Origin of the sequence: Piscirickettsia salmonis LF-89 = ATCC VR-1361 (assembly GCF_000297215.2) — a bacterium.
Classification (GTDB): Bacteria; Pseudomonadota; Gammaproteobacteria; order Piscirickettsiales; family Piscirickettsiaceae; genus Piscirickettsia; species Piscirickettsia salmonis.
On record NZ_AMFF02000014.1, the window covers coordinates 1 to 57,671 of the forward strand.

The window sequence follows — 57,671 nt, forward strand, 5'->3', positions numbered from 1 at the left end:
GAGTGCTGCATTGGCAAGTTAAAACAATTTAGAAGAGTTTTTTCACGTTTTGAAAAAAGGGCTTGCAGATATTTATCCTTTTTGAAAATTGCAAGCACTATCTTATGGTTAAGGTGAAATGTCAACGGAGCCTAGAATACTAAAATTAAATAATATTTATTACAATAAAATATATACATTTAACATATAAGATAGTCACCATTTAAAAAGTTTAGAAAGATCAAGATATGAAATTTAAATGCCCAGTAACTCTTGAATATTTAGATGAAACCAAGATACAAATTTACGCTGTAAAAGATAATAGTAAATATGCAATTCATGCCATCGAAAAAAACTCTTTTTCTAACCTGGATAAATGCCCATTAACAAGAAGCCAATTATACATCTCTTTAACGTTTGAAGAGTATTTAATATTTAATAAAAATCGCCACCATGCCTCAGAGTTTGAAGTAAAAGTGCTGCCTAAAGCTGAGTTTGAAGAAAAACTACCGAACAAAGTTCTATTGCCCTTTAAAACCTCACATTTAGCCTCAGCTATCCACCGCCTAAGATCAGACCTAATAACATCAGAAAATATACAATTTATAGCACAACACGCTAACAACGCCCTTAATTTAACGATCGCTATAAATCGATTAAGAACAAACCTCGCAATAGCAGAAAATATACAGTTACTCGCACAAAACATTGAAGACGCTTATGAATTAGCCTCAGCGATGAGTGAGTTAAGAGAAAATTTAGCAATACCTGAAAACTTACAGCTGCTCACACAACATTCTAGACATGCCCTGCAACTTGTCCTCGCGATCAACAACTTAAAAGAAAATTTAGCAACATCAACAACTTTACAATTATTAGCACAAAATCTCGCAAGTGCAGCTCACTTGACTGCGGCAATCAATGAGTTGAAAGAAAACCTAGCAACAGCAGAAAATATCCAACTACTCGCACAGCATCCGAGCCACGCGCTACAATTAGCCTTAGCAATGAATTACCTAAACGAAGGCTTAGCAACAGCAGAAAATTTACAACTGCTCGCCCAGCATGCTGAGAATGCCTTTGATTTAACTTTAAGCATTAATCAAAAATCAGCTGCAAATTTAAACGTCTCCCTTAGTGCAGAGCAAACAGAGCACACCAGTCTTATATTTCAAAATCACTTACAAGATTCAAATAATGAAGAGCTATCCTTTGCATCCTCTTTGAGCAACTAACGCTGATAAAACGCTTTATAAAAAAATCAGCTCTAACTGTTGACGGATGACGCTCGCCACATCATCCATACTTTGTTCCCCATCAACTAAAATAATATGGGGGTCATTGTGCGCATATTCTAAGTAAACCTTACGCGCGCGCATAAAAAAATCGATTTTTTCCTGCTCAATGCGATCTAGCGCCCCACGCTGTCGTGCACGTTCTAAACCCACGACAGGATCAATATCTAAATAAAAGGTTAAATGCGGCTTAAAGCCTTGCACCACTGCATCATGCACACCATGTAATAGCTTCATCGGTAAATTGCGGCCACCACCTTGATAAGCAAAACTTGATAAGGCAAAACGATCACAAAGTACCCATTGACCTCGCGCCAGAGCAGGCTTAATTTTTAATTCAATATGCTGCGCTCGCGCCGCATACATTAGCAATAATTCGGCTGCAGGAGTAATCGCTTCACTGTCATCATGTTTTAATAATAAATGACGAATCTCTTCAGCAAGCCGGGTTCCCCCTGGCTCACGCGTCGTCATTACTGGCAGATTTTTTTTAATTAAATAATCCTGTATTACAGTTAACGCTGTTGACTTTCCTGCGCCTTCTAAGCCTTCGACAACTAAAAACTGACTCGCCATTAATCCCACTCAACCTTTTATCTTATCTATTTATCTACTTATCTATGTAATAATTTAATAATACAAATGCATCTATGAAAACGTTGATTATTGTGCGCTGAAGTCCATTAAAAAGCAAATTTAAGCACTTTTAGCAAGTAATAAGTCGCGCCAGGTAAAAGGCCGTGTGTGTGCATCAAGAATATAACGCTTAACCGCTTGATTGTGCTCTTTAAGTGTTTTAGAAAATACATGGCTGCCATCTCCTCTGGCAACAAAATATAAATAAGACGTATGTAAAGGATGCAAGGTTGCATGCAATGACGCCTCACTGACCATGGCAATCGGCCCCGGAGGCAACCCTTTATAGCGATAAGTATTATAAGGTGAGTCAATACGTAAATCTCGGCGCGTAATTTTCCCTTGATATTTATCACCCATGGCGAAAATAACCGATGGATCAGTCTGCAAGCGCATATTTTTTTCCAGGCGATTATAAAACACACTGGCAATTAACGGCCGTTCACGATTAAACTTACTTTCACGCTCCACCAATGACGCCAAAATTAACGCCTCTTGTGGGTTCTTAAGTGGTAAGGCTACCGCACGATAACGCCAAGCTTTCGCCAAATTTTTCACAAGTAATTGATGGGCTCGTTTTAAAATATCGATATCGCGGGTTTGCCCTAAAAAGCGATAGGTTTCAGGGAAAAACTGCCCTTGAGCATCCTGCCCAGCTAAGCCTAATTTTTCCATCACTTGCGCAGCTGATAAACCCTGTAGTTCATGCTCTAAATTAGGGTCTTTATGTAAAGCCGTTAATAATTGCTGAAAGGTCCACCCTGGAATAATGGTAAAATCATACTGTAATACTTCTCCGCTCACCATTTTAGTGAGCAAGTCTTCAGCGCTCATACCAGCAATAATCGCGTAATCCCCTGCTTGAATCAGCCTAGATTGACCATGCAACCACGCCCAAAAAACCCATAATTTAGGATAATTTAATATTTTTTTCTGATGCAGCGCATAGGCAATGGCATTCAGTGACTCACCAGGACGAATGCGAATGCGCTCTTTCTTTTGTACCGATAGCGGTTGAAATTGCACAGTGCGTACACTCAAATAAGCACCCGTAAAAAATGAACCGGCGCCAATCAGACTGATTAAGCTAATAAGAATAAATTTTGCTTTCACTTAGGATTAATCAACGTTGTTATTACTTGCTTTAATTTTAGCGTGGTTTGACACGCTGCGCCTAAATAGTGCCAATCATTACAAGAAGCGATCGGCCACAAGCCAATAATACTGTTGGTCAAAAAAGCTGAACGAGCCTGTTCTAAATCACTTAAAGAAAGATCACATTCAATCACCTTAAGCCCAAATATATGCGCTGTTTCTAGAATAAAACGGCGCATCACCCCTTTTACTCCAGCATATGACAACCGAGGAGTTTTAATATTTCCCATATGGTCAATAATAAATAAGTTAGTAAACGTCCCTTCAATAACCCAACTGTCCGTATCTAAGACAATACCTTCAGCAATCTCGCTATCTTGCCACTCTGCGCGTGCAAGTACTTGCTCTAAACGATTTAAATGTTTGATCCCAGCAAGTTGCGGTTGGCGAGCAAGACGGGTCGTACAAATACGTACCTTCACGCCAGGACTATAATAATATTTTGGATAGCTCACGAACGGAAAACTTGCGACTACTCGCGTCGCTTGCAACACACCTACCGGATTATAGCCACGCCCCCCAATACCGCGTGTGAGCATAATTTTGATGATGCAATCATCAGGAGAACAAGCTAATAACTGCTGAATTTCATGCTCAAATACTCTAACCTCAAGCTCAGTCTCACTAAAGCCTAAACGCTGCGCACCTTCACACAGGCGTTCTAAGTGGTAATTCAATAAAATCGCCTGGTTATTTTTAACTAAAATAGTCTCAAATAAACCATCACCATAGCAAAAACCACGCTCAAGAATCGATACCTTGGCGTGGTTATTAATCTGTCCATTGATCAGCGCTGTAAGCACAGCGAATCACCTATAATTTAAATTTAATTTTTTAGACTTTATTAAAAAGTAACGTCCCATTCGTGCCACCAAAGCCAAACGAATTAGAGACCACACCCTCGATTTTCATCTCACGAGCCGTATGAGGAATATAATCCAAATTACAGCCCTCATCGACATTATCTAAATTAATGGTCGGTGGTGCCACTTGGTCACGAATAGCAAGAATCGAAAATATCGCTTCTGCAGAGCCTGCTGCAGCAATCAGATGACCGGTCATTGATTTAGTCGAACTCACTTTAATATCTGCACCAAACAAGCGCTCAATCGCTGCACTTTCAACCTGGTCACCGGCAGGTGTCGATGTACCATGCGCATTGACATATTGAATTTGCTCAGGGTTCATCTGCGCATCAGCCAGCGCATTACGCATCGCCGTCTCACCACCAACCCCGTCAGGCAAGGTCATATGATAGGCATCGGCACTCACACCAAAACCAGCAAGCTCTGCATAAATCGTTGCCCCACGCTTTTTCGCATGTTCATACTCTTCAAGTACAACCACAGCGGCACCATCACCCAAGATAAAGCCATCACGATCTTTATCCCATGGTCGGCTCGCTGCCGCGGGGTCATCATTGCGCTTTGATAAAGCACGCGCAGCGGCAAAGCCACTAATGCCTAAGCTCGTCACCGCCTTCTCAGCACCACCAGCAATCATCACATCAGCATCACCATAGGCAATCGTCCGTGCGGCATAACCCAAATTATGCGTTCCGGTCGTACACGCTGTTACAATGGCAATATTTGGCCCTTTAAAGCCATGCTTAATCGACAGGTTGCCCGAGATCATATTAATGATAGAGCCTGGAATAAAGAAAGGAGACACACGGCGCGCTCCTTTGTGCTGCAAAGTATCATAAGCGGTCTCGATCGTGCCTAAACCACCGATACCAGAACCTACAGCAACGCCAATACGTGACGCATTTTCTTCAGTTACTTCAAGGCCTGCATCCGCAATGGCCTCATCGGAGGCAACCATGCCGTATTGGATGAATAAATCCATCTTTTTCGCATCTTTTGGAGAAATATATGCAGAAGAATCAAAGCCTTCGACTGTTGCAGCAATCTTAGTCGAAAGGTCATCAGTACCAAAGGATGTAATCGCTCTTACACCGCTTTTCCCCGCCAAAATGCCATCCCAGCTTTCTTGCACTGTTAAGCCCAGCGGTGACACCATACCTAAACCTGTAACAACAACACGCCGTTTACTCAATGTTTTCTCCCAATCTCAATCAGCTCAAACAAACGATGTCTAAATAAGATAGATAAGTTAGTTAAATTCGGATATTAAGCTGCGCTCTCGCGTTGTTTCACATAGTTCATTGCATCTTGAACGGTTGCGATTTTCTCAGCATCTTCATCAGGAATTTCAGTTTCAAATTCTTCTTCTAGAGCCATCACCAACTCAACGGTATCCAAAGAGTCAGCCCCTAAATCATCTACGAAAGATGCTTCTGGCTTCACATCTTCTTCTTTAACACCCAGTTGCTCGACAACAATTTTTTTAACGCGTTCTTCAATCGTGCTCATTATTTCACCTCAGTGTTTAATTAAAACCTAAAACAGGTCCGTTACAAATTTTCGCCTATAGTACCACAATCACAGAAAATCAAAACCATTAGGGCATCAACATACCACCATTTATATGCAAAGTCTGTCCAGTCAAATAAGACGCTGCCTCTGAACTTAAAAAAGCTGCCATATGGGCAATATCTTCAGGCTGACCCAAACGCTTTGCTGGAATATGTTCTAATAAGGCCACTCGCTGCTCTTCAGCTAACGCATCGGTCATATCCGTTTGAATAAAACCTGGGGCAATGACATTCACCGTAATATTACGACTAGCAAACTCATGCGCCATCGACTTCGTCACGCCCACAAGGCCAGCCTTTGCAGCACAATAATTTGCTTGCCCAGGATTACCCATGTTACCCACCACAGAACCAATATTAATAATCCGTCCCCAGCGCACTTTCATCATTCCTTTCAAACAGGCTTTAGTCACTCGAAAAACAGCCGATAAATTCGTCTCTATCACCGCATTCCAGTCTTCATCTTTCATGCGCAACATTAAATTATCACGGGTAATTCCCGCATTATTCACTAATACTTGAACCGGGCCAAACTCTTTAGTGATTTTGTCAACTGCTGCTATAATTTGCTCAGGCTCAGTCACATTTAAAGCAAGCCCACAGCCCTTATAGCCTTGCTCATTGATAAAACCAGTAATATTTTCAGCACCGGCCTCTGTCGTTGCAGTCCCAACCACAGTTAAACCTTGACGGCCTAACTCATTTAACACAGCACGACCGATACCACGGCTTGCTCCTGTGATTAATGCTAATTTCTCACTCATCTGTATCGCACTCTAATCGCTAAGTTATTATGAACCCATAGCCTCAATAGCCATGGCAATCCCATTTTCTCCAGACAGTGGCACGCACTGAACTTGTTTTGCAATCCGCTTTCCTAAGCCTGCCAACACTTTTCCTGGCCCACACTCAAAACAATGCCGCACTTGATTTTCTTCAAGCTTTTTCACTGTTTCTACCCAGCGTACTGGATTGTAGAGCTGACGTACCAAAACATCACGAATTTGCTCAGGGGCTGAATAACTTGCAACATCAACATTATGAATTACTGGAATCTTTGGGCTCATGACTGCAATATCTTTCAATTCAACGGCTAATTTTTCTGCTGCTGACTTCATTAAATGACAGTGTGAAGGCACACTCATCGCAAGCTTCAGCGCTTTACGCGCACCGGCTTTTTTCGCTAGCTCTATAGTATAATCAACAGCAGCCACTTCACCTGCAATCACCACTTGGCCCGTAGAATTAAAATTAGCCGCCTCAACAATACCACTTTTTTCTGCGGCTATCTGGCAAATTTCAACGACCTTATCATCATCCAAACCTATTAAGGCTGCCATCGCACCGGCACCGACCGGCACTGCTTCTTGCATAAAGCGCCCACGAGCAGCCACTAACTTGACTGCATCTTTAAAATCTATAGATTCGGCTGCAACCAATGCAGAATATTCTCCTAAACTATGCCCGGCAAGGAAACTAGGCTGTGCCCCAGCAGATTGTTGCCATAGTCGCCATAAAGCGATGCTGGCTGTCAATAAAGCCGGTTGCGTATATTCAGTTTGATTTAAGCGCTCCGCAGGCGTTTCTTGAGTAAGTTCCCACAGATCATAGCCTAAGACACGTGAGGCCTCAGCAAAGGTTTCATGGATAAGTCCCGTCTCATCGTTAATCTCACTGAGCATACCCACATGCTGAGAACCTTGACCTGGAAAAATAAATGCTGATAACTGACTCATAATTATAGCTGCCTCACAGTCTGCTCTGCCTTAATCTAAATTAAAAAGCATCTTTAAAAACGGACTAACACTGAACCCCAGGTAAATCCACCACCAAATGCCTCAAGCAATACTAGTTGCTCACGCTGTACTCGACCATCGCGCACCGCAATATCCAAGGCCAAAGGAATCGATGCCGCAGAGGTATTGGCATGCTGATCTACGGTTACCACCACTTGATCCATCGACATCGCCAGCTTTTTAGCCGTTGCCTGAATAATACGCAAATTAGCTTGATGGGGGATGAGCCAGTCTAAATCTTCTGCTTTCAACTGATTAGCAGTTAACGTCTCAGTAACCAAACGTCCTAAAGCTGCCGTTGCTTCCTTAAATACTTTACGGCCTTCCATAGTAATATAAGAAGGCTGTTCACTAAATTGCTCAGCGGGTGTCCATAATAATTCTTTTTGATGACCATCCGCATGTAAATGTGACGATAAAATACCCGTGTGCTCATCTTTGCCTAAAACAACCGCCCCTGCACCATCGCCGAATAACACACACGTAGCCCGATCATTCCAATCTAAAATACGTGACATCGCTTCACTGCCGATCACCAGTGCCTTTGTTGCCATACCCGAACGAATAAATTGATCTGCAGTTGCCAGCGCATAGATAAAACCAGAACAAACCGCTTGCACATCAAAGGCTGCACAACCTTTTAGACCCAAACGCTGCTGTACATCACATGCGACACTTGGGAAAACACGGTCCGCAGTTGTCGTCGCGACAATAATTAAATCAACCTCATTCACCGCAACATTTGCCATACTTAAAGCGCATTCTGCTGCGGCTGTTGCCATTGATGCCGTTGACTCATCGCCCGAAATAATATGACGCTGATAAATGCCCGTGCGTTCGCGAATCCACTCATCCGAGGTTTCAATACGCTCGGCCAAAGTTTGGTTAGTGACCACCTGCGTGGGTAAATTGCTTCCTGTTCCTAAAATACGTGCATAACTCATGACGTTCTACCCTTCCTGTTTTTCAAGTAAGGTTTGCACCTGCTGCTGAATGCGATCAGGCACATTTTCAATGGCTTCTAAACGTGCCTCTTCTATCGCCGTGGCAAACGCTGAAATCGACGCGCTGCCATGACTTTTCACGACAGTTCCTTTTAAACCAAGAAAACTGGCACCGTTATAGCGACTCATATCCAGCTGATGTTTTAAATCATTTAAGGCCGGCATCGCCGTCACTGCACATAGTTTACGAAACATCGATGAAGAAAAGCTGTCTTTAATTAAAATACTAATTAATTTAGCAACGCCTTCAGTCACTTTCAATGCGACATTGCCGACAAAACCATCACAGACAATGACATCCGCTTGGGCTTTATAAATACCATCACCTTCAACATAACCAATATAATTAAGCATATTATTATTAGACAGAATTTGCGCTGCAGCTTTAACTTGCTCATTGCCTTTAATCTCTTCTGAACCATTGTTTAGCAAGGCAATTCGAGGCTGCTTAATCCCGCGCACAGCAGACACTAAGACAGATCCCATAACCGCAAACTCATGTAAATGATCTGCCGTACAATCAACATTCGCACCTAAATCAAGCATATAAACACGCTCATTTAAAATGCTTTGCGGATCGGAGAAATTCATCGTTGGTAACGCATAGACTATGGCTGGGCGATCGAGCCCTGGAATCATCTTGAGGACAAAGCGAGCGGTTGCCATCAGCGCCCCCGTATTGCCTGCACTCACACAAGCATGGGCGCGGCCTGCTTTAACCAAATTAATTGACACGCGCATCGATGAGTCTTTTTTGCCGCGCAAAGCAAGCGCAGGCGACTCATCCATTCCAACAACTTCTGAGGCATGGTGAACGGATAAACGGTTAGAAGCAGAAGGCGAGCCTGCGCGAGCAAGCTCGACTTCTATAGCTTGGCGCTCTCCAACCAGAATGATCTGAATATCATCACAGCGTGAAAGCGCTTCAAAAGCTGCAGGAACGACAACCTCACAGCCAAAGTCACCGCCCATCGCATCTAAAGCAATAGTAATCAAGAAATTACTCTTTTGTTATTGTTATAGATAGCTAACTATAAATAATACAGTCTATAAATTATTCAACATCAATGACTTTGCGGCCACGATAAAAGCCATTTGGGCTCACATGGTGACGACGATGCGTCTCACCTGTTGTTGCATCAATCGTTAGTGTCGGTGCAGTTAGTGCATCATGAGAACGACGCATATCACGCTTAGAACGTGTTTTACGGTTTTGTTGTACAGCCATTTTTTAACTCCTAATCACTATTTCACTTTAAGTGACTCAAGCTGTGCAAACGGGTTTGGTTTTTCAACCGCGTCCTCAACCTGATCATCACCAAATGCCCTAGTATACCCATTTGCCTGGCAGTCCTCAATCGTATGCTTAGGCACAAAAGGTATATTAATCATCAATTCATCTTCAATGAGTTCATATAAAGAAATCACACCGCTCTGTTCAATCACGACAGGTTCATAACACCCAGGTAAGCGCTTGGCTTCTTGCTCGCCATAAACAGGACTAAAGCAAAACACATCTTTGACCTGCTCATCATACAAGTCTAAACAACGCTGACAGCTAAGCTCCAATTCAGCCTGAATGCTACCCTGAAAATACAGCAAACCCTGCTCATCAACAGAACATCTAATTTCAGCTTGAATATCATCTTTTTCACCTGCCAGTAACTCGCTCAAACGCGGTAATTTCTCCAATGGGACCTTACCTGAAAGCCGAACGTGACTCTGACAACTTTTGACAATATCAACCTGTTGCGGTAGTAAATCTTGACTCAACATAAGCACGCAATCATAACGATAATCTTAAATCTTGTCAAAGTAATCCTGTATTTTCTGCAGCTTAATTTACTTTAAATCTGCCTTGATAAAAAAACCGCCATACAGCAAAATTAACGCTTAAGTTATTCTAAGTTTTAAGTTCAGAACAAAGCCATTATAATCTATAGCCACTAACTAATACCTCAGACCTAACTATCAAAAATAAATGAAATTTAAACACAACATCAGAGAATATTTAAATATGTTGCAAAAAAAAAGCACTAAACTTACTCTACTAGCCAGCAGCCTGATCCTCAGCAGCATGGCTTTACAAGGCTGTATCCCTGCAGTGATTGCTGTATCAGCTGCAGCCTCTGGCGCTTATGTTGCTCATAACCGCAACTCGCCATCGGGCATCTGGAATGATGTCAATCTTGCCTATGATGCCAGGCAGCAAATGATTAAAAAAATGCCTCAACTCGAGCAAGGCCGCGCTTATAACTACATTAATTTTACCGCCTATAATGGCGCATTACTTATCACCGGACAAATCGCCAATCAAACCTATAAAGACCAAATCACCCGCATCGCCCTTGCTGTCAAACCGCGCGTGGTTTATAACCAACTCACCCTCGGTGCCCCACAAAACACGAGCCAGGCAATTCAAGATAGCTGGATTACAACAAAAGTTAAAACGCGCATGGTCGGTAAAGTCGACCCAACCCGAGTTAAAGTCGTCACTCAAAATGGCATTGTCTATTTACTTGGCATCATCACCCCCTTTGAGGCCGCAGCCGCCACGCAAGTTGCACGAACCACAGATGGTGTACGTAAAGTCGTTAAAGTATTTGACTATATTAAGCAGCAGAAGCTCTCTCCCGAAGAAGCTAAACAGCAATTATAACCAGACCAAATCAGATCAGACTTAAACTTACTATTTAAAAATATAAAAAAGCCTCATATTGAGGCTTTTTTTATCCTTTAAATTTATACTTTATTTAACCTAAAATAACTTAAAAAATATAAGCAACTTAATTTAAACTAAATTTAAGTTAACTTAAGTGAAATTAAGCTACATCAGTAACATAAGATTCAAACATATCATCGACTTGAACCTTCACATAGCGTCCAGGGGCAGGCTCAATCGCTGTTAAACCTCCTGAACTTGGGTCACGCGCAGGCACTTTCTTACCTGAATATTTCGCGACCCAATTGACCCAATGCGGCCACCAGGACCCTTCATTTTGCGCTGCTGTTTCTAACCAGGCCTCTGATGAATCTGGCAATTCATCATTGCTCCAATAACCATATTTATTTTTCAGCGGTGGGTTAACAACACCAGCAATATGCCCGGAGCCTCCCAAGACAAATTTCACTTCACCTCCCAAGAGCTGAGCGCCAGCATAAGTCGACTTCCATGGTGCAATATGGTCTTGCTCTGCTGATAAGAAATAACTTGGGACACTCACAGCAGCTAAGTCTATCGGCACATCATTAAATTCTAAACCACCAGGAACAATCAACGTATTGTTTAAGTACATATTACGCAAATAATAGCTATGTAGTTTTTCAGGTAAGTTCGTCGAATCTGAATTCCAATACAGTAAGTCAAAGGGAAAAGGCTCTTTACCACACAAATAATTATTAACAAAATACGACCAAATCAGGTCATTCTCACGCAGCATATTAAAAGTTAATGCCATATTGCGTCCACTCAGATAGCCCTTTTCATTCATTAATTGCTCAAGTTCAGTGACCTGTTCCTCATCAATGAATACACCGATCTCACCCGGCTCAGTAAAATCTAATAACGTTGTAAAAAATGTCGCACTCGCAATGCGGTCATCATTTTTCTTCGCCATATATGCCAAACTTGCCGCCAATAACGTCCCACCGATGCAATAACCAATGGCGTTAACCTCTTTAATGTCAATCGCTTGTTCTATAGCACACAATGCAGAAAAAATACCTTCTTGCATATAATCAGCAAAACCTTCCGTCTGTTGACTGCCATCAGGATTCACCCAAGAGACTAAAAAGACGGTCAATCCCTGATCCAACAAATATTTCACAAATGAATTTTTTTCCTGTAAATCCAAAATATAGTATTTATTAATCCATGGTGGAATAATGAGCACTGGCTTCTCATAGACGTTTTTCGTTGTTGGTGTGTACTGAATCAACTGCATCGTCTCATTTTCATACACCACCTGCCCTGCAGTCATCGCAATATTTTTACCCACTGCAAAGGCTTCTAAGTCTGTCATGCGGATATTTAAAACACCCTTACCACGCTTAAAGTCATCGATGAGATTTTGCATACCTTTAATTAAATTCTCACCCTTACTTTCTACAATCATGCGCAACACTTCAGGATTAGTTGCCGCAAAATTACTCGGAGACAAAGCAGCCACAAATTGTCGAGTATAAAACGCGGCTTGCTGTGAACGCTTGTCATCTAAATGCTCAAGGTTATTAATCGTTTCAGTAATATGCTCTGCGGTTAACAAATATGCTTGTTTAATAAAGTCAAACAACGGCATATTTTCCCAATCTTCATGTTTAAAACGGCGATCGCCTTTATTCGGTGTAATCATTGGCAATACAGGCTTGCCTTCCATAAAGCCAAATACGGTGCGCTGCCACAAAGTCATATAGTTATTCCATAACTGCACTTGTGACTCAACAAAACCGATTGGATTATTCATCCATGCTAACATCGTATCTTGAACAATTTGCTGAACTTGCTTGACACTGCCCATCCCTACATTACCAGATGGCTGACATTCTATAAGTTGAGCAAATGCCTTTTGACTTTGCATAAGCATCTCTTCTGTCATCGTCGAGAACTGTTGCCACTCCTGAGATTGACCTTTATCGGTGGTTGCGTCCGTCATTATCCTACCTCTATAAAATTGCCAAAATGTATTATATGCCGCTCCATTATACGCAGAGTTTTACTCCGATACACCAGCCAATGATCATTGACCTCTTTTTTACGATGATCAATAATAAAATATAATCGCCATAGCCCAGCAACCAATAAATTAAATATAGATAAATTATGACCTTAGAAGCTGAACTTAGAATCGACGTTATTAATAGCTATGAAGCCCTAACCCACGCACTCTCCACTTTAAAAGTCTCAATTGATAATGACCAACATCTACCATCCTGGGTTGAAGATCACTCAGCTACACCACGTCAAACCAGTTACCAAGCCATCAGTCAGCTTGAATACCTCTCTGATCAACCACCCAAAGAAACCTTGCTTTACACAGGACTCATTGGTGCTTCATCTCACACCCTAGACTGTGCTAAGCATGTAAATCAGACAAAAGAGCAATTCAAACAAGCAATGCTGGCTTTAAAAGCAGCTAAAGTTGCCGTTCATGACCCCATACTCCTCTCTCACTTTGAAAGGCATTTACAAGAACGTTCAGCGAATACACGGGCCAGTTTACAAAAAATGGGGCTTGCTCGTCTGCATTTAAAACAATGTTATCGAAAAATTCCGATTCTCGATGAGCGCCCACAAAAAATTAGCTGGACATGGGCACATACACGAGCAATAAAACGCCTAAGTGTGGCAGATTGCATTATTTTATTACAAAAAAAAGGCAAAGACTCCGGAATCCTCCAACAACTAGAAAGAGCTAAACAACTGCATACAGATACTCCGCTGGCCATTATTCAAGAACTTGCCCCACATTTACGTGCCAATGTTGTTTTCGCCAAAGGCCAAAGTAAAAATCGCATCATGCTAAAAGCCCCGTTACCGGTGTTTTACCCACACCGAGTCGGCGATACCTTTCCACAAATTAAAGCTGCCGGCAGCAAACAACCAAAAAACCCATTACGAGCGCAGCGCACTGATGTTAAAATTGATCCAGAACCCTTTTTGCCAGCAATTCGTGCTCATCGCTATTTACGTTGAGGCCTCTTCAGTTTGATCAAGCTCGGTTAACAACTGACGTGCCTCATCTTGCTGCGTGCTATCCCCTTGTTTTAATACATCGCGCAATACTTTTCTTGCGCTGTCTACATCTTCTGCCAATATATAAGCACGCGCTGCATCTAATTGTGCGCTGATTTCATTATCCCCTGCTAAAATATCAACATCAGCCCCCACGCTTTCTTCTTCACTATTTTCCTCAAGGCGGATATCATCAAGCGCAACTTCGGTCTCACTGTCCCCCATGGTCAAGGTCGCCTCATCGCCTTCCTCCAAAGAAACCGATTGTACATCTTGATGTTCACCACCGCCACGGACTGAGACATTTACGTTTACAGCTCCCTCTTCTTCAACTTCCTCTACTATCTCCGAAGTTTCAGCTTCTGGGGTTTCAGCTTCTGGGGTTTCAGCTTCTGGAGTTTCAGCTTCTGGGGTTTCACCTTCTGGGGTTTCAGCTTCTGGGGTTTCAGGGTTTCAGCTTCTGGGGTTTCACCTTCTGGGCTGTCACCTTCTGAGCTATCACCTTCTGAGCTTTCAGCTTCTGGGCTTTCAGCTTCTTGGCTGTCACCTTCTGGGGCTACTAATTCAGTATCTACTAATTCAGAAGCCCCAGCTGTTCCTCCAGTTTTTAGCTCCTGTGCCGCATCCCCTAGACTAATCGTTGCATTATTAGCAACCGCTGCCTTCACTCCCCAAGTAGAATGACGAATATTATCAATCTGAGTAGTTAAAATGTCTCGATCATGCCCGGCTGGGTTATCAACACATGCTTTTGCTAGGTGTTCAAACTCTGTTTTCTGCTGCATTATCGCATACACTTCTAAAAGCTTAAGCTTCAACTCAAGTTCACTTGGACGCTCAGCGATTGCTTTTTTCAACAACGACTCAGCCTCAGGGTATTGCTGCTTGGACATAGCCACTAAATACCCTACAGAAATAGGATCAGCGAAGCCTTTCCCTTGCAAAGCAGGATGGGTCGCGCTCTTTCTTTTTGTACTGACATCGTCGACCATACTTGACATTGCTACAGCTGCTGTTTCTTTTTTAAGCACAGACTGTACAACAGGCTCTTTACGCTCACTTGAAATTTTAACGTTAGACGCTTTTTTAGCTTTAGAAAGAGGGGCTGTCTTTTCAGTAAGTTTTCTATCTCGAAGATAGCGCTTTAACATCACTAATGGAATTAAAACGACTAAAGTAAAACCGAGTAACAACCAATCAAAAATCGTACCTTGCAAATAATGCGTAATACGACTCTCACTCGCCGCCGGCGACTGATCAAGGGAAGGCTCTGCAGGCGTTACTACATTGTGCACCCCTAACTCAACAGGAATTTCTGCTATTTCATTTTGCTTTGATTGCATGCTCTCTGCTGCTTCTTGACGTGCTATACGCTCTTGCTCAGCATGCTGTAACTGCTGTTGATACTCTTCTAACTGCAACACACCATTGGAAGTTTGCTGAACATCCCGAGCGACACTCAGCATTTCCTCTTGAACCTCTTCAACAGAATGCGTGAGTGCTGACATTTGCTGAGTGATATAGCCCAGCTGCTTTTTCAGTTCATTATCAATTTGGCGAGGTTTGTCTGTTGGAATATAACTCACTTTTTTCTCTATCAACACCTTTTGAGGTTTGCTAGGAACAATCACAGTAGTTACTTCCGGCTTAGCTTTAACGGGAGATTGCACCTTTGGCTGAGCCTTAACACGCTTAGCCTGAGCAATACTCGGCAATTTCAGGATAGCCCCTTTTTTTAAGGTTGCCGGATCATTATGATTAAATGCTTGAGGATTCAAACGCACAATCGCTTGCATCATTTTTGGAATCGACATACCGATAGGGCGATGTGCTTTAGCAATACTCCACAAGGTTTCTTTTTCTTGCACCGGACCATAGCGTTTAGCAAATACCGTACTACCTAGCAACACTGCAGATAAAAAAATGATTGCGCTAATGACTGTTTTCATCAACTGCCTAGCTCTATTTCAAGCTCACTATATTTCTCGTCACTTTAATTTTAGACGGCTTTACCATAAACACCCACTTGCCAAAAAAATTAAGCGATTAAACTCAAGCTATCACTAAATACATTGCTAAACTAAGCTGGAAACCCCGTTAAAACTACCTGTTACCTTAACAAAATTCAAAAAACTAGCCCTTTACTTTTAATAAAATAATCTCTTACAATGATTTTTAGCATTCATAGCTTGCCACTACTTGCCACTTAAAGGATTAACTTATGGTTATTTATGAAATGAATCTGATTATTCAATCAGCAATCTATGATTGTTATATCAATTGGCTTTACAACCACATCAAAGAATTATTATCTCTGCCAGGCTTCTGCTCCGCCCAGCTGTTGCATGAACTCACCTCTGATACACACTATCACGAGCACCGCTGTACCGTTATCTATAAAATCGACTCTATCACAAGCCTTGACTACTTTTTCACTCACTATCCTCATAAAGCCTCGAGAACTTCCCTGAAGGCATAAGCAGTGCCTATCGTGTTTTTGAAGTATCAACTGAAGTCGTTAACCACTCACTTTCTATAAAAACAAATACTTTTAGTTTACAAAGTTAAAGCTGCCAGTAAATAGGTTCTTTGCCTTGCATTGCCAACAACTGATTTGTTTTTGAAAAGTGCTTACAACCTAAAAAACCGCGGTGAGCGGATAAAGGAGAAGGGTGTGGCGCAGTTAAAACATAATGTTTATTTGCATTAATGAGCTTGGCTTTTGCTCTTGCAGCACTCCCCCAACACAAAAAAATAATACCCTCTCTTAACTGACTTAAACAAGAAATCGCCGCATCCGTTAACTCTTCCCAGCCCTGACCGCGATGCGAATAAGCCTCACTATGGCGAACAGTCAACACACTGTTTAATAGTAATACCCCTTGCTTTGCCCAATTTTCTAAATAGCCATGGCCTGGGTGGCGAAAAGCCACATCACTACTTAATTCTTTGTACATATTGTTCAAAGACGGCGGCACTTTAACATCAGGCAGCACTGAAAATGATAAACCATGGGCTTGACCTGACCCATGGTAAGGATCTTGACCTAAAATCACTACTTTGACTTGCTCAAACGGCGTGAGGTTAAAAGCAGCAAAGATCTCTGAACCTTTCGGATAAACGGTTTTCCCAAGCTGCTTCTCATTTTGCAAAAAATTTTTCAGCTTAAACATATAAGACTGCTCAAATTCATTCGCCAATACTTTTTTCCACGATGCTTCTAATTTTGGTGATAATGCTGTGCTCACAATCGCTCTCCTTCATCAAGCCCCTATTGTAAGCAAAAGATCATCAAAAATTAAGGGTCTTCTAAATAAATATCGATCGTTGCTCGTCGATTCAAGGCGCGACCACTGCGTGTTGAATTATTCGCCACCGCTTGACCCACACCATACGCACGCACGACAAGCTTCTTCGCATCAAACTTCATATCCTCAACAATAAACTTACGCAACGCTTTTGCTCGATCTATAGACAAATATTTATTGTATAAATAATTACCTGCATAATCCGCATAGCCTTTAATAACAATACGACGAATTTTCGGCTTCATCACTTTAAAATATTCTTGAATCCGTTCTAGTTTATAGCGCTGATCTTTTAAAATTCGTCGATCATTAACGCCAAAATAAATCACCGTATGCTCTATATCAACAAAAGTAAAAGGCAGAATCTTCTTACTACACGCTAAGTACTGTGTATAAGGTTGACTAAAATTAGCGGGGGAAATACTCACCTGCACTTGCTGGCGATTGCCTAACCAAGACTGATAGGCAAGTGTCGGCGCATAGCCTTGAGCTAAGCTATTGAGCATACGACGCACAGTCATCGTACCAAAACGAAATGGTGCATAGCCTTGTGACATCTTTGCATGGTCATTCAAGATCAAAGCCTCAGGCAGACGCCAACCGGGCGAGCCCGTTGTTAGTGTAACCGGCTCTTTACGTGAAGGACCCACGTGTGTATCCAGCACAAACGACTGCAAACGCCCCGTGCGCATTTCAAACATGGCTTGACCATAATGAGGAATCTCATGCGTGAGTCGACAAAAACCAAGTTCTTCACTAAACGTCCACTTGACTGTGGCTAACGGCGCCTGATAGTGTATCGGCGTAAGCGCACGCCCTGTAGAAAAAAACAAACAAGGTAAAAATAAACACAATAATAATGTCAATAATCGATATCGCATCACCCCAGCCTCTTCTAGCTCTTAAGTGATCAAGAGCAAGAACAGTGCCAAAGTAATCTTGCTAGGCAGGGCTATCTATATCAATAAACAGATGTTCAATACCATAATGATTTTGTACGTGCTGTCCTAAGGCTTGCACACCATAACGCTCAGTCGCATGGTGACCTGCAGCAAAAAAGTGAACACCTAATTCACGCGCTAAATGGACCACAGGTTCTGAAATCTCACCGGTTACATAAGCATCAGCCTGCAGTGTTGCCGCCGCTTCAATAAAACTTTCAGCCGCCCCAGTGCACCAAGCGACTGTTTTAATCGCATGATCCCCTGCTCTTACAACAATAGGCTCTCGTAATAAATGCTGATGCAATAAACCAGAAAACGCTTCAATCTGCATAGCTTTTTTCAACTGGCCAATATTGCCAATCGCAGGTTTCATGCTCACTGGCAGACTGCCGGTAATTTCTAAACCCAAACGCTCAGCCAACATGACATTATTGCCATATTTCTCATGGCCATCTAACGGCAAATGATAAGCAATTAAACTAATATCATTTTCTAATAATTTTTTTAAGCGCTGATATTTAATCCCCGTCACACAAGGTGACTCTGACTTCCAAAAAAAACCATGATGAACCAAGATCGCATCAGCGTGTTCATCAATCGCCGCATCAATTAAAGCTTGTGTTGCCGTCACACCCGTGATTAAGCGCTTTATCTGTTTTTTCCCTTCCACTTGCAAACCGTTGGGCGCATAGTCTTTAAATAATTTAACCTCTAATAAATCATTTAAATAATCAACCAGCTCAAATAATCCAATCATTTTTAATCACTCCCCACCATACGACTAACACGCGCACCTACATTGAGTAATTTTTCCTCAATACGCTCATAACCACGATCAATGTGAGTCACTTCATCAATGCAGGTCTCACCTTGTGCTGCCAGCGCCGCAAGCACTAGACTTGCAGAAGCGCGTAAATCTGTTGCTCTAACCGGTACACCATAAAGCGCTCCTCCTCCCTGACACACCGCCGTATTGCCATTCACTGTAATCTCTGCACCCATCCGCTGCAGCTCGGGCACATGCATAAAACGGTTTTCAAAAATTGTTTCTGTAATCGTCGATACGCCTTGAGCAACCGCGTTAAGCACCATCATCTGTGCTTGCATATCGGTTGGGAATCCAGGATAAGGCGCCGTCTTAATATTGACTGGTTTTAGCACCGAGTGGCGCATATCCAGGCTTACCCAGTGATCGCCGGATTCAATCACAGCACCTGCCTCTTGCAGTTTTGCTAAAATCGCCCCTAAGCTTTTCACACAGACATTCTCAAGGCGCACGTAACCGCCCGTCACTGCCGCAGCGACCAAATAGGTACCGGCTTCGATACGGTCAGGCAGTACTGAATAATCTCCACCATGTAAAGCAGATACACCCTCAATTTCTATACACTTCGTACCAGCGCCGCAGATTTTAGCACCCATTTTATTTAGAAAGTTTGCTAAATCCTCAACTTCAGGTTCACACGCCGCATTTTCAATCCGTGTAACCCCTTCAGCAAGCACAGCAGCCATCATCAGGTTTTCAGTGCCTGTTACGGTCACGGTCGATAAATTTAAATGTGCACCCTTTAATGGGCCATTGGTTTTTGCAGTAATATAACCTTGATTCAATTCAATATCAGCACCCATGGCTCGTAAGCCTTCGATGTGCAGATCAATCGGCCGCGCCCCGATCGCACAGCCTCCAGGCAAAGCCACTTGTGCTTGATGAAAACGCGATAATAATGGGCCAAGAACCAGCACCGAGGCTCGCATGGCTTTAACTAGCTCATACGGTGCGGTAAAACGCTGAATATCTCCAGAATCAACAATCACCTGCATATTTGCACCGATAGTAATCCCCACACCCATTTGCCCAAGCAATTCAACCATAATGGTCACATCACGCAAATGCGGAATATTGCGCACAGTGACAGGTTCCTTACTTAATAAGCATGCAGCTAAAATAGGAAGTACCGCATTCTTTGCGCCGGATATACGAACGCTACCCACTAAAGGACTTCCCCCTTGAATCACCAGCTGATTCATAATGTCTCTCCCAATAAATAAAGGGGGCATCCCCCCCTTTATTTTTTAAATCACTGTTATATTTATACGCGTATTTAATATTCGTCAGATTCTTCGCCCCATTCCTTTAGAGTGTAAGCTTTAATATTCACAGCATGCAATTGGCCTGAGGTAATTTCATCCATTAGCACACTATAAACATGTTGTTGCCTCTTCACTTGAGAAAGTTCAACAAAACAATCACCAACGACTACAACTTGGAAATGACGACCATCCCCTTCAACAAAGACTCTGACATCATCAAGCCGAGCACTCACCAACTGCTCGATTTGCTCCGCTGTTTTCATTCACTTACCTCAAAACTAATTAATAATTTAATTTTATAGTGCTAAAATCAAACTGACACGATTAACCACAGCCAAAGTCTTTACCGACGTTGGCGCTGCACGATAACAAACAGCCCATTGACGCGCTTGCGCCCACTTTTTCCACGCAACCAGCAAAGCTAAACCTGCTGAATCCAGCAGTGTCACCTGCGCTAAATCAACCTGTAAATCATCACCAGCCTCACCACTCATATCAGCAAACAGCACTAAGCTTTGCTGCCAAAGGCCATTCACAGTTTTAAAGCTAACCTCGCCTTTCAATGCAAAGCCTATAGTAGACTCAGACTTGGCAAGCTCAGCCTGATGCTCGGCCTGATCAAAGCACTGTTGCTGCATAACCATAAGTTAAGAACGACTCACTGGTTTCTTTAACGCTTCGATCAAACTGTCCACGCCATTTTGTTTAACAAATGGTCTAAACTGGCTGCTAAAGCTTTGAACCACACTGACACCACTGGCAATCACATCAAAAACCTTCCAACCATTTGTTGTCTTTACCATCGAGAACGTCACATCCAAGGGCTGTCCACCACCAAAGATCATCGTTTTAATATTCACAGTATCCATGCCATCACGCTTATTCGTATTTGCAGCTAAACCGCCACGCAATGGAAATACTTTAATACGCTGATTATTATAGTTCTTTAAAATCGCCGAGTATGTTGTTACTAAGCGTGCTTTAAATGCAACTAATAGTTCTTGTTGTTTTTGCGGGGTAATGCCTCGCCACTCGGGCCCTAAGATCTGCTTTAACATAAAACCTAAATCAGCTTTAGGTAACAAACTCGAGTTAATTATTTGCTCGAGTGATTCACCGGCCAGCGCTTGGCCTTGTTTCAACTGACCGAGCTGCTGGTTCAATTCCATTACTGTGGCCTGAATCACCGCTCGCGGGTTCGTTGCAGCCTTCGCATCTGCGGCAAAACTCGCCTGCCCAGAAAATATGAACGTCGCCAAAGTACAAAATACAACGGCCCATGCTACTTTGATTGATCGCATAGATCACTCCTTACTTGACTTGTTATTTTTTGACCTTACCGCCAACAAAGTTAGAAATTAAGGAATCTAACCCAACCGGTGGATAAGTCGTGGTAATCTTACCACCATTTGTTAAAAAGGTCTCACTATAGCCTGGGCTAATCATGACATAGTTATCCCCTAAAATACCGGCACTGCGAATGCTTGCCGAACTATCATCAGGAATATTTTTAACGTTACCATTGATCTTAAATGTCACATTGGCCTGATACGTCACCGCATCAAGTTGAACCCGCTCCACTTTGCCAACTAAAACACCAGCAATTCTAACGGACGCACCTTTTTTTAAATCACCAACCGTTGAAAATGTCGCATTCACATCATAATTTTTCTGGCCGAAACTGCTAAATTGAATACCACTCATTTGCAACACTAAAACAAACAAACCCGCAATACCCAAAAGGACAAACAGCCCAACCCATGTTTCTAACCATTTATTATTATTCATGAGCCGCCCCCAAACATAATCGCTGTTAAAATAAAATCCACGCCCAACACCGCAAGTGATGAATAAATCACCGTGCGTGTTGTCGCCCGAGCAACCCCTTCTGCGGTCGGTGGTGCGATATAGCCTTGATACACCGCCACCCACGTGACCACAAGTCCAAAGGCCATACTCTTAATCACGCCATTTAGAATGTCCCCTTGCCAAGAGACAGACGCTTGCATATTGCCCCAAAACGATGAACCATTGACGCCCAACCAATCCACTCCAACCCAATAGCCACCATAAATAGCAACGACATTAAAAATAATGGCCAAGATAGGCAAAGAAACCTGCCCGCCCCAAAAACGTGCAGCAATCACATAGCGCAATGGATCAATACCCGTCATCTCTAAGCTCGATAATTGCTCAGTCGTTTTCATAAGCCCAATTTCAGAGGCAATCGAGCTACCAGCGCGCCCAGCAAAGAGCAAGGCTGACACCACAGGTCCCAACTCACGAACAATACTTAAGGCAATCAACTGACCCAGCGCTTCACTGGCACCAAAACGTGACAAGGTATAATAACCTTGCAAAGACAGCACCATACCAACAAAAGCTGCAGAGACCACAATAATCGATAGTGATAAAAAGCCTGAATTATAAATCTGTTTTATCACAAGGCCTGGGCGTACTGAACCGAAAATAACACGCAACAAAAAGAGTGTTGCAGCGCCCAGACTTTGACAACGGACAATACCCCAACGGCCTAAGCGTTGTATAATCAAAGCCTAACCTCCCATTAAATCTTGTTCATAAGGCACTGCTGGATAATGAAAAGGCATCGGCCCATCCGCAACCCCTTGCAAAAACTGCTGTACTAAAGGTGATTCACTTTGCTGCAATACCTGTGGTGAGCCATAGCCGACCACCTGACCGTTAGCAATAATATAAATCTCATCAGCAATCGCCAGCACATCATCAACATCATGAGAGACAAGAATGCTAGTTAATCCCAATGCATCATTCAGTTCTCGAATCAGCTTCACAATAACACCTTTAGCAACCGGGTCCAAACCAGTAAATGGCTCATCATATAACACCAAGGTTGGATCAAAGGCAATGGCTCGTGCCAGTGCCACACGACGAGCCATGCCACCTGATAGCTCTGTAGGCATTAACTCGCGCGCTCCTCGCAGCCCCACAGCTTCAAGTTTCATCAGCGCAATTTCATATAGTATTTCCTCTGTTAAGTCCGTATGCTCTCTTAATGGAAATAGCACATTTTCATACACAGAAAGGTCTGTAAACAACCCCCCTTGCTGAAACAGCATGCCAATATTTTGACGTAGCATATACAGCTCTTTGCGCTTTAACTCCGAAAGATCACGACCAAACAAGCGAATACGACCTTGATCCGGACGAATTTGTCCACCAATCAAGCGTAATAATGTGGTTTTACCCGTACCACTTGGCCCCATCACCGCAATGACCTTTCCCTTAGAGAATTTAAGCGATGCACCACGAAATATTGCTCGCTGGCCCACGTAGTAATGCATATCATCCACTTCAACCAGGCACTCATCTGCCATCTTGTCGGCCCTTTATTTTTTGTTTTAAAGTCCCCATTTTATGATGTTACAAAATAGATTAGAATACCTACGACGAAAAAATTCACCCTCGCTTTAATTAAAGTGATTAAAACCAGGAAACGTTAACTAGGTCATTATTATGCAACAGTACTCAGATCAAGAGCTTTGTGAATTAGGTCAAGAGGTTATAAACACTGAAATTCAAAGCCTCCAGCCTCTCATTGACCGTATTGGTCGTGACTTTGTTCAAGCAATCAAGACGCTGCTACACTGTCAAGGCAGAATTATCGTCACCGGCATGGGTAAGTCCGGCCATATCGGTAATAAAATCGCAGCGACCATGGCCAGCACCGGTACTCCCGCTTTTTTTGTTCACCCAGGTGAAGCCGGTCATGGTGACCTCGGCATGATTCAAGCAAATGATGTGGTCTTAGCCATCTCTTATTCCGGCAATAGCAGTGAAATTTTAACATTAACACCACATTTTCATCATTTAAATGTGCCATTAATCACGATGACCGGCAATCCCAACTCTGAACTCGCTCATCAATCCATCGCCCACCTAGACATTAGTGTCGCACAAGAAGCCTGTCCATTAGGGCTTGCTCCCACCTCAAGTACCACTGCAACACTGGTGATGGGAGATGCCTTAGCCATCACATTATTAAAAGCCCGTGGCTTTACCGAGCAAGACTTTGCTTTGTCTCATCCGTTAGGTCGCTTAGGTCGCCGTTTGTTGCTAAAGGTTGCAGATCTTATGCATACGGGTGATCAGGTTCCCAGTGTAGGGCCTCAGGTTAGCTTAAGCGCTGCGCTGCTTGAAATATCAAACAAGCGTTTGGGTATGACGACGGTCGCAAACAGTGATTATCAATTACTGGGTATATTCACGGATGGTGATTTAAGGCGTGCCTTGCAGCATAGTATTAACATTAATACCACCTCAATTGATAGCGTCATGGGCACAAACCCAAAAACAATTTCCCCTGATATGCTCGCAATAGACTGTTTACAACTAATGGAAGAAAGCAAAATAACATCCCTGGTTGTTACTGATCATGCTAAGCACATCCGAGGGGTAATTCATATGCATGATCTACTCCAAGCGGGGTTATTATAATTATCATGCTAAGGCAAACCTTTTTCTCCAGCCTATTGCTGCTCGTTTTTGCTGGCGTATCAAGCTGGTTAGTTATAGAAACCAGCCGGCCTAAGCGCACAGCTGCGTACTCAGGTGTTACTCAAGATGCCAAAGCAACAGCGGTTACCATCACCACGTTTACCCCAACAGGCATACTGCGTTACATCATTACCTCACCCACCGCACGCCATTTTGACAATAATACCTCGATCATCACCACACCCCACTTAACTGCGATTGCTCCAACCGGCAGTAATTGGTCGGTACAAGCACAGCGTGCAACGGTAAAAAATAATAAAGTCCATTTAAGTGGTGGCGTTCGCCTGCATCGCCCCAAATCTAAGACCAACCAAGCACTATTACTCACCACCGCAACGCTCGACTTTGATATTGATAAAAACCTTGCGACAACCACCAAAACAGTTACAGTATCAGAGCCTGGCACCGACAATTACATTCAAGGGCTCGGCCTACGTGCCAACCTTAATAAAGGCACTGTCCAGCTTCTACAACAGGTTCAATCCCACTATGAAATTAATTAAACGCTCTTTTCACCTGCTAACCCTACCGCTTTTGTGTTTAATACCACTAATCACACCAGCGCAATCAATCACTCCAACCACAAAAAAGTCAGCACAAACATTAGAAAAAAACCAAGATAACCAGCAATCTATTAAAATCACTAGCGATAAATTCTGGGCCAATAATATTCAAGGTATTGCCATTTACAGCGGTAATGTCCTTGCTGATCAAGGCAGTCGCCACCTGACCGGTGCAAAACTCACATTGTACCGCAACCCCCAAGGCCAAATTAATAAAATCATTGCCGAAGGTGAACCCGCTCAACTGCGTTATCAGCCTAAAGATAAACTGATGACGGCACAAGCAAGAACCATTACTGTTTACCCACAAAAACATATGATTCACCTCGACGGTAAAGCGCAGCTAACTCAAGCAGGTGATCTATTTTCAGCACCACAAATTTTTTATAATACCCAAACACAAGTATTAACAACTCCGGAGTCCAAACAAGGTCGCAGCCACATGGTTATTGAACCCAAACAAGTGACTACACTCGCTCACCACAAGGCAAAACCATGACAGTCGCCACACTCAAAGCCCATCAGATCGCTAAACGCTATAAAGGTCGCTGGGTCGCTGAAGATATTTCTTTGCATGTCAATCAAGGAGAGATCGTTGGCTTATTAGGCCCCAATGGGGCAGGTAAAACAACATCTTTTTATATGATGGTTGGCCTTGTTGCCTGTGATCAAGGTGAAATTTATATCGACCACACTGAAATTACTGATTGGCCGATCCATAAGCGCTCACAACGAGGCATTAGCTATCTCCCTCAAGAAGCCTCTATTTTCAGGCACCTGACCGTCAGTCAAAATATTTTGGCGATTTTAGAGCTTCAGCCCACTCTTTCTAAACAACAACGCCAAGCAAAGCTCGCACACTTGCTTGATGAGCTAAATATTGAGCACATCAAAGACAACATTGGCATCAGTCTCTCTGGTGGCGAACGCCGTCGCGTTGAAATTGCCCGCGCACTCGCAACTAATCCAAAATTTATTTTATTGGATGAGCCCTTTGCTGGCGTCGATCCGATCTCAATTACTGACATTAAAGAAAGCATTTTTCATCTAAAAGAACGTAATATCGGTGTGCTCATCACTGATCATAATGTTCGTGAAACCCTCGATATTTGCGAACGTGCTTACATTGTCAATGCCGGACATATCATTGCCGCAGATACACCTGAGAACATTCTAACTGACCCTAATGTCAGGCGTTACTATCTGGGTGATGAGTTTCGCCTTTAATATTTATTTGAGCACCGATTAAAAAGCAGCTGACTGATCTAAATAACAAATTCAAAATACCCTCACGCTTACTGATCTTGCCAGTAAGCAAGCGACCTTATTTCGGCTTACACTGAAATTAAGGCGAATCAGATCTGCATGGATGTTATGAAGCGATGAAACAGTCCCTTCAACTGCGTTTACACCAGCAGCTCACCATGACTCCACAGCTGCAACAAGCCATTCGCTTATTGCAGCTTTCCAATGTTGAGCTACAACAAGAAATTCAAAAAGTCCTTGATAGTAATCCCATGCTTGAGGTAAAAAGCGACTCAGATAATAGTGGCAATACCACACTAAAAGAGTCAACCCAAGAGCTTATATCAACCAATAACAGTCCAACAACTCCCTGGCAAAGTGTCAACCGTTCTGGTCCAGCGTATGATGATTTTGATTTTTTTCAAAACTACGCCAAGAGCCATTCTTTACATGAGCAACTACTATGGCAGATTAACATTACTTCTCTGTCTGACGATGAGATCATTATTGCGCATGCCCTGCTCGATGGCTTAGACAACAATGGCTTTTTACAAACGTCCCTAAAAGAAGTCCAGCAGCTTGTCAATCAACAGCTAACAGAAGTCAGTATCAAGGAAGTCGAGGCAGTGCTTTATCTGCTTCAACACTTAGAGCCAACAGGTGTTTTTGCTCGCAGCCTCCAAGAATCACTGCAACTGCAAATTATGCAACTGCCAGAACAAACAGATTATAAAGATATCGCCTTAGCATTAATTCAAAAAAATCTAGAGCACTTATCTCAATACAATCTTAAACAGCTAGCTAAGCAACTCAAAGTCAGCCCTGATGAACTATCAGGCGCTATTGAGCTCGTCCAGTCATTGAGTGCCTCCCCAGCGGATCAACTGACGCACAACGATGCTGAGTATATTACGCCAGATATTCTTGTCCGTAAAATCAAAGGGCGCTGGCAGGCTGAACTTAATACCACAACACTACCACAATTGCGCATTAATAATACCTATTCAAATATGGTCCGAGGCCATCAAACAGAGCGAGACCACACCTTCTTTAAAGAAAACTTGCAAGAAGCACGCTGGTTCTTAAAAAGTATTCAATCACGTAATGAGACCTTACTGAAAGTTGCAAACTGCATCATCAATGAGCAATATGACTTTTTTGAGTACGGCGAAGAAAGCATGAAGCCACTGGTCTTGCAACATATTGCACAAGCGATCGACATGCATGAATCCACCGTCTCACGTGTCACCACACAAAAATATATGCTCACACCGCGCGGCGTATTTGAGTTAAAATATTTCTTTTCCTCTCATGTCAACAGCCACGATGGTAACCCCTATTCCTCTACAGCAATTCGTGCTTTAATAAGGAAAATTATTGCAAGTGAAGACCCGAAAAAGCCCTTAAGCGATAATAAGGTTGCACTGCTATTACAAAAACAAGGCGTTGATATTGCAAGGCGCACGGTTGCAAAGTATCGTGAAACCATGAATATCCCGCCCTCTAAAGAACGTAAACGCTTATTATAATTAATAATTTAAGAGGAATATTGTATGGAAATTAATATCACTGCTCGCCATTTAGAGCTTACAGATCCACTCAATAGCTATGTCAATGAAAAGCTAACTCGCTTAGAGCGTCACTTTGATCATATTACCAGCATTCATGTCACTCTCAGTGTTGAAAAGCTAAAACAGCGTGCAGAGGCAAATTTAATCGTCCCTGGTGATCAAATCGTTGTCAAATCCGCTCATGATAAGGATATGTACGCCGCCATTGATGACATGGCCAAAACACTTGATAACAGCCTTATACGCTATAAAGAAAAACTGCAAAAGAAAAAAGCAAACATCAACTACAAATAATCATTCAATCAATTAATCACTAAAGGTCTGGTCTGCTAACGATATATCATACTCCCGATGCAGGCCTTCCCCCTTAGCTTTCTTCAGATTGATCAAAATATATAGTCTAATTAATATAACAACTGGCTGTCTCGCCTTTTCTTTATCTTTCTTTGCACCTTGTCCTGTATAAAATTATCATATCACTCCAAAAATCACCCCAACAAAATAACTGATCGACCCATTAATTATTTTGTACTGGAAAAACGTTAAAAAGCCAGAAAAGCATGGAATCACCCTTGTCGAATCCACTCACTCATCATATAGTATCGTAGTACTGGTCAAACAATCATGTCACAGTCTAGGAGCCAGAAAGCATGAAACTCATTATTGTTAGTGGACGCTCAGGTGCAGGAAAAACAGTCTGCTCGCATATTTTAGAGGATCTTGGCTTTCGTTGTATTGATAATCTGCCGATTACCATGCTAGAACAACTAGCGACAAATATGAAGACCACTCAGAACACACCCACTGCAGTAAGCATTGATGTTCGCAACCAACTCGATCAGCTAAAACATTTCGAGGATATTCTCAATAAAATCCGCCAAAATGCTATAGATGTTGAAGTTATTTATTTAGATGCACACGATGAGTCCTTACTACGTCGCTTCAGCGAGACACGCCGCCGCCATCCACTAAGCACCAACACGGGCCTCAGCTTAGCTGATGCTTTACAACAAGAAACTATTTTACTCGAACCACTCTCACGCTGTGCTGACTTGACCGTCGACACATCAGAGTTTAATCTGCATCAACTGCGTGATTTTATGCGGCAGCGCTTAGGCCAGAGCAGCAATAACAGCACCCTTTCTGTACTCATTCAGTCCTTTGGCTTTAAATATGGCGCACCCAAAGACAGTGACTTTATTTTCGATGTCCGTTGCTTAAGTAACCCCTACTGGATGCCACACCTGCGTGACTATACAGGTAAAGACCCGATCATTATTGACTATCTTGATCAGCAAGACGATGTGCAACATATGCTCGGCGACCTAAAGCGTTTTATTAATACCTGGCTTGAGCCGTTTAGTTTAAACAATCGGAGTTACTTGACCATCAGCATAGGCTGTACGGGTGGTATGCACCGCTCTGTTTACCTCGTTGAAAAACTAGTCAGCCAAATCAACAGTACCTACTGTAATCTTCAACATCGTCACCGAGAGTTGTTATAATTACCAAAATGCTGGACTGATACGCCCGATAATTGCTGTACGAGGCACCAAGTTCACTCCCGCCTTTGTATTAGCAACAAGCAAGACATGCTCAGCAGGAATAAAATATTGATCCGCCCGTTTTTGATCAACGGGTAAGGTCACGCCGTCTACCGCTTCACCATTGACATAAAGCACGTGATGTAATTGGGTAATTTCATCACCCGGCAAAGCAATCACACGACGCACCAACCATTTATTATCGAAGGCGGCAACAAGATCATTAATTTTAGGCTCCTGCCAATGCCACCAAGAACGCCCACTCACAGGCGATACCAAACCATACGCATAGCGCTCAAGCAGTGTGAAATCACCTCGCGACAGCTCAGGCTGCATGTCATTTGTTTGAATATAAATGGGCTGAACCAGAAAAAAGCGTAAAATCAGCATAATGCTTAATAACCAAAACACACCTCGGGCATAGTCTACGAGAAAAGGCGGTCGGCTAGCCCATGCGCCCGCATGCTCAGCCAAACGCAAGCGAATCGGCCGCACCACAATTCGCTCAATCAACACAATCATAATCGCCACGCTAAGCAAGATAAACAAAGTCACCGTATACACAGATACTCTCCTTCTAAAGCCCCTACCTTATAATTAAGCAAGAACCGTGCAACCTGCCACAATATCGAGTTGAAACTAAAGCACACGATGTTCTAAAACAGGAAAAGAAGCGCGTAATTCAGCTTGATAATCCAGATCAATCTGGACAGTGCATACACCAACAGTACAATCATCCGCTTCAGCGATCACCTTTCCCCATGGATCAATTATCATACTATGACCATAGGTTTTAAATTTATGATTATGCTGACCACACTGATTTGCAGCTAAAACATAGCATTGATTTTCGATAGCTCTGGCCTTCAGTAAGGTGTGCCAGTGTGCTTGCCCTGAAACATGCGTAAATGCTGCAGGAACCGTCAAAATTTGCGCTTTTAATTTAGCCAATTGACGAAAAAGTTCAGGGAAGCGCAAATCATAACAAATTGATAATCCCAGTTTGGTAATGCTCGTCTTGGCAGTCACCACCTCCTGCCCTGGCATAAAAATGGCGGACTCTTGATGGGACTCCCCTCCCGGCACCACTACATCGAATAAATGTATTTTATTATAATGAGCAATATAACTCCCATCTACCGCAAACACAGGGCAACAGGATAAAATGCGCTCGCTTGAATGTAAGTCTGAATTTAAATCTAAACCTACATCTGGGCAAAGTGGAATCGTCCCCCCCACCAACACTATTCCGTTCTTTTGAGCTTGCTCCGATAAAAATGCTTGCAACACACCTGAGCCTAAATGCTCAATAAATTTAAAGCGCTCAGTAGATCGCCCCATAAAATAAAAATTTTCAGGCAAGAGTACTAAGTTTGCGCCCTCAGCTTTTGCCTGTGCAATCAACCTACTTGCGGTATTTAAATTATCTTCAAGGTTATCACCTGAACTCATCTGTACAACACTTGCAATTAATCCCATTTTTTCCCTCATGCACTAAAACTTAATTTAACTTAATTTAATCTAATCTCGCTTACTAACTTATCTAATCCTATCTAATCCTACCTAATAGATGATTAACCTTAACAAAATATCCAAGATAACAAATTCATGATAAAATTAAAGCCTAGCAATCATCACAGATCTGTAAAGTTGTATATTATGAAAAAACGTCACTATAGCCGTATTGATCGGCTGATTCAGGCCTTTGATAATAGTCTACGCACACTCACTCTCATACCACAAAGCTCACGGCCTAATCCTGCCAGCAATACAGTAATGGCAACAGAACTTAATGAAACTGAAAAAAAACATATCGCTGGACTCATGCGTATTAATCACACCGGTGAGATCTGTGCACAAGCCCTGTATCAAGCCCAAGCACTAACTGCCAAAAATCCAGCCATTCAGCAAACAATGCGGCATGCCTCCATCGAGGAAAATGACCATCTCAACTGGTGTGCCTCGCGATTGCAAGCACTTGAAAGCCACACCAGCTATTTAACTCCTCTTTGGTACAGTGCTTCTTTTGCAATTGGCACCATGGCAGGACTGGCGGGTGATCATTGGAGTTTAGGTTTTGTTGCCGAAACCGAAGATCAAGTCACTCACCACCTTGAACAACATCTTCATCAAATTTCTGAGAAAGATACAAAAACACGTGCTATTCTCTCTCAAATGGTGATTGATGAAAAACAACATGCAGAACAAGCACGTAATCAAGGTGGTAAAAAACTCCCCTGGCCAATACGACTTGGCATGCAACTCACTGCAAAAGTCATGACCACCACCGCCTATAGAATTTAAGCAGGAACACGAAGATATGCCAGGATTTTTAGATAATATGAGTGGGGTCATGGCACTTGGTGCTCCAGATACCGATATCGTCGGCCCTACGGCAATCGCTAGTATTAATACTGCAAACTTTGCTGAAACCCTTAATCCCGTAATTAATATTTTTTTGAGCGGTTCTCCTGCCATCAATGCGCTAGCAACAACAGCAACCACCCTTGGCAGTGTTGGCCCAGGAATATTAAGTGGCACTGCCTGTGGTCCAGCATCGCGGATTCCAAATCCTGCCAATGCCACCCTCATTATTGGTGGTGCACCTGCCGCAACCTCACCCGGTGATCAAACGATGCAAAATTTAATTAATGTTCCCATCGGTGCAACAGTAACGCCAGGGCAGTTAACCATCATTAAAGGCTAGGATTAACTGGTTAGTCTGGCTAAAAAAGCCATTAATCCATGTCACTATCTATAATTTCTGTTATCCATACCTTAATGACTTTGCCATCGATTTAAACTTTACTATCTAAAATATCTAAACTTTTATATCTTAATAAAATGGTTGATAGTTACTGATCGACTAAGATTATATATAAGGAGTAAGGACAAACTATCACTTAGGCACAGGAAAAGCATTAATATGACTGATCTTATTGAAACCGTTGATATGCGCACAGACATCGCAGGAAAAAATCGGGTTGAATTATTACTCTTTAAAGTTTCTCGAAATCAGTTTTATGGCATTAATGTTTTTAAAGTCAGAGAAATTATGACCTGCCCTAAACTCACTAAAGTTCCAGATAGTCATGAAGCGATTCGTGGCATTGTAAAAATCAGAGGCTTTCATAGCTTAGCGGTTATCAGCTTAAACAAAATACTACATGATGAGTTTTTAGACCATGAATCCTTGAACACATTAATGATTGCAGAATATAACCGGCGTTTGATTGGTCTTTTGGTCAGCGAGGTTGATCAAATCATTCAAACATCGTGGCAAAAAATACACAGCCCTCCCAAAGGCCTTAATAATACTCATTTTTTAACAGCGATTACTCAACATGATAAAAAGATCATTGAAATTCTTGATATAGAAAAAATCTTAGAAACTGTCATGCCGCCAAATCTCACCGTATCTGAAAGTGCAAAATCCAAACATCACCACACTACCACACAACATACCGTCCTCCTTGTTGATGACTCGCGCGTTGCAAAAAGACAAATCGCGAATATTCTCGATCAGCTGAAAGTTCAATATATTACGGCAAGCGATGGTATCGAAGCATTTGAAATGCTAACTAAGATGGTAGAAGGTACAGATAATATCAACTCAAAATTATTAATGATGCTCTCTGATATTGAAATGCCCAATATGGACGGCTATACCTTAACTTCAAAGTGCAGAGAACACCCTAAACTCAAAGATCTTTATATTGTGCTTAATACTTCAATTTCAGGCGAGTTTAACCAACAAATGGCTAAGCGTGTTAAAGCCGATCAGTTTTTAGCAAAAATTAATGGCGATGAAATTGCCAACGTTATTTGTGAAAGAAGAAAAATCGCAGCATTATCTTAATTTCATATCAACTCAACCACTAATAACTATTAAAGCCAGACATCAACGTCTGGCTTGAATTTATGTCAAATCATGTAATATTTAAATCAAGAAACTATCTCGACTTAGCTTGAAGCAATCTTAGTCGTATATTCACCTGATTTTTGCCCACCATCAAACTGATAAGTAGGTGCGGCAACAACAAAGTGGACATAAGAATCACTTTCTTGCTCACTGACAATATTAAGATTCAAAATTAGCGCCTTATCAATCGTGTAAGTCGCACTGACTTCAAGATTACCTTTTACACGGCGATAAGTCACCAATGTAATATCAACGGTTTCTTGGCCGTGCATTGCATTCATAAGACCTGCAATCAAATCATTACTTAACTTCGCAGAAAAATCAAACGAATGCTGCTCAGAACGATTATCCGTTGCTTGAGTTGTTCCAAATGCCGCAAAACTGTGCTGAATAGAAAGCTTATAATCTTTACAAGGCACAAACTCTGCATTGTGAACAGGATCCCCACCATCTGCATTAGTAATGACATTACCTTCAAGCTTGACTTGTATCGCGCAGTTAAAATTCGACTGTTTATTCGTAGAAACTGAATTAGACTGTAAAGATGCTATAGACATGGCTTTTCCTCATTTAAATCGTAAATTTTGAAAATTTAATACTCATCTCGCCTTTAAAATCAGTTTTTTCTTAATTGCTTTACCTCCTGCACTCTCATTAGAAAATAAAACACTATTCCACCCTAAAGCTGTGGTTTTCTTACCTAAAATCGACGGTGTACAGCTAGCTTGACTCTCTAGCATGTAAATTTCAAAATTAATCGGAGAATGAATCACTTGTCTAATAACATTAAATAAAGAACACGTTAATCTTGACCCTGGGTAAAACTCATGACTATTTTGACAAATAATATTAATATGAATTAATGATTGATAGCTTTTTTTCCTAGATCCAATATAGCTATCTTTATGTAACGTCGCATTGTTTCTTCCTAAACAGGCTCTAAACTCAGGTTCAAGTGTTACATAAGATAAAATAAATTCATCAAAGCTCACAGACTCAAAAGAAAAAACAGTTTTAATAAAAAAACACATCGCTGAGCGGCTCTTGCCTGAAGAAATTAAACTTGCCAGAAAAAATGATTCTTTATTAACAGTTAAAGCATCTTGAGGAAAGTTAGAAATTAATGATATATAACTAAAAATATGGCTTTTTCTATTAATAGGCCCTATCAATGAGTAGCTTTCTTTTTCTATAAATTTTAATAAAATTTCAAAAAAGTAAGATGAATAAAAAGAAAAGAGATTATTAATATTTCCTGAATCATCTGCTAAAGCCGACTCTATATAGTGCTCAGGCAACGGTGATGTAATATTTGTCAAACCAAAGAAATTAACATTTGCCGTTAAAAATAGTGAGTCTTTACCAAAAGAAGTAATATTTTCATTATCAATATCTAAAATATCATTAGATAAACTAGGTTTAGAATAAAAAAATGACCTATTTTTTCCACTATTTTTCTTTAATAATCTAGCTATATCACATAAACCATTAAGATCAATTTTTTTAGCTCTAGCAAGTATAGTTTGAACCAACTGACTTACTTGATATTTGTCCATAGCATATCAACCATATTATCTACATCAGTAATTAACAAGCGATACAGGCTACCCAGGTCAACCCGATCAAACATAATTTCTTTTAATATATTAAAAAATAAATACATTTCTCCCTTGTCAGAAAATTTACTGCCATTTACTTCTATTTTAATATCAACACCATTTAAGATAACATCTTTATATGGAAAAGCAGATAACTTGCGATTAACTGATTTTATACTATCAACAAACCTATTAATAATCGCCTGATATTTGCTGCCATGATAAATAAAACTCTTCCAAGACTGAATAGATTTTGATAGTCCATCTTTTGTTTCAATATTAAAATATTGACCACTAAAACAACCAGATAATTTCCAAAGTGAATCTCCAGATAAATCAGGCAGCAACGGTTCAGAAATACGTGTTATATTTTTCACATTGAAACAGGCCGGCGCACCATCACCTAATTTATTAACAGAAGATAATGCCATGCGCTCATAAGCTGTTGTATGAAATACTTCCAAATCTGTGAAAATAATCTCTTCTTCATCTTTGTCACTTAAATCATCAGAGGGGAAGCGTAGCGAAAATTTTAGCTGATTGCACTTATCTGCTAGCGCAGTTACTTTTTCATAAGCACCACCAACTTTATCTCCTATTAGAGAAATAGCCTGATAATCTTTTTTTACCCCATCTGTAACAGTAAAGCTTCTCACTCGTTTTATATCACAAATTGAGTAACTCTCATCATAGCTATCAATATAAAGCGGATACTGTGATGTCCCTGGTTTTCTTTTAATCGGAATGGCTGTTGCCTTTTCTAGATTAATTCCTGCAACACATCCCAAAATAAAAGTATCTATATCTATATCAACGACGTCATTATTTCTATCATCAAATATAATTTCTATATAGAAATTTTTATCTATAGTAATATTTTTACCGCCAGCAATAATTTCAAAAAATAAAAATCGCTCGGGAAATGAGATAAACTCCTGAAATAAATTAATTCTTGAACACTCTCGGTCTAAATACTTTAAATTAAAGCGATTAGAACCATAATCTTTTATTGTTGCAGGAATTTTTTTGCCATTGATAATATAGCAAACCGAAACAGATTTATTAAAAAGTGCATAATAAAGGCTGTATGCTTGACTTAACTGTCTATTAATAAAAAATCGCATATCAGCATCAGCAAGAGAAAAAACTGCGCCTTCTAATACATCGTAATCCAACACAACTTTAACTTTATGATTTTTTCTTTCTGTTGCTACCTCAGCAAGACTTAACGGTGGAACCTTTATTAAGTCTGTCGTTGTAAAAATAACATTTCGATTTGCACCTTCTTGACTACTAAATACCTGAGTTCCCTTATTAATAGTAACTGCCGACAGCATCACTCTTTCTTTTGGAGTAAAGTTCAAGATGGTTGCACTTGGCTGTGGGCGAATAAACTCAGGCGCTAATAAGTCAAATATTTTCAATATTACATCAGGATAAGACTGATCAATTTTCTGCTCAACCTTAGCAGCTAAATAAGCTAAGCTTTTATTTAGCACATCAACTTCAGGGCTAATCACATCACGCCCCATCACATTTTCAAGAGATGGATGTAGACGTAAAAAATCAGCTCTGGCTTTATCAACTTCAGAGAGATGCTTATTTAAATAATCATCAAATACCGTCACTTCATCACCTTAGTCACACCATTTGGATAAATCGCAGTTCTATAATTTACCTTTCTCGATTTATTTTCATAATAAACCTCGCCACTGATAATCAATTCAAATCGACTATTTATCACATGCTCTTCAGCCAAGCCAACAATAACATGGCGAATACGTGGCTCATACTCACAAATAAGTCTTTCTATATCTCGACAAAAATGATTAAGCTCAATTTGATCACCATGAATAATATCTGCAATATTTTTGACGCCGTAGTTTCTAAATAGCTTTGAACTGTTTTCTCGTGTATTTAATAAATTAATTAAAGACATCTGAATATCATCATAAATATTTTTTTGATATGGAGAACAACTCTCCATATCACTGGACTGTATAATCTTATCAAGAAAGCTCATTAATCTTGCTCTAAGCGCCCAACAAGAGACAAAGTAATATCTGACCCCATATACTTAAAATGAGGGCGTATATTCATACTAATTGAGTACCAACCTGCATTACCCGGGACTTCACTGACCTTAACATTCGCTTTACGCAAAGGCTTTCTAGAGCGAATTGATGCACTGACATTATCTTGATCAACAACAAATTGATTAATCCATTTATTCAATTCTTTTTCAAGATCAGCACGTTCACGCCATGAGCCAATATTTTCACGCTGAATCACCTTAAGATAATGAGCAATACGACAAATAATAAACATATAAGGTAGCTGTGTACCTAACCGGTAGTTCATCTCGGCCATACGTGCATCTTCGTCTGTACCAAAAAATTTTGGCTTTTGAATAGAGCTTGCCGAGAAAAATACCGCCTTATCTGTGCCTTTTTTGAAACTTAACGGTATAAAGCCTTCTTCAGAAAGCTCAAACTCACGTCGATCAGAAACTAACACCTCTGTCGGTATTTTAGTTTCAATTTCTCCCATAGAGTCAAACAAATGAATCGGCAAACCACTCACTGCCCCACCACTTGTTGGCCCAGTAATATTTGGGCACCAACGAAACTGGGCAAAACTATCAGTTAAGCGTGTTGCGAATGCAAACGAACTATTTCCCCACAAGTAATCTGTATGCTGTGTTATTTCTTCAGTATATCGAAATGATTTACATGGGTTTTCTTCAGGATCATAAGGAATACGCAACATAAATCTAGGCAAAGTCAAGCCAATATAGCGTGAATCCTCACGCTCTCTAAAAGAGCGCCATTTTGTATACATCGGCCCTTCAAAAATTGCATGTAAATCTTTCAGGTTTGGTAATTTTTCATAACTTTCCAAACCAAACATAGACTCAGCAGCTGATGCAATAAATGGCGCATGGGACATTGCCGCAATTGATGCAACATTTTCTAATAACTGGATATCACGCGTCGATTGATTAAAACTGTAATTTGCCAAAACACTAGCATAAGGCTCACCACCAAATTGACCATATTCAGAAGTATACATTATTTTATATAAACCAGACTTAACAACCTCAGGAGAGTCCTCAAAATCTTCGATTAAATCATCTTTTGAAATATTTACTATTTCAATTTTAGTATTTTCCCGAAAGTCTGTTTGGTCAACAACGTACTTTAAACCTCGCCATGATGACTCTAAGTTTTGAAATTTTTCATTATGTAAAATCTCATCAACTTGTGCAGACAATATCTCATCTATCTTAGCAATCATTAAATCAACCATCATCCGATCAATTTTAATATTTTTTAAGTCTTCTTCTTTGCTCTGCAACTCACCGACCAATGCTGTAATCCCTTGTTTAACGACAACGTACTCATCAGTATCTGGAGCAATATTAGTATGACCAATAATATCTTCAATCAAGATAGTATCTTCTTTTACTTGTTCATCAACAATCGTAGATTCCATATCACTTAGCCCTCTTGCTTTTCTATGCCCAACTCATTACATACTTTATCCAAAGTCGCTTTATTTTCTATTACTTTTTGCAGGTTTTTCCTAAATTCAGGCACATTTGCAAGTGGTGATTTTAATGAAACTAAGGCTTTACGCATCTCATAAAGCTTTTTCAATTCATCCACCTGATCCACAATGCTATCTGGCTTAAAATCTGCAACTTTATCAAATTTAAGCCCAACATTAATCTCACTATCATCATTTGAAATTTTATTTTTTACAGGAATATTAAGAGTTAAATCCATTCCTTGCATCACATCATTAAAATTGTCTTTATTAATATTAACAGGCCTTCTATCTTCAATAGCGCGCTGATCTTCTTTGCCTGTATAATCACCAACCATCAAGAGCTTTAATGGTAACTCAACAGTTTCATTTTGCTCTCCAGTATTAGGTTTATAAACAATATTCACCCGCTCTTTTGGCGCAACAGATGCATCACTCATCACTTATCTCCTTCATTAAAAGCACATTCGGATAATATACACTTAGGTTTTCCAAAACAGTTTTATAGATTTCATATTGATGTTCTTGTAAATTACTATCGGGCTCTTTTCTAGAGTAACAATGATATAACAAAGAAATACACTTAATGTAATACGTATTTTCATTGGATAGATCAATTAAAATAGGGTTATTATTTAAGTCTTTATATATTTTTTCCAGTGCGCTAATTGCCATATCTAAATAATTCATTTTAGCAAGCTGCCAAGAGCGATCAAGGTATAAGCCCAGCTGATCAACTACAGATAATTTCTCTTTTAATTTTTTTTCATAATAACGAATAAGCTGATGGATATCAGAAAATTTTAAATCAGATACACTATCAACTTTCTTATTACTCAATATAACCTCTTCAAACCAGGCAGCTGTTTTTTTAGACGCACAACGTTGAGAGTTAGCTAAGCTATAAAAAATTATTTGAGGATATTTATTAATAAATACCTTTAAATTATAAGTTATGGCCTCAACTAATAAGTAATCATTTATTTTATCTGCACAAATAAATAAGTAATACTGTATATCTAACGACAATGGATACTGACAAAATAGATTCTCTAAGTGAATCACAGCTTCCATATAACGCTCTTGATCAATTAAGTACTTAACTTGATAAATATCATCAATACCAGCTCCAGCAATGCTAACCAATATCGCATAAAAATCTTCTTCTTCATCATTTACACGATGCCAAGTTAATGAGCGATTAATATTAACTATATCTGCAGTGACTTTATTCGTTATTTTTATTTTTTCTATATTTTCCTGTAATAAATTTATAATAAGCTCTTCTTCTGAGAACATTTCCTGACGTGATAAACTATCGCTAGTATTATTACTATCGCTTATATCCCGATCAGTTCCTATTATCTGTGACTCTTCTTGAGTATATTCTTGTTCAAGAAGCTTAGATTTTTTTTTCAATTCTGTGTATAATGATGAGAAAGAAAAATTAATATCATTATCTAATAAAACTTGATCAAGCTTATTAACTTTACTCAAAATAGCATTAATTAATTTTTCATTAAGCTTATAGTCAGGAAAATCAAGGCTCTCACTTTTAATACGCTCATAAAGCCACTCCAATGCTGAATGTTTAAAGCGTATTTTTTTAGGCATTGCCTGTGGATTATTATAATGATTTTTTATTAAACTTGATAAATAACCAAGTAAAACTTCAAATTCATCAGACTTTTTAAGCTTCAAGCATGAAAATATTAGATATCCAGATAAAACAAAATCATTAATTTTTTCTAAAATTGATTGGCAATTTTTATGGACAATAGACCACTCTACGGCATCAGGGTTATTTGAACTTAATTTGTTAATCTCAGCAGTTATTAATAAGTATTCATCGCTGTACTTATACTCATACGGGTCTAATAAAGGCTCAACGACTGGATTCATCACATCAACTCATATTAATAAGGTCACTACTAATGCTAACATATTCAGATGACTGAATATTTGTTTGTTTTGACTTAATTGCAAAACTATTATTTATTTTCATATTAACCTCTTTAGCATGAATAACTTCAGCCTCTGAAATTTTTCTCTCAGAAAATTTAACTTTTTGCAAAAACTGTTTAATTGTTTGATCAAATATAGAAAAAACAGAGCGCATAGAATTAATAGCTACATTCATACTTAAACCAAAAACAGATAACTGATCAAATTTAAACTGATTTTCCTTTGAATCTAACTCCATTTTTTTTGCTGCTAAATCAACAGAATCAATTTTAAGATTAAATCTTTTAGACTCAATAGAAAACTCATCGTTTAAAATTTTAATTTCTCTATCTGAAGTTAGCAAATGTGCAGTGTTGGAGCAACGTTTTAATACTGCTAGAATTGCAGACTGCTCTTTATTCTCATAATAAACTAATACTTCATCATCAATCTCTGGTGCAGTTAAACATGAGAATGCAAGCTGAACATTTATTACACCCAGTTGCTTTGACCAGACACGGTATATCGATTTTGACTTCATCACAATAGTTGCTGAGAATAATAAGTCATTATCACGCTCTGTGCTATATAGCCCATAAGGCCCATGAAAAAAATTATTAAGTTTACTCTTGCTAGTATACCGGTAGCCACTCATCTGCCAGCTCCATTTCTTTATTAGAACCTAAAGTTTTATTAATTTCTGTGTTTGCAACTCTACTTTGCGTAAATTTTGTTTTATATAAATTTTCAAATAGCAAATCACTATTGCTAACTTCACATTGATAAAATTGTGTATAATGCAATAAAGCAGCAGTTAAATCACAATTCAATAACTTAGTATGCCTGAATAAACTTTTTGATAAATTTGCTCCAGATAGTTTTGAGTTTTTAATAATTAAATTATCTGCCTCAACTTTACTCAAATTAGCAGACAAAAAATTAGCATTTAAAATACTGCTATTATTAAGAAAAGCTCCTTGCAAAAAAATATATTCCGCATCGACACTTTCAAATTTAGATTCATTCAAATTTACATTAATAAATCTAGACATTTTCATATTACTATTTCTTTTAAATAATGCTCTTTCTAAATTACAATGCACAAAATTAACAGAGTTTAAAATAACAGAACTAAAGTCATAATCTAAAAAATGACTATGTGAAATCACTGCTTTTTCTAAAATCGCACTCGTCAAGTCAATATCTACTTTTTGACACTTTATAAAAGAACCACCTTTAATATTTGCCTGAAAAAAATTAACTTTACTCAATTTAGAATCACAAAAAGAAGATAATTTAAGCAAAGAGTTAGTAAATTCAATGTGGTATAACTGGCATTTTGAAAAGCTCACAGAAAAAAGATCACAATCACTATAATTACAACCTTCAAAAAAACACTGAGAAAAACTAGCACCTTTAAATTTAGACTTATAAAAATCACTATTTAGCAATTTGCACTCAACCATAGAAATAAGCGACTGATTACTATTTTTAAAACTTGATTGATCAATCATACAGCGATTGAATGAAGCCCCTGTTAATAGAGCCCCATTAAATTTACATTTATTAATTTGGCACTCATTAAATGAAAGACCAGACAAATCTTGACCAGAAAAGTCAATATCACAAATTATCTCTTGATAATAATAGTCTTTTAACATATAGCACCTTGATCTGCTCGAGCAACCAGAGCAGGTTGATGATTTTCTTGCGCCAAACTTTTATCAATCACTCTTTCTAAATATTTATTAGTCAAAGCATCTTTAATATTAACTTCAACAAACCGTGCATTATAAAAACCACAATTAAATAAATTAGCACCTAAAAAACTAGTAAAAATACAACTTGCCTTAGATAGTTCAGAATTTAATAAATTTGCTGATGTAAAATTACATTGATAAATAAATGCTCCAGACAGCCCAGATTCAACTAATCTAGCCCGATAAAAATTAGAACGCTTAATTTCACTATTAAAAAATGATAATTTTAAACCCTGAACTTCTGAAAAATCAGATTCATCAATTTTAGTGTTACACCAACTACTCTCTTTTAAATGACATTTAGCAATGTTTAATCGTAAAAAATAAGCTTTATGTGCACCAAACTTAAATAAATCACAAGAAATCATCGTAACATCTTCAGCATTTACCAAAGACATTGATGCTTTTTTTAAATTAGTCTGATCAAATTTTACTGAAAAAAGCGTAGACTTTGTAAAATCAGCTAACGTAAAATCACACTTTACAACAACACTATGCGTCAATTGACACATTGATAATGATAAATTAATACATTTTGACTCAAAAAATTTAGATTTAATCAATGTACTTTTTGAAAAAGAGCAACCTGTCATTTTTGATGATAAAAAATTAATCGACCGGCTTGTAATCTCATAAAAGTTAGCAAAAACTAAATTACAGTAATCGAATATGCTGTGCTCTATCACAGTTTTCATTACATTTAAACCAGAAAAATTAGTGCTCTTAGCGTGTAAACAGTGGATTCTGCTTTCATTTACGCTAAATTCATCACATTCAGACGAATCAAAAGTAACATTAAGCACATTACTTTCACTTAATTTCATACTATTTGCAGCTATGTTAGCAAAGTCAACATTTTCAATAGTACAATTAATAAACATAGCATTATTTAATTGGATTCTATTAAATTTTGATAAATGAAACTTACAGTGCTCAAAAGTAGCATGATTAAAATTTGCCTGCTCAATCTCACAATCAATAAACTGGCAGAAATTAAACCTTAACCCTTGCATATTAAACTGATTTAGCTCACTTTTAGAAAAAGTCATACAGCTAATTGATTGGCCTTCAAGCAACTCACCTTTTCTCATTTTTCGCATAAATCTAGTTTTTGTAAGCATGGTTATTAACCTGGCACTTTCTGCATTGACTTTAATAAAACCTGCATATTCTCCTGATATTGCTCCATCAGCTGTTTATATTGATCATAGGATGTAGGGTCATTCACATCTAACGACTTCACACTCTGATTCATTTTTCCCATCATCTCGTACATTTTAGCTGTAGATTCATGCATATGCTGACTAAAATCATCAAGTTGCATACCTCGCCACTGCTCCATACCCTTAGGTGTAGGCATATCGCCTTTAAACATAGGCATATCCATTCCTGTTGCCTTAGGTTGATTCAACACATGCATTTTTTTAATATAATCAAGATCCTGATGATCAACTATCTCCTGATGCATTTTTACTACTTTTTTCTTAGCATCAACCATTGTTTTATCATATTCTTGCTTCGCTAAATCCATTTTCTTACGGTTTTTTGTAAATAAGCTTTCCAACTCACTTTCAAGTTCTTTAAAGTCATCAAAATCATCATGTGCAGATTTAGGCAAATATTTTTCAGGATTTTTAACTCGATCAGTTGACTTCTTTTTATAATCTTGAATATCAAGAGGGTTATTTAAAAATTCACTCTCTATTTGCAAAAAACTTATATTAGATGCATCTTCATCAATAACCGCAACTTGGCCATGAAAAACCATGACTCCCGTTAATAAGTCTGGAAATAGCCAACATGTATCAAGTTGCATGGGTGTTTCTGCATAAGTTTTATCTTTATTTTCCAAAGATTCAACAAAACAACGCACACGCATTCCCGGTAATTGTCCTTCAAGACGAGGATACTTTGCATTCATATTTTGCAAGTAAAAATGCTCATTTCCTATCAACATAAAGGGAAGTTGCTGGTCTACCGGTGCAATATTAAAATACTGCCAGTTAATATCCGCCGGAAAATAAGGCCAATGTAGTTCTAACCATTCTTGGTTATAGGTTCCTGCATAATCTAATCGTGGCTGCCATAAAGCGCCAATAGGGCCAAAGGAAGCAGGACTTACCGACTGACTTGGCTGAAGCTGACGATCATGTAGATATTCAATATTTGGCAAATGCCATAACTCTTTTTGAGGAGCTACCCCCTTTCCTAACGGATTAAGACTAAATTTTTCACCACCAAACGCATTACGATAATTTACTTCTAAGCGCTGAAACTTTTGTGCTTCACTTGCCTGAGAGCCAATAGTCGACTCCTGCCAATAACGATCCCCAGAAACTAAAAGAGTTTTTTCTATCGATTCAAAATGCAATTTTACTGTTGTCTGTTCTGTAGACTCTTGTGCATAAGCGGCTCCTTGCACCAGTATATCTGTATTTTTCTTGGCAATACCATATGGATCCAAATGCTCAAAATCACGTAGCTGCTCCAGACAATCTTTCCATATTATTTTTTCATGAAGTAATTGTCTGTGGCTAATTTCAAATGGCACCATAATAGAGACGGTCAAATAAAGCCTGTTATCAAAACCATAGCAACGAGTCAAAGCTGCATGTTCTGTGCCTTTATATATTTTCATTGGCTATTTTCCAGCACAATTTTGAGTGGATACGCAGCCATTATACTATCTGTAAAAATGATATCAACAGAGACAGCACCAAGAAAAGTTAAAGTTTTGTTAAACATTTCCAATCAAATAAAAACTATGAAATTTTTCTATAGAAAAAAACATAATATTAATAGTTTGTTAATATCAACATGTTAAAATCCTTGTGATCACAAATTTTCATGGTATATTATTTTCAGACCTAATAAGAATAAAAGGAAAACTTTCCATAAAATGAAAAATATTCTTCTCATTTTATTATTTACTTTATCTATTATTCTCACAGGTTGCCACCCCGGCTTGCATCTAAATGTGAGCGCGACAGATCATCTCAATCCAGATATTAACCATCATCCATCCCCTGTTGTTATGTATCTATATACAATGAAACAGCGTGAGCTATTTGACCTCGCCAATTTTAAAAGCCTAACAAGTCCATCAAAAACATTGGATGACTCCCTAGTCAAATCATATATTTTCGAAATCTACCCTGGACAAGCCAAAGCCTTATCATTGCCACTTACAAAAACAGAAAATTATATTGGCATTTTTACGGCCTATCGAAAGCTTCCAAGTGATAACTGGAAAAAAGTCATTGATATTAGCACTCATCCAAGCTCTGTCACTCTTACGATTAAACTTGATAGCAATACAATGCATATCAACCGATAAATAATTAGAAACTGCTATAAACCAGTTAATATAATTATTAAGTTTAAATTATGGCAAGATTAAATTATGGCAAGATAAAGAAGGATAATATAATGGATACAGGTAAGGTTGTTTGGTCTGAAGGCTTATTTTTAAAGCCTCACCACTTTCAACAACAAGACCGTTATTTTGAAACCTTACTCACGCAATACCAACTTTCCTTGCATAAATATGCCTGGGGTATCAAATCTATTACCATTAGTTCCATAGATTTACAACAAGGCAAGCTTACCATTCAGCAATGTTCAGCAATTTTTCCAGATGGCACTTTCATCAATGCAGGTCAGGGTGATATTTCAAGCTTAACCTTGGATAGTATTGAAGCAAATACGATTATTTATCTAGCCATCACCAAATCAAATGAAGTTGGTCTTGAAGTTGACCTTGAAAGCACACCATCAAAAACAAGATATAACGCAATCCGTAAAAAAGTTAAAAATACAACAGATAGCCTAAATGAATATGAAGATCTTATTGTCAGTAAACTTAATATTTTTTTAACAACAGATAATAATGCTGATTTTGAGTATATCCCTATTCTACAATTTTCTAAATATAAAAGTGATAATACTCCAACGTTTCGTACAGACTTCTCCCCGCCCTTACTTTATAGCCAAGGTAACCCTGCCATTCAAAGCTTACTTGAAGACTCTGTACAGATTCTGCAGCAACGTCGCCATAGTCTAGCAACACGCTTTGCTGATAATAGCAGTATAGATCGAGGTATGGTCGGTTTATTAATACTACAATCAATCAATCGCTACTTACCACTTCTAGAGCATGCACTTGATCACAATCATATTCCCCCTATAAAAATCTTTGAATACTTGTTACAACTCATTAATGAAGTTGCAACGTTCACAACAAAACCTCGTTATTATGAAAAAATCACCTATGACCACATTCATCTATATAACAGCTTTTATAAACTCAATCAGGCTCTACACCAAGTATTGAATTATGTCATTGAAGATAATATCATTGAAATACCCATTAACTATATGGATAACAGTGTGTTCCTTGGTTCATTAGAAAAAGTTACGCCAAACCATCGTATTATTCTTGCTGTTTCAGGTAAAATTAATAAAGATATTATTCGGAATCAGCTCCCCTATTTAATTAAAATCGCCTCACCTGATGAAATCAATGACTTAATTCGTTTGCAATTACCTGGCATTCCTATTGATACGATTATCCGCCTTCCTTATAACATCCCTTTTTATGAAAATACATCATATTTTGAAATTAATCACTTTCATGATAAATGGGAATCACTCATTCACTCTCGCAGCATTGCTATGCATATCAGTGATTTTATCCCTGATATGAAATTGTATTTATGGGCAATGAAAGAGGAATAATAATATGAACTTAGCAGCAGAATTATTCAATACACCAGAAAGTAATAATTCAATTATTGTTTCAGATAACTTACTAATTCAAGCCTCAAGTCCAATATTTAGTTTATTATTTGAAATAAACTATGATAAAAAATTTGATATTTATTCGCTTAGAAATCGTGTTATCTCTAATCTTAATGCATATATAGAACAGTGCAATAAATCATCAATCAGTCAAGAAAAAATTAAAGCTTCTACTTATATTCTCTGCTGCATTATTGATGAAACAATTCTATTACACTCTTGGTCACAAAAAATAGAGTGGGATAAAGCAAGTGCCCTACATTTTTTCTTTAATGAATCTTGGGGTGGAGAGAAATTTTATAAAATTCACCAACACTGCTTAGATAAGATTGACTCATTTAATGATATATTAGACTTAATTCAATTAGCCATTAACTTTGGCTTTAAAGGTCGCTATGGTTCACAAACAGATGGCGATATTCAATTAGCCAAGATAAACCACCATTTAAAAGAAAAATTAGATAAATATCACCCGAAAGAAACCAATATAAAAGCTAATATTATTAATAAAAAACCAAAAAAAACAATACTAATCAAGAAAACAATAATCAGCTCATTACTGTTTTTAATCATTTTTTATATAATTTTAACAGTCACACTCTATGAATATTCATCACCCACATATAAACTCCTTAGCACCCTCATGCATTAATAAGGCAATGCCATGATCAAATTAATAAAAAAGATATTCTCTACCTTCCTTAGCAGAACCTTTATTACACTTCTTCTATGCCTTGCTCTTTGCGCGGTTATATGGTTTTATAGCCCATTATTAGGGTTTAATAACCATTATTATTTTACCGACCCTCTTCCACGTGTTATTGCTATTCTTGTTATTGCCTTGCTATGGGGTATTAGCAATTTACGTTTTCGTATTCAACCTTGGCGAACTCATAAAATCACCTCATCAGTTCATTTAAAAAAAAATAAAAATCCTCATGACTCAAAAATACAGGCTCTTTGTGAGATTTTAAAAAAGAGAAATTTTAATAAAAGTAATATTATTATTGTTACTGGTGATGATATTTCCGCAAAACATTTTATTTTTAATCAAGTTAATATTATTAAATCATCAGATCATACAAATGATAATAGCATTAATTGGGTGCTCACTCAGCAGCAGGCCCTTATTTACATTCCTCATGATCACCTAATAAACGATAATCTAAAAAAATCAATATACCCACTTATAAAAATCAATTCAGTCAGCCCAGTTAATTCTATTATTATCATTGAATCATGTGAAAGTATTTTCAATAATAATAAAATTAACAATAAAAATATTAAATCAATCAATCAACTCAATCAAACAATTGGCTACTCTGTTCCAGTTTATTTTTATTTTTCTAACAGTAATGAGATTACCGGATATAAGCAATATGCAAAACTTGCCGATCAAAGCAAAGTTTCTTCAACCATTGAACTATACTCTTATGAGAGAAATAATATCAGCTTCTTAACTGATTTTAATCATTTAATAAAAACCAAACTCTCTTACTATTATCAAATTACTAATCATGATAATAAATTTGAAAATATTCTCTCTTTTAGATTTCTACTAGAATTAAGCAAGCTTAAAGACATTATTAATAAATTCATTAAAGAAATATCCCATTATACAACAGTTAACCCACTGTATATCCAAGGACTATATTTAAGCCCAATCACTGAAGGCAAACCTAACCAAGGCGATGATACAGTTGTTTTTTCTAGTAACTCACTTATCCATGAGATTATTAATCACTCACATAAAATTTCTGATAATTTTAATGAATCACGTTTCAAGCGAAAAAAATTTAAACATGCTATAATTGCAAGCATTATTTTATTTTGTACAATCACCATTGCCTCCCTCTGGATGGTCGCATTGAATAAAAACATTAATTATGTTTACGACATCAGTAATGATATTAATAAAAATTTTATTAATTCAAGCAATATCACATCAATCGACAAACTCGCCAATTACATTCAATCACACTCTTGGTTTTCTTTTGGCCTATTTAATATCAATAGCGTGCCTAGACAAACAGTAAAACTTTATAATTATTACCTTTCTCAATCTTTTTTACCTTATATCAGCACCATTGCAGAAAACCAAATAAAAAGTGCAATCAACCACCATAACACACTCTATTTATATCAATGGCTAAGTAGCTATTTAATGCTCAATGATAAGCAATACCTAAATAAAGAAGCAATTTATAATACTTATGCAGACTATTGGGGTGAAAGAGCTGGCTACAATAACACTACAAAACAAAATAGACTTTTTCAGCTTAACAGCCTGCTACAACTTAAATTTCAACCTATCGATTTAAACACTGATCTTGTAAGTCAAGCTCGAGCAGTCCTGGATAATAAAACACTCGCAGAGCAAGCCTATTTAAATCTTAATAATTTTTACCACCAGAAAAACCAATCACTTGCAACTTCTCCGGTTGATCTAGATAGCACCCTGTCAATAAGAAAAAACACAACTATTCCTTATTTATTTACTAAAAATGGCTATATAACTGAATTTAAATCATCTTATACAGACTTTTTACAGACTGTTATTAATAATCAATGGATATTAGGAAAAAGCTTTCAAATTAACGATCAAGCAACACTTGAAGCCCAAATGAATAATTCATACTGGTCTCAATATTTGGATGTATGGAATAATTATATTGCCAATATCGAAGTTAGCCCCTTTAACCAATTAGCAGCGGCAACACAAAACTTAGGCTTGCTTGCTAAAGACAGCGACTCTGCAATTGTCAAACTCCTACAAGTTATTAGCGACAACACAAGTTTTACTAGCGATAAAAGTACACTGTCTAATAATGTAATTTCCAATGCCTACAGTGCAGCTAATAGCCTACTTATTCAAACAGACAAAAATACCCCTGCACCGATCCATAATTATATTCAAGCAATTAACAACCTGTATCGCTACTTTGTCAACATCCAACAAAGTGCTGTTCCCGACCAAGCAGCGTTTGAGCAAGCTCGGAAACTGTTTAGTGATGGCCAAACAAACCCAATAAAACAACTTCGCATCCTTGCTCTACAAGCTCCTGAACCCCTCGCGACGTGGTTAAATCAAATTGTCCACTCAAGCCTTATCACAATATTTAATTCTGCTAATAAATACATTGAAACCCAATGGGATAACAGTATAAAAAATCAATTTAACACTGCATTCAAGAATAGTTATCCATTTACAACAGCATCCAGCAATAATGCCAGCCCTGATGATTTTTTAAATTTTATCAATCAAGATGGAGAAATAAGTACATTTTTCAAAAAATACCTAAACTCCTTTATATTTTCAGATAAAAACTACCAAGCAAAAAGTTTATATAATGTAAAATTTCCAATTAATTTAAACATCAGCAAAACACTCACAAGTGTAACTCATTTAAAAAGCATGTTTAATTTAAGTAAAGAAAGCAAAGTTTCATTTATTATAGAACCAAGACTATTAAGCAAAAACATTCGAAATATTAATCTAAGTTATGGAGATAATAGCTTTGCATACGCCTATGGCCCTATTTTTCCATACCATTGGAACTGGCCTTTAAATTCACTTAATCAAGATCTCATTATCAAAGTGCAGCTATTTTCAGGGATTGTCAGAACATACAGTTTTTCTGGACCTTGGAGCTTATTTAAATTCTTGGCAAGTTCAAAGATAACACAGAGATCACCGACCACATATACTGTCGAGTATAGCAGCGATGGACTGACACTTTCTCTAACATTAATCGCAAACAGTAGTTCAAACCCCTTTAAAGAAACACTATCTACAGCACTCGCACCACTTGTACGCTACATTAGTATTTCTTAATAGAAAAAAATAAATTAAACAAAATAAGGTAGAAAGTATTAGTAATATACTCTCTACCTAAAGTACCTTATGCATTAAGCGCCATTACAGCTAACGTTGGCGGGTCAACAAGTATATCTTCTTCTAAATCAAGAGCACGCTTTGCTTGCTGATCCAAGACATCTTTAAATAAAGTGACTGTATTTTTTCTTTTCAGTGTTGACTCCAGTCCCGATTGAACTTCTTGACCTTTTGTTCTGAGAAAACGTTTAAAAAATGGTAGAAAATTTCGAATAAAATGGAGGATGCCTAAACCTGCAGAATCTTCATTTAGTTTATTTGACTCTTTACTGTTGCTCACATCATTCAGTGCATCAATTTTCTCTGCTGTGTGTTTTTTAGGATCTGTAATTATTTTTTTTATATCGTCTAATACATCAATTTTATCTTTTAAATGAAGCCCTTTCTTTGTGGTTTTATCCGGTAGGGCCCATAATTTTTCTTTGCAAAATTCTTGATAACTTTGCGTCATTTGATAAAGCTTGGATAACTTTTGCTCAGTTTCTACTATCTCTTCAAATAACTGTGGATGACTTTCTAAAAAAGCATAAGTTTTTTGCCCTACACACCCCATTTTAATAACCGCCTGAGCAAGTTTTTCAGGCGAGTACACGGACCTTTGACCTAATAAATATTCTACTGCATCTTCTCTAGAAAATTTATTTTGTCTCACTCTAATATAAGCAGGCATAAACCACGCACAACGGACAAAGTGGCTCTCATTCGTTAGTCCTTGATCAGCTACTAAACTCCGTTTCGCGCCGCCCTTCGCTTGATAGTCAATTTTTGGATCTTTTTCTTGAATAATGCCGGCTACTTCATCTTGCAATCGCTTAGCATCACCATAAATATATATCGCCGGCATACTTAATGAGCCACACTGGCTTACATGCTCAAACTCTGCCGGTATTGCTTTAAAAGCATCACAACCATGCAAATCAGCACATAAATTTTCTAAATTAACAAGTTGTCCTTTAGACATTCTTGTGATTAGTTCATCATATTTATCCCTAATTCTAACTACTACCTGATCAGAACAATCTTCTGTACCAACTATTTTTCCATCGAGTACAGTCACAGCATCAGCATAAGCACGATTAAATAATCCAGCTAACTCTATTAGCGCAAGTTCTTTATTGTTGTCATTTGGATTTGATAAATAGTCTTCTAAATGTGTAGTCATAACTTTTCAACATCCCTTTTAATACAACTCTTATTCCCTTCTAAATGAAGCCTTAAAACCTATCTAAGCTTAAAAAATATGGCTTTTGTATAGACTGAAAGCATAAATATTTGAGTTTGATTACCATAAACTGTAAATTTTAAGAAGACTCACTTTTAACAATTGCTATCATTACACTTCACTTAGCATGCAGAAATAACAACAAATAACTATACCTAATATTTATAATATTTTGATAAAATTAATTATTTTTTATAAGGGAATTCACCTGAACAAAGCCTTGCAAGTATATTTTAAAGCCTGCTTTTTAACTTGATAGAGCATCCTGCGCCATAGTTTAAACTTATACTATATTATCAATTAGTTAAGTTTTTCTTGCTGAGCCTATTTGTATTAACACTCACCGTCTTAACCCGTTTTTTATAAAAATTGAACAATATAACTATAGCCGTCAATGATAAATTTTAACATAATATATAGGCTGCACGTTCTGTAATTACTTTCGCATTTTAAACAATAATAAGCGATAAACTTTATTTATAAAGGTATGACAATAAAAACCTAGCTTACCAACAACAAGTATTAGAAGAATTAAAAAGCTATTTTTTAAGCTCAGGCATAAGCTTTAACAGTCGCGATTTGGCTGAAGATGGTGAGCAGCTGATTTCTGATTTAAAACAGTGGTGTCAACAAGATGGTCTCTTAACTCCAGAAGCAACTGTAGTGCCTTTAGAAGCTGCAGCTGCAGCAACAACAGTAGAGTTGACACTATATAATATATCAGAAGAACAATTATTAAAGCACTTAACAGCAACAGGTGCCACAGTTGAGCGTATTGAAAAGCGTAAGCGTCGCTACCTCCACTCCATGGCTCGCAGCGCTCGATGATGGTTATTTTAAAGTTTTTGGCTACCAAGGGATACAAAGCGATCTAAAATTAGATGCTGAGTTAAGACAGTCTACAGCTACAGCCCCCCTGCAAATAACTGCTCAGTTTCAAAAGCCCCTTAATATTTCATTAGGGCACCAAGAACAAAAAGAACAATTGCAACAAAGAGCACATACACTTTGCCATTTTCTAGAATCTACCAATGATCTATCATCTTCAGATACTAAGGTAACCTGGAATATCGATATAAGGGAACAGCCCATTATTGGTATGGCGCTTCAGTGCCTTTTATCTGCTACAAGGTCAAGACAAATCAACCTAGCCGGGTTAAATATTAATGGTAAAGAACTGAATATGGCGGTTGTAGAAAAAGCTTGTGAGACACTATCATCATCAACGGACGCACTGCCTTTTTATCATATGCTCCTCTCTACTCCAGAAGAATTTCCGCAGCAATCAGAGCCTACCGCTTTTACTCCATATTAGACATAGACGAAATCGCAATTTAGATCAAGCTAAAGCTGTAATAAATCTTATTACAGCTTAGTATTTACTGATGTCAACCTCGCCTATCGTATCGCTACCTAAATAAGCAAAAAGACTTTAAAGAAAAAAACGTTAGTAACAACCATCTATCGGCACATCTGCCATATTACGACCATAGAAAATCTCCAGCATTTCACGCTTAATTCTAGAGCGAATCAACTGCTCGTTGCCAGAAGAGAGTTCTTTAGTGGTTGCGCCAAATAAATAGTTATCTAAATCAAATTCTTTTAATAGCATTTTCGTATGGAAAATATTTTCCTGATAAATATTCACATCAATCATTTCATAGCAGCGGCGTACTTCTTCAGTAAAAAAGTTCTGAATAGAATTAATGGGGGTATCCATATACAGCTTATTACCATAAATATCACGCGTAAAACCACGTGTACGATAATCAACCGTTGCAATATCACATTCAAAGCTATCAATGAGTAAGTTCAATGCCTTCAATGGAGAAATCAAACCACAAGTTGATACATCAATATCCGCTCTAAACGTACAAATACCATGCTCATTATCTGGGTGCATTTCAGGATAGGTATGCACTGCAATGTGACTTTTATCCAAATGAGCAACAACCGCATCCGGTGTGATTGTTTTGGTCGGCAGCATCACTGGCCCTTCAGCAATGAGCATCGTCACACTCGCGCCCTGGGGCTCATAGTCTTGATAAGCAATATTTAGGACATGTGCACCTATAGTCTCAGTCACCTGATTCATCAGCTCAGTAATTCGCGAGGCACTGTAAGCTTCATCGATATACTCTAAATACTGCTGTTGTTCCTCTGGTGTCTTTGCATAACAAATGTCATAAATATTAAAGCTCAAGCTCTTTGTCAAGTTGTTAAAACCATGGAGTTTCAATTTTTGCATTCTTAAATCTACCCACCCAACAAACCTAAAACACACCTTCCCAATCGATACATGAAGACCTGTCTATAACTCTTAATCTAGAATAGCGAACAGCGCAATTATTGCATTAAAAATTGCGCAAGTAATTCATAACCATATTCAGTTAACACCGCTTCAGGGTGAAACTGTACGCCATACAACGGATATTCTTTATGTTGCATAGCCATAATCAATCGCCCCGACCCCTTATTTTTGCACCAAGCAACGGCCTCTAAGCATTCAGGCAAACTCTCTTCTGCCACGATCAATGAATGATAGCGAGTCACAAAAAAACGCCTTGGCAATGTTTTAAATAAGCCCTGCTGAGTATGCCAAATCTCAGACGTTTTACCGTGCATTACATAAGGGGCACGCTCAACACGAGCACCCAAGCATTGCCCCAGCGCTTGGTGGCCTAAGCATACACCAAGGATGGGGATTTTCCCAGTATAATAAGAAATCACCTCTAAAGAAATACCTGACTCATTCGGCGTGCATGGCCCAGGAGAGATCACAATATGACGAGGGTCAAGCGCAATAAGCTCGCTAAGAGTAATTTGGTCATTACGAAAAACGCGAACATCAGCGCCTAATTTAGCTAAATACTGCACCAGGTTATAGGTAAACGAATCATAATTATCTATTACAACTAACATGAGCTTAGGCTATCTCTTCTATTAAGTCTTTGTTTTAGTTTTATTTTTAGTTTTAATTTCACACTGGGCTTGCTAGTGCCAACCGTAGCTCATCGATACGCTTGGCATAATTTTCCGCATTAAAAATAGCTGAACCTGCAACAAATGTATCTGCACCTGCTGCTGCAATTTTAGCAATATTATCAACATTAACACCACCATCCACTTGCAAACGAATATCGCGACCAGAGGCATCAATCATGCGCCGTGCTTCTTTGAGTTTTTCTAAAGCCATCGGAATAAAACTCTGGCCACCAAACCCTGGATTAACCGACATAATCAATATTAAATCTACTTTATCAATCACATAGTTTAAAACATCCAGCGACGTTGCCGGATTAAAAGCAAGGCCCGCTTTGCAGCCATGATCTTTAATCAACTGCAAGCTTCTGTCAATATGCTCAGAGGCTTCAGGATGAAAGCTAATCCAGCTCGCACCAGCATTTGCAAAATCAACAATCAAGCGGTCCACGGGTTTAACCATCAAATGCACATCAATCGGTGCGGTTACGCCATGATTTATTAAGGCTTTACATACCATTGGCCCAAACGTTAAGTTAGGGACATAGTGATTATCCATCACATCAAAATGCACCCAATCTCCCCCAGCTTGGATCACATGCTCAACATCGTCACCAAGGGCAGCGAGATTGGCCGACAAAATCGATGGGGCAATAAGGTAAGGTTGCATAATCAGCTCCTAGGCTATACTCAAAAATAAAAGACACGGCAATCTATGAAATACCTGCTTCTTAGCCCCCTTATTTTGACTATGATTTGCGCTACACTCACTCAAGCGTATGGTGCTAAAAATCAGGTCGAGCCAAATCATACCAAACCTTCAACTGCTTCGCCTAGTCAATTTATGATTAACAGTGGCCACATCAACCAGCAAAACGCAATGACGAAACAAATCACGCCGAAGATAAAACCGCAATATATCTGGTTAAATGCCGACCGTAAATCGTTTCTCATTGGCCTTAAAGAACAATACCTTCAAGAAGATGCGAAAGGTGCAGTGATTATCTTACATGATAATGGCCAACACCTACGCTGGCCTTTTCCTCTTAACGTATTATATCAACAACTACCTGCACATGGTTGGAGTGTCTTATCTTTACAGCTTGCCCAGTTTACTCAACAATCAAGACAAAATAATAATAACAGTAACCAACAACACGCGTTCCTTCGTCAACAGCTCTGGCTCAGCATAGAGTTATTACGCTCACAAGGACTCCATAACATTGCTATGCTAGCCGTGGGTGATTATGTCAATTCCGCTGTTCATTATCTTGCAACTCAAGCTCAGCTTCGAATCTATGGGCTTATTTTACTTAATCCATCAACTCGAGCCAATGCCCATTTTTTTGACATTAAAAAACTTAAAAATTTACCTATTTTGGATATCTACACCCTGCAAACCCACAATCCAGAAGCAAATCATGCAGCGCAAAGGCGCAAGGCAAAAAGTCAACAAGCCGGCAGCCTTAACTATCAACAGGGTTTTTTTCTCTCAGAAGAATATAACTTTTCCAGAACCGAGCATATGCTCGCCAATCGAATTTATACCTGGCTCAACACCCATGTTCAACCCGCTTTCCTTGAAGATGGTAAAATCAAAGCAGCAGCAAAATAAATACTTTTAAGATTCGAAAAAATATAGTGTTAAATTAAGCCAATTCATTAATATCAATAAACTGACTGATCTTCGCAATCAGCGTATCAGCTTCAAAAGGTTTAATAATATAATTTGTTGCACCTTCTGAAATAGCAGACACCACATCAGTTTTCTCTGAGTGCGTAGTGACCATAATAATCGGTGTTTTTTTATCAACATCACGAATCAAATGCAAAGTATCTAAGCCATTCATTTTGGGCATGTTCCAATCTAATAAAGCGAGCCCGACCTCATCTCCCTCAGCTTGCCAGCGTGCTAACGCGCGCTCACCATCCTCAGCCTCTAAAATATTATCAGACGCTGCCCCATGATCAACCAACGCATTAATAATAATACGCCGCATTGTCATCGAATCATCAGCAATTAAAATTTTCACAAATCATCTACCTTTGCACTGCTAGAAAATACCAAGGATAATATAAAAAGCATAGACAAAAGCACTCAGCAAGCAAAGTCAAATCCACAAAAACCCACTTATTTTAGCTTACCCGCCTTACTTAAACTTAA

Annotated in this window: 64 protein-coding genes and 1 pseudogene (1 of these 65 running past the window's edge); 22 read left to right on the plus strand and 43 right to left on the minus strand. The window is 38.8% G+C overall.

The genetic code is table 11. The annotated features are described in order from the left end of the window. Nucleotides 1-117 (plus strand): annotated as a pseudogene (locus C200_RS16315) (IS5/IS1182 family transposase); the annotation flags it as partial. A gap of 110 nt (nt 118-227) precedes the next feature. Further along, nucleotides 228-1,214, plus strand: a complete 987-nt coding sequence (locus C200_RS01195) for a hypothetical protein (RefSeq protein ID WP_016210407.1) — start codon at nt 228-230, stop codon at nt 1,212-1,214. 15 nt (nt 1,215-1,229) lie between these two features. Here C200_RS01195 and tmk read toward each other — a convergent pair whose 3' ends face one another. The 11 genes from tmk to C200_RS01250 form a co-directional block, all read right to left on the minus strand. Further along, the gene (gene tmk, locus C200_RS01200; protein ID WP_032126181.1) at nt 1,230-1,850 is read right to left on the minus strand and encodes a dTMP kinase; all 621 of its coding nucleotides are present in this window, start codon (nt 1,848-1,850) and stop codon (nt 1,230-1,232) included. Nucleotides 1,851-1,970: 120 nt separating this feature from the next. After that, nucleotides 1,971-3,023 carry an endolytic transglycosylase MltG gene (mltG, locus tag C200_RS01205; RefSeq protein ID WP_016210401.1) on the minus strand — a complete coding sequence of 351 codons (1,053 nt, stop codon included), beginning with the start codon at nt 3,021-3,023 and terminating at the stop codon, nt 1,971-1,973. Further along, nucleotides 3,020-3,868, minus strand: a complete 849-nt coding sequence (gene pabC, locus C200_RS01210) for an aminodeoxychorismate lyase (protein ID WP_016210400.1) — start codon at nt 3,866-3,868, stop codon at nt 3,020-3,022. The genes mltG and pabC overlap by 4 nt, the downstream gene beginning before the upstream one ends. 31 nt (nt 3,869-3,899) lie before the next feature. Further along, nucleotides 3,900-5,123 carry a beta-ketoacyl-ACP synthase II gene (fabF, locus tag C200_RS01215; RefSeq protein ID WP_016210403.1) on the minus strand — a complete coding sequence of 408 codons (1,224 nt, stop codon included), beginning with the start codon at nt 5,121-5,123 and terminating at the stop codon, nt 3,900-3,902. A 74-nt stretch (nt 5,124-5,197) separates the two neighbouring features. After that, nucleotides 5,198-5,440, minus strand: coding sequence for an acyl carrier protein (gene acpP / locus C200_RS01220; RefSeq protein ID WP_016210413.1), 243 nt, complete (start codon nt 5,438-5,440; stop codon nt 5,198-5,200). An 88-nt stretch (nt 5,441-5,528) separates the two neighbouring features. Continuing rightward, complete coding sequence (fabG, locus tag C200_RS01225) at nt 5,529-6,272, minus strand: 3-oxoacyl-ACP reductase FabG (RefSeq protein WP_201765995.1); 744 nt, start codon at nt 6,270-6,272, stop codon at nt 5,529-5,531. A 21-nt stretch (nt 6,273-6,293) separates the two neighbouring features. Continuing rightward, nucleotides 6,294-7,238, minus strand: a complete 945-nt coding sequence (gene fabD, locus C200_RS01230) for an ACP S-malonyltransferase (protein ID WP_016210406.1) — start codon at nt 7,236-7,238, stop codon at nt 6,294-6,296. 53 nt (nt 7,239-7,291) lie between these two features. After that, a complete protein-coding gene (locus C200_RS01235) occupies nt 7,292-8,242 on the minus strand; it encodes a beta-ketoacyl-ACP synthase III (protein ID WP_016210405.1) in 951 nt (316 codons plus the stop codon). A 6-nt stretch (nt 8,243-8,248) separates the two neighbouring features. Next, a complete protein-coding gene (gene plsX / locus C200_RS01240) occupies nt 8,249-9,298 on the minus strand; it encodes a phosphate acyltransferase PlsX (protein ID WP_016210402.1) in 1,050 nt (349 codons plus the stop codon). 58 nt (nt 9,299-9,356) lie between these two features. After that, nucleotides 9,357-9,530, minus strand: coding sequence for a 50S ribosomal protein L32 (rpmF, locus tag C200_RS01245; protein WP_016210404.1), 174 nt, complete (start codon nt 9,528-9,530; stop codon nt 9,357-9,359). Between the two features lie 17 nt (nt 9,531-9,547). Beyond that, nucleotides 9,548-10,078 (minus strand): YceD family protein, encoded by a 531-nt coding sequence (locus C200_RS01250; RefSeq protein WP_075273448.1) that lies wholly within the window; start codon nt 10,076-10,078, stop codon nt 9,548-9,550. Nucleotides 10,079-10,319: 241 nt separating this feature from the next. Between C200_RS01250 and C200_RS01255 the strand changes: the two genes are divergently transcribed. Continuing rightward, nucleotides 10,320-10,961: a BON domain-containing protein gene (locus C200_RS01255; RefSeq protein ID WP_016210411.1), complete on the plus strand. Its 642-nt coding sequence runs from the start codon at nt 10,320-10,322 to the stop codon at nt 10,959-10,961. A 163-nt stretch (nt 10,962-11,124) separates the two neighbouring features. Here the strand turns inward: C200_RS01255 and phaC are convergent, their stop codons facing one another. Continuing rightward, nucleotides 11,125-12,954, minus strand: a complete 1,830-nt coding sequence (gene phaC / locus C200_RS01260; protein WP_016210409.1) for a class I poly(R)-hydroxyalkanoic acid synthase — start codon at nt 12,952-12,954, stop codon at nt 11,125-11,127. A 167-nt stretch (nt 12,955-13,121) separates the two neighbouring features. Between phaC and C200_RS01265 the strand changes: the two genes are divergently transcribed. Further along, the gene (locus tag C200_RS01265; RefSeq protein ID WP_016210408.1) at nt 13,122-13,994 is read left to right on the plus strand and encodes a DNA replication terminus site-binding family protein; all 873 of its coding nucleotides are present in this window, start codon (nt 13,122-13,124) and stop codon (nt 13,992-13,994) included. Here C200_RS01265 and C200_RS01270 read toward each other — a convergent pair. Together C200_RS01270 and C200_RS14395 are read right to left on the minus strand one after the other, a co-directional pair. Then, nucleotides 13,986-14,258 carry a FimV/HubP family polar landmark protein gene (locus C200_RS01270; protein ID WP_033923644.1) on the minus strand — a complete coding sequence of 91 codons (273 nt, stop codon included), beginning with the start codon at nt 14,256-14,258 and terminating at the stop codon, nt 13,986-13,988. The genes C200_RS01265 and C200_RS01270 overlap by 9 nt on opposite strands. Before the next feature lie 116 nt (nt 14,259-14,374). Then, complete coding sequence (locus C200_RS14395; RefSeq protein ID WP_052133266.1) at nt 14,375-15,982, minus strand: FimV/HubP family polar landmark protein; 1,608 nt, start codon at nt 15,980-15,982, stop codon at nt 14,375-14,377. Nucleotides 15,983-16,254: 272 nt separating this feature from the next. Here C200_RS14395 and C200_RS16640 point away from each other — a divergent pair, with 272 nt between their 5' ends. Next, entirely contained in the window at nt 16,255-16,512 is a 258-nt protein-coding gene (locus C200_RS16640; RefSeq protein WP_075273445.1) for a DUF4286 family protein, read from the plus strand. Between the two features lie 85 nt (nt 16,513-16,597). On the opposite strand, the gene ung is transcribed toward C200_RS16640, so the two are convergent. The 10 genes from ung to C200_RS01325 all read right to left on the minus strand — a co-directional run bounded on the left by ung (nt 16,598) and on the right by C200_RS01325 (nt 23,732). Continuing rightward, the gene (gene ung / locus C200_RS01280; RefSeq protein WP_016209511.1) at nt 16,598-17,281 is read right to left on the minus strand and encodes a uracil-DNA glycosylase; all 684 of its coding nucleotides are present in this window, start codon (nt 17,279-17,281) and stop codon (nt 16,598-16,600) included. 50 nt (nt 17,282-17,331) lie between these two features. After that, nucleotides 17,332-18,222 carry a flagellar protein MotY gene (locus tag C200_RS01285; RefSeq protein WP_016209508.1) on the minus strand — a complete coding sequence of 297 codons (891 nt, stop codon included), beginning with the start codon at nt 18,220-18,222 and terminating at the stop codon, nt 17,332-17,334. Nucleotides 18,223-18,283: 61 nt separating this feature from the next. Further along, on the minus strand, nt 18,284-19,042 hold the full coding sequence (locus C200_RS01290; RefSeq protein WP_016209527.1) for a Nif3-like dinuclear metal center hexameric protein: 759 nt from the start codon (nt 19,040-19,042) through the stop codon (nt 18,284-18,286). 2 nt (nt 19,043-19,044) lie between these two features. Beyond that, complete coding sequence (gene murA / locus C200_RS01295; RefSeq protein WP_016209518.1) at nt 19,045-20,313, minus strand: UDP-N-acetylglucosamine 1-carboxyvinyltransferase; 1,269 nt, start codon at nt 20,311-20,313, stop codon at nt 19,045-19,047. Nucleotides 20,314-20,387: 74 nt separating this feature from the next. Continuing rightward, entirely contained in the window at nt 20,388-20,639 is a 252-nt protein-coding gene (locus C200_RS01300; RefSeq protein WP_016209505.1) for a BolA family protein, read from the minus strand. Between the two features lie 33 nt (nt 20,640-20,672). Beyond that, nucleotides 20,673-21,020: an STAS domain-containing protein gene (locus C200_RS01305; protein ID WP_016209517.1), complete on the minus strand. Its 348-nt coding sequence runs from the start codon at nt 21,018-21,020 to the stop codon at nt 20,673-20,675. Between the two features lie 3 nt (nt 21,021-21,023). Beyond that, nucleotides 21,024-21,677 carry an MlaC/ttg2D family ABC transporter substrate-binding protein gene (locus tag C200_RS01310; protein WP_016209507.1) on the minus strand — a complete coding sequence of 218 codons (654 nt, stop codon included), beginning with the start codon at nt 21,675-21,677 and terminating at the stop codon, nt 21,024-21,026. Between the two features lie 22 nt (nt 21,678-21,699). Further along, nucleotides 21,700-22,164: an outer membrane lipid asymmetry maintenance protein MlaD gene (gene mlaD, locus C200_RS01315; protein ID WP_016209535.1), complete on the minus strand. Its 465-nt coding sequence runs from the start codon at nt 22,162-22,164 to the stop codon at nt 21,700-21,702. Beyond that, nucleotides 22,161-22,928, minus strand: a complete 768-nt coding sequence (gene mlaE / locus C200_RS01320) for a lipid asymmetry maintenance ABC transporter permease subunit MlaE (protein WP_033923645.1) — start codon at nt 22,926-22,928, stop codon at nt 22,161-22,163. The genes mlaD and mlaE overlap by 4 nt, the downstream gene beginning before the upstream one ends. Before the next feature lie 3 nt (nt 22,929-22,931). Further along, nucleotides 22,932-23,732 (minus strand): ABC transporter ATP-binding protein, encoded by an 801-nt coding sequence (locus C200_RS01325; RefSeq protein WP_016209539.1) that lies wholly within the window; start codon nt 23,730-23,732, stop codon nt 22,932-22,934. A gap of 139 nt (nt 23,733-23,871) precedes the next feature. Between C200_RS01325 and C200_RS01330 the strand changes: the two genes are divergently transcribed. From C200_RS01330 to rapZ, 7 genes are all read left to right on the plus strand, one after another. Next, nucleotides 23,872-24,852: a KpsF/GutQ family sugar-phosphate isomerase gene (locus tag C200_RS01330; protein ID WP_016209498.1), complete on the plus strand. Its 981-nt coding sequence runs from the start codon at nt 23,872-23,874 to the stop codon at nt 24,850-24,852. 5 nt (nt 24,853-24,857) lie between these two features. Next, nucleotides 24,858-25,415, plus strand: a complete 558-nt coding sequence (gene lptC, locus C200_RS01335) for an LPS export ABC transporter periplasmic protein LptC (protein ID WP_016209499.1) — start codon at nt 24,858-24,860, stop codon at nt 25,413-25,415. Next, a complete protein-coding gene (gene lptA, locus C200_RS01340) occupies nt 25,402-25,974 on the plus strand; it encodes a lipopolysaccharide transport periplasmic protein LptA (RefSeq protein WP_129556465.1) in 573 nt (190 codons plus the stop codon). The genes lptC and lptA overlap by 14 nt, the downstream gene beginning before the upstream one ends. Next, nucleotides 25,971-26,702: an LPS export ABC transporter ATP-binding protein gene (gene lptB / locus C200_RS01345; RefSeq protein WP_016209538.1), complete on the plus strand. Its 732-nt coding sequence runs from the start codon at nt 25,971-25,973 to the stop codon at nt 26,700-26,702. Before lptA ends, lptB begins: the two co-directional genes overlap by 4 nt. A gap of 155 nt (nt 26,703-26,857) precedes the next feature. Next, nucleotides 26,858-28,249, plus strand: a complete 1,392-nt coding sequence (locus tag C200_RS01350) for an RNA polymerase factor sigma-54 (RefSeq protein ID WP_016209519.1) — start codon at nt 26,858-26,860, stop codon at nt 28,247-28,249. A gap of 24 nt (nt 28,250-28,273) precedes the next feature. Beyond that, nucleotides 28,274-28,585 (plus strand): ribosome hibernation-promoting factor, HPF/YfiA family, encoded by a 312-nt coding sequence (gene hpf, locus C200_RS01355; RefSeq protein WP_016209537.1) that lies wholly within the window; start codon nt 28,274-28,276, stop codon nt 28,583-28,585. Nucleotides 28,586-28,941: 356 nt separating this feature from the next. After that, nucleotides 28,942-29,796 (plus strand): RNase adapter RapZ, encoded by an 855-nt coding sequence (gene rapZ, locus C200_RS01360; RefSeq protein ID WP_016209512.1) that lies wholly within the window; start codon nt 28,942-28,944, stop codon nt 29,794-29,796. On the opposite strand, the gene lepB is transcribed toward rapZ, so the two are convergent. Together lepB and C200_RS01370 are read right to left on the minus strand one after the other, a co-directional pair. Next, complete coding sequence (gene lepB / locus C200_RS01365; RefSeq protein ID WP_016209502.1) at nt 29,797-30,399, minus strand: signal peptidase I; 603 nt, start codon at nt 30,397-30,399, stop codon at nt 29,797-29,799. A gap of 75 nt (nt 30,400-30,474) precedes the next feature. Continuing rightward, complete coding sequence (locus tag C200_RS01370; RefSeq protein ID WP_016209504.1) at nt 30,475-31,314, minus strand: carbon-nitrogen hydrolase family protein; 840 nt, start codon at nt 31,312-31,314, stop codon at nt 30,475-30,477. Nucleotides 31,315-31,494: 180 nt separating this feature from the next. Here C200_RS01370 and coq7 point away from each other — a divergent pair, with 180 nt between their 5' ends. The 3 genes from coq7 to C200_RS01385 all read left to right on the plus strand — a co-directional run bounded on the left by coq7 (nt 31,495) and on the right by C200_RS01385 (nt 33,694). Then, nucleotides 31,495-32,139 (plus strand): 2-polyprenyl-3-methyl-6-methoxy-1,4-benzoquinone monooxygenase, encoded by a 645-nt coding sequence (gene coq7 / locus C200_RS01375; RefSeq protein WP_016209530.1) that lies wholly within the window; start codon nt 31,495-31,497, stop codon nt 32,137-32,139. A 16-nt stretch (nt 32,140-32,155) separates the two neighbouring features. Further along, complete coding sequence (locus tag C200_RS01380; protein WP_016209534.1) at nt 32,156-32,542, plus strand: hypothetical protein; 387 nt, start codon at nt 32,156-32,158, stop codon at nt 32,540-32,542. 219 nt (nt 32,543-32,761) lie between these two features. Further along, on the plus strand, nt 32,762-33,694 hold the full coding sequence (locus tag C200_RS01385) for a chemotaxis protein (RefSeq protein WP_016209526.1): 933 nt from the start codon (nt 32,762-32,764) through the stop codon (nt 33,692-33,694). Between the two features lie 104 nt (nt 33,695-33,798). On the opposite strand, the gene C200_RS01390 is transcribed toward C200_RS01385, so the two are convergent. From C200_RS01390 to C200_RS01440, 11 genes are all read right to left on the minus strand, one after another. Then, nucleotides 33,799-34,314, minus strand: coding sequence for a hypothetical protein (locus C200_RS01390; RefSeq protein ID WP_016209515.1), 516 nt, complete (start codon nt 34,312-34,314; stop codon nt 33,799-33,801). 42 nt (nt 34,315-34,356) lie between these two features. Then, nucleotides 34,357-35,313, minus strand: a complete 957-nt coding sequence (locus C200_RS01395; RefSeq protein ID WP_016209506.1) for a type VI secretion system baseplate subunit TssG — start codon at nt 35,311-35,313, stop codon at nt 34,357-34,359. Then, on the minus strand, nt 35,295-36,983 hold the full coding sequence (locus C200_RS01400) for a type VI secretion system baseplate subunit TssF (RefSeq protein WP_016209524.1): 1,689 nt from the start codon (nt 36,981-36,983) through the stop codon (nt 35,295-35,297). The genes C200_RS01395 and C200_RS01400 overlap by 19 nt, the downstream gene beginning before the upstream one ends. Beyond that, on the minus strand, nt 36,980-37,378 hold the full coding sequence (gene tssE, locus C200_RS01405) for a type VI secretion system baseplate subunit TssE (RefSeq protein ID WP_032126187.1): 399 nt from the start codon (nt 37,376-37,378) through the stop codon (nt 36,980-36,982). Before tssE ends, C200_RS01400 begins: the two co-directional genes overlap by 4 nt. Next, nucleotides 37,378-38,850 (minus strand): type VI secretion system contractile sheath large subunit, encoded by a 1,473-nt coding sequence (tssC, locus tag C200_RS01410; RefSeq protein WP_051307310.1) that lies wholly within the window; start codon nt 38,848-38,850, stop codon nt 37,378-37,380. Before tssC ends, tssE begins: the two co-directional genes overlap by 1 nt. A 5-nt stretch (nt 38,851-38,855) precedes the next feature. Continuing rightward, nucleotides 38,856-39,344 carry a type VI secretion system contractile sheath small subunit gene (tssB, locus tag C200_RS01415; protein WP_016209513.1) on the minus strand — a complete coding sequence of 163 codons (489 nt, stop codon included), beginning with the start codon at nt 39,342-39,344 and terminating at the stop codon, nt 38,856-38,858. Continuing rightward, nucleotides 39,337-40,806: a type VI secretion system domain-containing protein gene (locus C200_RS01420; protein ID WP_016209516.1), complete on the minus strand. Its 1,470-nt coding sequence runs from the start codon at nt 40,804-40,806 to the stop codon at nt 39,337-39,339. Before C200_RS01420 ends, tssB begins: the two co-directional genes overlap by 8 nt. Before the next feature lie 4 nt (nt 40,807-40,810). Next, nucleotides 40,811-41,389 carry a DUF3540 domain-containing protein gene (locus tag C200_RS01425; RefSeq protein ID WP_161625454.1) on the minus strand — a complete coding sequence of 193 codons (579 nt, stop codon included), beginning with the start codon at nt 41,387-41,389 and terminating at the stop codon, nt 40,811-40,813. A 91-nt stretch (nt 41,390-41,480) separates the two neighbouring features. Next, on the minus strand, nt 41,481-42,509 hold the full coding sequence (locus tag C200_RS01430) for a pentapeptide repeat-containing protein (protein ID WP_016209528.1): 1,029 nt from the start codon (nt 42,507-42,509) through the stop codon (nt 41,481-41,483). After that, nucleotides 42,503-43,729: a pentapeptide repeat-containing protein gene (locus C200_RS01435; protein ID WP_032126188.1), complete on the minus strand. Its 1,227-nt coding sequence runs from the start codon at nt 43,727-43,729 to the stop codon at nt 42,503-42,505. Before C200_RS01435 ends, C200_RS01430 begins: the two co-directional genes overlap by 7 nt. A gap of 5 nt (nt 43,730-43,734) precedes the next feature. Further along, nucleotides 43,735-45,246 carry a DUF2169 family type VI secretion system accessory protein gene (locus C200_RS01440; RefSeq protein WP_016209501.1) on the minus strand — a complete coding sequence of 504 codons (1,512 nt, stop codon included), beginning with the start codon at nt 45,244-45,246 and terminating at the stop codon, nt 43,735-43,737. 261 nt (nt 45,247-45,507) lie between these two features. Between C200_RS01440 and tssJ the strand changes: the two genes are divergently transcribed. The 4 genes from tssJ (at nt 45,508) to C200_RS01460 (ending at nt 51,243) form a co-directional block, all read left to right on the plus strand. Next, nucleotides 45,508-45,945 (plus strand): type VI secretion system lipoprotein TssJ, encoded by a 438-nt coding sequence (tssJ, locus tag C200_RS01445; protein ID WP_016209510.1) that lies wholly within the window; start codon nt 45,508-45,510, stop codon nt 45,943-45,945. 92 nt (nt 45,946-46,037) lie between these two features. Further along, nucleotides 46,038-47,345, plus strand: a complete 1,308-nt coding sequence (tssK, locus tag C200_RS01450) for a type VI secretion system baseplate subunit TssK (RefSeq protein ID WP_032126189.1) — start codon at nt 46,038-46,040, stop codon at nt 47,343-47,345. 4 nt (nt 47,346-47,349) lie between these two features. Beyond that, the gene (gene icmH, locus C200_RS01455; RefSeq protein WP_016209529.1) at nt 47,350-48,060 is read left to right on the plus strand and encodes a type IVB secretion system protein IcmH/DotU; all 711 of its coding nucleotides are present in this window, start codon (nt 47,350-47,352) and stop codon (nt 48,058-48,060) included. A 12-nt stretch (nt 48,061-48,072) separates the two neighbouring features. Beyond that, nucleotides 48,073-51,243 (plus strand): ImcF-related family protein, encoded by a 3,171-nt coding sequence (locus C200_RS01460; RefSeq protein ID WP_016209536.1) that lies wholly within the window; start codon nt 48,073-48,075, stop codon nt 51,241-51,243. Nucleotides 51,244-51,310: 67 nt separating this feature from the next. Here the strand turns inward: C200_RS01460 and C200_RS01465 are convergent, their stop codons facing one another. Next, nucleotides 51,311-52,465 (minus strand): hypothetical protein, encoded by a 1,155-nt coding sequence (locus C200_RS01465; protein WP_016209522.1) that lies wholly within the window; start codon nt 52,463-52,465, stop codon nt 51,311-51,313. Between the two features lie 639 nt (nt 52,466-53,104). Here C200_RS01465 and C200_RS01470 point away from each other — a divergent pair. Further along, entirely contained in the window at nt 53,105-53,353 is a 249-nt protein-coding gene (locus tag C200_RS01470; protein WP_033923646.1) for a hypothetical protein, read from the plus strand. Further along, a complete protein-coding gene (locus C200_RS15305; protein WP_155276069.1) occupies nt 53,292-53,840 on the plus strand; it encodes a hypothetical protein in 549 nt (182 codons plus the stop codon). Before C200_RS01470 ends, C200_RS15305 begins: the two co-directional genes overlap by 62 nt. 132 nt (nt 53,841-53,972) lie before the next feature. Here C200_RS15305 and speD read toward each other — a convergent pair whose 3' ends face one another. From speD to rpe, 3 genes are all read right to left on the minus strand, one after another. After that, complete coding sequence (speD, locus tag C200_RS01480) at nt 53,973-54,773, minus strand: adenosylmethionine decarboxylase (protein ID WP_017376335.1); 801 nt, start codon at nt 54,771-54,773, stop codon at nt 53,973-53,975. Between the two features lie 98 nt (nt 54,774-54,871). Then, complete coding sequence (locus C200_RS01485; protein WP_016210437.1) at nt 54,872-55,447, minus strand: anthranilate synthase component II; 576 nt, start codon at nt 55,445-55,447, stop codon at nt 54,872-54,874. A 58-nt stretch (nt 55,448-55,505) separates the two neighbouring features. Further along, complete coding sequence (gene rpe, locus C200_RS01490; protein ID WP_016210432.1) at nt 55,506-56,177, minus strand: ribulose-phosphate 3-epimerase; 672 nt, start codon at nt 56,175-56,177, stop codon at nt 55,506-55,508. A gap of 81 nt (nt 56,178-56,258) precedes the next feature. On the opposite strand from rpe, the gene C200_RS01495 reads away from it, so the two are divergent. After that, nucleotides 56,259-57,122: a DUF3530 family protein gene (locus C200_RS01495; protein WP_162034439.1), complete on the plus strand. Its 864-nt coding sequence runs from the start codon at nt 56,259-56,261 to the stop codon at nt 57,120-57,122. Between the two features lie 34 nt (nt 57,123-57,156). Here the strand turns inward: C200_RS01495 and C200_RS01500 are convergent, their stop codons facing one another. Both C200_RS01500 and C200_RS16475 read right to left on the minus strand, forming a co-directional pair. Next, complete coding sequence (locus C200_RS01500) at nt 57,157-57,540, minus strand: response regulator (RefSeq protein ID WP_016210438.1); 384 nt, start codon at nt 57,538-57,540, stop codon at nt 57,157-57,159. Between the two features lie 127 nt (nt 57,541-57,667). Continuing rightward, nucleotides 57,668-57,671: the end of a DnaJ domain-containing protein gene (locus C200_RS16475; protein ID WP_016210440.1), read on the minus strand. 473 nt of this gene lie beyond the right edge of the window; only the last 4 of its 477 coding nucleotides appear in the window; its start codon lies off the right edge, out of view; its stop codon occupies nt 57,668-57,670.

Bases quoted from the DNA above. Each gene is read 5' to 3' on its own strand.
- C200_RS01270 (WP_033923644.1), bottom strand. From the start codon at position 14,258: ATGGGGGACAGTGAGACCGAAGTTGCGCTTGATGATATCCGCCTTGAG.
- C200_RS01430 (WP_016209528.1), bottom strand. From the start codon at position 42,509: ATGTTAAAAGACTATTATTATCAAGAGATAATTTGTGATATTGACTTT.
- C200_RS01250 (WP_075273448.1), bottom strand. From the start codon at position 10,078: ATGTTGAGTCAAGATTTACTACCGCAACAGGTTGATATTGTCAAAAGT.
- C200_RS01380 (WP_016209534.1), top strand. From the start codon at position 32,156: ATGCCAGGATTTTTAGATAATATGAGTGGGGTCATGGCACTTGGTGCT.
- rpmF (WP_016210404.1), bottom strand. From the start codon at position 9,530: ATGGCTGTACAACAAAACCGTAAAACACGTTCTAAGCGTGATATGCGT.
- C200_RS01350 (WP_016209519.1), top strand. From the start codon at position 26,858: ATGAAACAGTCCCTTCAACTGCGTTTACACCAGCAGCTCACCATGACT.
- murA (WP_016209518.1), bottom strand. From the start codon at position 20,313: ATGAATCAGCTGGTGATTCAAGGGGGAAGTCCTTTAGTGGGTAGCGTT.
- tmk (WP_032126181.1), bottom strand. From the start codon at position 1,850: ATGGCGAGTCAGTTTTTAGTTGTCGAAGGCTTAGAAGGCGCAGGAAAG.
- acpP (WP_016210413.1), bottom strand. From the start codon at position 5,440: ATGAGCACGATTGAAGAACGCGTTAAAAAAATTGTTGTCGAGCAACTG.
- mlaD (WP_016209535.1), bottom strand. From the start codon at position 22,164: ATGAATAATAATAAATGGTTAGAAACATGGGTTGGGCTGTTTGTCCTT.
- C200_RS01390 (WP_016209515.1), bottom strand. From the start codon at position 34,314: ATGTCTATAGCATCTTTACAGTCTAATTCAGTTTCTACGAATAAACAG.
- fabD (WP_016210406.1), bottom strand. From the start codon at position 7,238: ATGAGTCAGTTATCAGCATTTATTTTTCCAGGTCAAGGTTCTCAGCAT.
- hpf (WP_016209537.1), top strand. From the start codon at position 28,274: ATGGAAATTAATATCACTGCTCGCCATTTAGAGCTTACAGATCCACTC.
- C200_RS01460 (WP_016209536.1), top strand. From the start codon at position 48,073: ATGATCAAATTAATAAAAAAGATATTCTCTACCTTCCTTAGCAGAACC.
- C200_RS01425 (WP_161625454.1), bottom strand. From the start codon at position 41,389: ATGAAGTCAAAATCGATATACCGTGTCTGGTCAAAGCAACTGGGTGTA.
- C200_RS01385 (WP_016209526.1), top strand. From the start codon at position 32,762: ATGACTGATCTTATTGAAACCGTTGATATGCGCACAGACATCGCAGGA.
- coq7 (WP_016209530.1), top strand. From the start codon at position 31,495: ATGAAAAAACGTCACTATAGCCGTATTGATCGGCTGATTCAGGCCTTT.
- C200_RS01370 (WP_016209504.1), bottom strand. From the start codon at position 31,314: ATGGGATTAATTGCAAGTGTTGTACAGATGAGTTCAGGTGATAACCTT.
- C200_RS01465 (WP_016209522.1), bottom strand. From the start codon at position 52,465: ATGACTACACATTTAGAAGACTATTTATCAAATCCAAATGACAACAAT.
- tssJ (WP_016209510.1), top strand. From the start codon at position 45,508: ATGAAAAATATTCTTCTCATTTTATTATTTACTTTATCTATTATTCTC.
- lptA (WP_129556465.1), top strand. From the start codon at position 25,402: ATGAAATTAATTAAACGCTCTTTTCACCTGCTAACCCTACCGCTTTTG.
- tssE (WP_032126187.1), bottom strand. From the start codon at position 37,378: ATGAGCTTTCTTGATAAGATTATACAGTCCAGTGATATGGAGAGTTGT.
- speD (WP_017376335.1), bottom strand. From the start codon at position 54,773: ATGCAAAAATTGAAACTCCATGGTTTTAACAACTTGACAAAGAGCTTG.
- C200_RS01310 (WP_016209507.1), bottom strand. From the start codon at position 21,677: ATGCGATCAATCAAAGTAGCATGGGCCGTTGTATTTTGTACTTTGGCG.
- tssK (WP_032126189.1), top strand. From the start codon at position 46,038: ATGGATACAGGTAAGGTTGTTTGGTCTGAAGGCTTATTTTTAAAGCCT.
- C200_RS01495 (WP_162034439.1), top strand. From the start codon at position 56,259: ATGATTTGCGCTACACTCACTCAAGCGTATGGTGCTAAAAATCAGGTC.
- C200_RS01330 (WP_016209498.1), top strand. From the start codon at position 23,872: ATGCAACAGTACTCAGATCAAGAGCTTTGTGAATTAGGTCAAGAGGTT.
- lptC (WP_016209499.1), top strand. From the start codon at position 24,858: ATGCTAAGGCAAACCTTTTTCTCCAGCCTATTGCTGCTCGTTTTTGCT.
- C200_RS01255 (WP_016210411.1), top strand. From the start codon at position 10,320: ATGTTGCAAAAAAAAAGCACTAAACTTACTCTACTAGCCAGCAGCCTG.
- C200_RS01265 (WP_016210408.1), top strand. From the start codon at position 13,122: ATGACCTTAGAAGCTGAACTTAGAATCGACGTTATTAATAGCTATGAA.
- icmH (WP_016209529.1), top strand. From the start codon at position 47,350: ATGAACTTAGCAGCAGAATTATTCAATACACCAGAAAGTAATAATTCA.
- C200_RS01285 (WP_016209508.1), bottom strand. From the start codon at position 18,222: ATGCGATATCGATTATTGACATTATTATTGTGTTTATTTTTACCTTGT.
- C200_RS01395 (WP_016209506.1), bottom strand. From the start codon at position 35,313: ATGGACAAATATCAAGTAAGTCAGTTGGTTCAAACTATACTTGCTAGA.
- rapZ (WP_016209512.1), top strand. From the start codon at position 28,942: ATGAAACTCATTATTGTTAGTGGACGCTCAGGTGCAGGAAAAACAGTC.
- C200_RS01235 (WP_016210405.1), bottom strand. From the start codon at position 8,242: ATGAGTTATGCACGTATTTTAGGAACAGGAAGCAATTTACCCACGCAG.
- tssC (WP_051307310.1), bottom strand. From the start codon at position 38,850: ATGGAATCTACGATTGTTGATGAACAAGTAAAAGAAGATACTATCTTG.
- C200_RS01290 (WP_016209527.1), bottom strand. From the start codon at position 19,042: ATGATTGGATTATTTGAGCTGGTTGATTATTTAAATGATTTATTAGAG.
- lptB (WP_016209538.1), top strand. From the start codon at position 25,971: ATGACAGTCGCCACACTCAAAGCCCATCAGATCGCTAAACGCTATAAA.
- phaC (WP_016210409.1), bottom strand. From the start codon at position 12,954: ATGACGGACGCAACCACCGATAAAGGTCAATCTCAGGAGTGGCAACAG.
- rpe (WP_016210432.1), bottom strand. From the start codon at position 56,177: ATGCAACCTTACCTTATTGCCCCATCGATTTTGTCGGCCAATCTCGCT.
- C200_RS01440 (WP_016209501.1), bottom strand. From the start codon at position 45,246: ATGAAAATATATAAAGGCACAGAACATGCAGCTTTGACTCGTTGCTAT.
- C200_RS01195 (WP_016210407.1), top strand. From the start codon at position 228: ATGAAATTTAAATGCCCAGTAACTCTTGAATATTTAGATGAAACCAAG.
- C200_RS14395 (WP_052133266.1), bottom strand. From the start codon at position 15,982: ATGAAAACAGTCATTAGCGCAATCATTTTTTTATCTGCAGTGTTGCTA.
- C200_RS01420 (WP_016209516.1), bottom strand. From the start codon at position 40,806: ATGAATCCAGTCGTTGAGCCTTTATTAGACCCGTATGAGTATAAGTAC.
- C200_RS01305 (WP_016209517.1), bottom strand. From the start codon at position 21,020: ATGGTTATGCAGCAACAGTGCTTTGATCAGGCCGAGCATCAGGCTGAG.
- C200_RS01435 (WP_032126188.1), bottom strand. From the start codon at position 43,729: ATGCTTACAAAAACTAGATTTATGCGAAAAATGAGAAAAGGTGAGTTG.
- C200_RS01325 (WP_016209539.1), bottom strand. From the start codon at position 23,732: ATGGCAGATGAGTGCCTGGTTGAAGTGGATGATATGCATTACTACGTG.
- tssB (WP_016209513.1), bottom strand. From the start codon at position 39,344: ATGAGTGATGCATCTGTTGCGCCAAAAGAGCGGGTGAATATTGTTTAT.
- C200_RS01485 (WP_016210437.1), bottom strand. From the start codon at position 55,447: ATGTTAGTTGTAATAGATAATTATGATTCGTTTACCTATAACCTGGTG.
- C200_RS01300 (WP_016209505.1), bottom strand. From the start codon at position 20,639: ATGAAAACAGCGGAGCAAATCGAGCAGTTGGTGAGTGCTCGGCTTGAT.
- C200_RS16640 (WP_075273445.1), top strand. From the start codon at position 16,255: ATGGTTATTTATGAAATGAATCTGATTATTCAATCAGCAATCTATGAT.